Here is a 57,671-nt window from a genome sequence, read left to right on the forward strand (position 1 = left end):
TCCGGGACCCATTATCGCGAAAGCTGGCAGAACCGGGCTGATGGGTCCCGGGTCTTCGCCCTGATCAAGTCAGGGCTCCGCCCGGGATGACAAGCACGTCGGTGTCGGTGAGTGGATCCGCGTCGTCAGCGCCGGATTCTGCCGCAAACTGCCAAGCCCCGACCCTCGCAAACCAAAACACATTTTTCCCGGCCGCAGCCCCGCAAAAGCGGGGCGGAGAGCCGGGACCAACGAAACCCTCCGGCAAGCGATGAGTCTCCGGTCGGTCCCGGATGGCGCTGTGCGCCTCCGGGAAAAATGGAAAAGGGGAAATGATGCGAGGAGCGCCCCCTACTCCCCGTGATGGAAACTGTCCGGGCTTTCGTACACGACCTCGCCATCGACCACCGTCATCCACGGTTCGACGGTGAGGATGTCGGCTTCCGGGATGGTCATGATGTCTTCGGAGAAGACGGTGAAGTCGGCGATCATGCCGACCGCGATGGTGCCGAGTTCATCCTCGCGGAAAGAGGCATAGGCCGGCCAGGCGGTGAAGAGTTTGAGTGCGTCGGCGCGCGACAGGGCTTCTTCGGCGTGCCAGTTCTCGCCCTGGAAGCCACTGAGGTCGGCCCGAGCCACGGCGGCATAGAATTCGATGCGTGGGTCGCCCTGCTCGACCGGGGCATCGGAGCCGCCGGTGATATGGGCGCCGGCGTCCAGGAGGCTCTGCCAGGCATAGGCACCGTCGAGGCGGTCATCACCCAGCCGGTCGGGCGCGAAATGCAGGTCACCAATGGCATGGGAGGGCTGGAAGGAGGCGATCACGCCCAGCTCGGCAAAGCGGGGAATATCGGCCGGGGCGATGATCTGGCTGTGCTCGTCGCGCCAGCGCGGATCGGCCAGCGCCCATTCCTCCGGCGGCACCTGGGCGCGCGCTTCCTCGACCCAGTCCAGAAGATAGCGATTGCCGCGATCACCGATGGCGTGGACATTCATCTGGATGCCCTGACGCAGGGCATCGGTGAACAGACCGATCGTCTCATCGGCTTCGGCAATGGCGAGGCCGCTGGTTTCGGGGCGGTCGGCATAGGGTTCCAACAAAGCGGCGCCGCGCGAACCCAGTGCGCCATCCATATAGAGCTTGACGGCCCGCGTGATGACCCGGCCATCGGCGACATCGCGATGTCCACCGGCGGCGAGCGGGGCATAGCCTTCCGGTCCGACAGAGAGATAGGTCCGCAGCGGCAGGTCTCCGGCTTCGGCCAGCCCTTCAATGACCGGCACCATGGACCAGGGCACCGACATGTCGTGGGCACCGGCCCAGCCAAGGCTGACGAGGCGCCGGGCGCCGTCGGCATAGGTGTCCCGGATGACGTCCGGTGATGGTGTCTCCATCAGCGGTGACACGGCGCCCATGGCCGTGTCGACCAGGAGGCCGGTCGGCTCGCCGTCGGCGTCGAACAGGATTTCCCCGCCGGACGGGGCGAGGCTGTCGCGGGTGATGCCGACAGCGGCCAGGGCAGCGCTGTTGGCGACCAGGGCATGACCATCGGCGCGGCGCAGGATGACCGGATTGTTCGGCGAGACCGGGTCGAGATCCTGGCGGGTCGGGAAGCGACCTTCCGGCCAGTGGGTCTCGATCCAGCCGCGCCCGGCCAGTGTTGCGCCTGCGGGCGTGTCGGCAATCGCCGCCGCGACCCGGTCGACCAGGTCGGCCACAGAGGTGACATTGTCGAGATTGAGCGTGCGCTCGCGCTGACCGACACCATAGACATGGATATGGCTGTCGGTGAAACCGGGATACATGGCGGCGCCATTGAGATCGACCAGACGGGTCCCCTCGCCGATCCAGGCCTGGGCGGCCTCATCATCACCGACGAAGGCGATCCGGTTGCCGCGCACCGCGACGGCCTCGACCATCGGCTGGTCATCGCGGGCGGTGTAGATCGGCCCGCCCCAGATCACCAGATCAGCCGCACTTTCGCTCAACGCCCCGTCCGTGCCGTCGGCAAGCGGTGCCATGTCCGCGCCGCCATCACACCCGGCCAGGGCCAGCACGGCCAGCGAAATCATCCAGTTATTGGCGCGCATGAAAAAGCCTCCCCGCTTCGTGCCGGGAGGCTATATCGCGTCAGCGCATACGACAACGCCCGCAGCAGGCTGCGGGCGTTGGAAATTCGTCAGCTCGTCCGGCGCTTAGGCAGCCAGAGCCTTTTTCAGGTCGCGCTTGATCTTCAGGGCCTTGTCCGAGAGCTTCTCGTCACGGGCCTTGAGGAGGAATGCATCGAGACCGCCGACATGGTCCACAGAGCGCAACGCCTTGGCGGCAATGCGCAGCTTGTAGTTCTGGCCCAGCTTCTCGGAAGCCAGCGTCACATCACACAGGTTCGGCAGAAAACGGCGGCGGGACTTGTTCTGAGCGTGAGAAACATTGTTTCCCGTCAAAACGCCAGTTCCCGTCAGTTCGCAACGACGCGCCATAGTCGCACCTTTCAAATATAAAAATCCGTGCGCACCGGTATTGCGACCAGTGCGAGAGCGGGCGAGATAAAGGAGGTGAGGCGGGTCGTCAAGCTTGCCGCGTTCATCTTGCAGCCGGTTTCGATCAGTTATTGCAGTTGAACCGCCTTATGGGTTAGGGCCTTGGGGGCTCAGTTCGGGAGAGAGTAGCGTGAAAAAGACTTGGATTTACGGGGCAATGGCCGCTGGCACCCTCCTCTGCTCGGCCGCTGCGTCGGGCGATGATGCCGCCAATGAGGCTTCAGCAGCGCAAATGCAAGGCGTGACGGTGCAATACGCCGGATCGGTCATGGTCTTCCAGGTCGCCAATATCGTGGTGTCCGGACAGTTCGCTGATGACACCTACCAGGCGTCGGCGCGTTTCACCGCTGCCGGCCTCGCCACCCTGTTCACCGATGCCGATATCGAGGCCGGCGTGAGCGGTTATCGCGACGGCGATGCCCTGCGCCCCTGGCATTACAGCCACCTCAATCATGCCAGCTCGAAAAACCGGGTCGTGGCGATCGATTTCCCGGACGGCGTTGCCACGCCCAATATCGAACCGCCCTTCGGCTCGATGGGCGAACCACCGGCCACGGACGAGGAACGCGCCGGCGCCGCCGATCCCATTTCCACCCTGCTGGCGATGGGTCTCGGCGCGGTGGCCCGCGGCGAAAGCCAATGCGATGGCACGCTGCCGGTCTTTGACGGTCGCGCCCGCTATAATCTGCGCTTTGAAGACGGCGGCACCGACCGGGTCCGCACCCGGGCCTGGTCTGGCGACGCCCTGGTCTGCCATGCCTATTACGAGCCGATCTCCGGCTATGAGGCCGATGAATTCCCGTCCGAGGATGATATCGACCGCCCGATCACCTTCTGGCTGGCCCCGGTGCATGGTGGTGACATCCACATCCCGGTCCGCATCCGCACCAATGCCGGCTTCGGCGGCGTAACAATCGTGGCCCGCTCCATCGAGGAAAATTGATCGGCGGCTGACTGGCAAAGCCGTCCGGGATTGCCTAGGTCCGGGGCATCATGTGATGGAGTTGCGGCATGGCATCCTACCGCAACGAGCCGGGGCAGATCACCGCTGCCCTGGGTCCGACCAATACCGGCAAGACCCACCTCGCTGTCGAGCGCATGCTGGGGCGTGCCTCCGGCATGATCGGACTGCCCCTGCGCCTCCTGGCGCGGGAGATTTATGACCGTGTGGTCAAGGCCAAGGGTGTCGGCGCGGCGGCCCTGATCACCGGCGAGGAAAAGATCGTGCCGCCTTCGGCGCGCTATTTCATCTGCACGGTGGAATCCATGCCGGTGGAAAAGCGCGTCGCCTTTGTCGCCGTCGACGAAATCCAGCTCGGCGCCGATCCCGAACGCGGCCATGTCTTCACCGACCGGATGCTGCGGGCGCGCGGCACGGAAGAGACCATGCTTCTGGGCGCCGGAACGATGTATAATCGGGTGCGCGAGCTTGTGCCCGAGGCCGAGATCAGCTTCCGTGAACGCTTCTCGCAACTCGCCTATTCCGGCCCCGCCAAGCTGACCCGCCTGCCGCGCCGCTCGGCCGTCGTCGCCTTCTCGGCCGAGGCCGTCTATGCGATCGCCGAACTCCTGCGTCGTCGCCGCGGCGGCGCGGCGGTGGTGATGGGCGGCCTGTCACCGCGCACCCGCAATGCCCAGGTTGAACTCTACCAGTCCGGCGAGGTCGATTTCCTGGTCGCCACCGACGCCATCGGCATGGGGCTGAACATGGATATCGACCATGTCGCCTTCGCCGAGAGCCGCAAATTCGACGGCCGCAAGCGCCGCCGCCTGACCCCGGCCGAGATCGCACAGATTGCCGGACGGGCCGGTCGTTTCCGCAATGACGGGACATTCGGGGAGACAGCCGATTGCCGCCCCTTTGATCCCGATCAGGTCGAGGCGGTCGAAAACCATCGCTTCGCGCCGGTCGAACGCCTGCGCTGGCGCAATCCGAATCTCGATGAGAGTTCGCTGGACGCGCTGCAATTCACCCTCGGCAAACCCTCGCGCAACCCGGCGCTGGAACGGGTCGGCGAAGCGTCGGACGAGAAAGCGCTGGGCGTGCTGGCCGGTGATCGTGAGATTCGTGACCGCGCCACCTCCCCGGCGGCGGTCGGGCGGCTGTGGGATGCCTGCCGCCTGCCAGATTTCCGCAAGGCGACGCTGGATGCCCATGCCCGGCTGATCAAGTCGATCTACCTGCACCTGACCGGTCCCGGCGCCCGCCTGCCGGATGACTGGATGGCGGGCCAGCTCGAACGTTTCAAGAAGACCTCCGGCGATGTTGACGCCCTGGCGGCCCGCCTCGCCCATGTCCGCACCTGGGCCTATGCGGCGCACCGCGCTGACTGGACCCGCGACCCGGCCCACTGGCGCGGCGTCACGCGCGAAATCGAGGATCGCCTGTCCGACGCCCTGCACGAACGCCTGATGCAGCGCTTCGTCGATCGCCGCACCAGCGCCCTTGTCAAAGGCTTGCGCGATGAACGAGACTTGCTGGCCGGGGTCGCCAGCAATGGGGAGGTTACGGTAGAAGGCCATTTCGTCGGTCGTCTGGCCGGCCTCATATTCAAACCCGATGCCGACGGGCGGGACCTGGCGGCGCGGACCCTGAACTCGGCAGCGCTGCGTGCACTGCGCCCTGAAATCAACCGACGGCTGGGAGCCCTGGCGAAAATCACGATGGAAGACCTCTCCTTTTCCGATGACGGCAAGATCAGCTGGAATGGCGATAACGTCGCCCAGCTCATCCCCGGCCCGACGCCTCTCAAACCCGCCATCAAGCTGATTGGCGGCGATCTCGGGGCCCATGAAGCCCAGTCACGCGCCCGCGCCAGCCTGGAAGCGCGGCTCGTCGCCCATATCGAGACGCAATTGGCGCCGCTGTTCAAACTGCGCGAGGCCGGCCAGTCCGACGACATGCCGGGCCTGGCCCGCGGCCTCGCCTGGCGGCTCTACGAGGCCGGTGGCGCCCTGCCGCGGCTGACAGTCAGCGATGATGTGCGCAACCTGTCGCAAGTCGAGCGCCGCTCGCTGCGCGCTGCCGGCGTGCGCATCGGCGAACACATGATCTATGTGCCCGAACTGGTGAAGCCCGCCCCGGCGCGGCTCAACGCATTGCTGCACGCGATTGCCGCCGGGCGGACCGATCTGGCCTGGCTGCCGGCACCGGGCCTGACTTCGGTTGCCAATGACCGCTCGCGTACCCGCGCCGAATACGCCGCCATCGGCTTTCAGCCTTGCGGCCCGCGCGCGGTGCGGTTCGACATGCTCGAACGCCTCGCCGACACGCTGCGCGAAGCCGGCAAGGATGAAGGCCAGGGCTTCCCGCTGACCGCCGACATGACGGCCGTTCTGGGCTGTTCGGTCGAGGATTTGCGCGGCACGCTGACCGAGCTGGGCTATCGCCGCATCCAGAAGGGTCCCGACCCGGACAAGGCCGAGGGCGAGCGCTGGGACCGGCGTCGCCGCAAACACCCGCCGCGCGGCCCGCGCGTCGCCGAACGTCGCCCGGCAAAGGCCGCCGAGCCGGCCCCCGTCCCGTCCGACAGCCCGTTTGCCGCCCTGGCGGCCCTCACCCTGACCGAAGCGCCCAAACGCAAGCCGCGCCCCAAGCGCAAGCGTCGCAAGGGCGGCGGCGGTGACAAGCCAGGCGCCACACCGGTCGAGGCCGGCGCCACGGCGGTGACCGCCGGCGATCAGGCGGACGCCCCGGCAAAACCCGAAACGGCAGCACCGGGCGAAAGCGCCAGCGAACCAAAATCCGAAACCAAGGCATGACGGCCCGGCGATGAGCGAAATCAGCGGCGGATTGCGGATCGATGTCTGGCTCTGGCATGCCCGCCAGTTCAAGACGCGCAGCCTGGCGACGGCTAAGGTCCAGAAGGGCCGCATACGCCTGACCAGCGCCGGCACGACGCGGCGCATCAGCAAGCCCGCCACCCTGGTGCGCGCAGGCGACACATTGACCCTGCCGCTCAATGGACGGATCGTGCAGCTGGAAATCCTGGCCCTGGGCACACGCCGCGGTCCGGCCAGTGAGGCCCGCGAGCTCTATCGCATGATCGATGACGGACAATCGGTCGAGGCGCAGCAGACGGAAGCAAGCCATGTTTGACGCGATCCGCAATTTCTTCGCATCCGCCGACGTCGACCTGCGACCGGAAACAGACCCCCATGTCGCGGCCTGCACCCTGCTGGTGGAGGCGGCCCTGGCCGACGGTATCTATGCCGATTGCGAGCAGGACCAGATCCGCGACATCCTGTCCGGCGCTTTCGGCCTGTCCGATGCCCGCGTCGCGCATGTGCTTGAACAGGGCGAGGAGCTCGCGGAGAGCGCGATCGACCATCACCGCTTCACCAAGGTGGTGAAGGCCTGCCTGTCACGCCAGGAACGCATCGCCCTGATCGAACAGCTCTGGCTGGTCGCCCTGGCCGACGGCGAGAAATCGCCCTTCGAGGACGCCTTCATCCGGCGGATCGGCCCACTGCTGGCGATCGAGGATCGCGACCGTGTCTTTGCCCGCACACGTGCAGAAGCCCGGCTGCGCACCCGTTGACAAAAAACCTGTCGCGGCCCATGTCCCGGCAACAAGCCTGCCCTCTATCCCGTCAAATCAAGTCCCGGCCAACATGACCTATATTGTCACCGACGCCTGCGTGCGCTGCAAATATACGGACTGCGTGGAAGTCTGCCCCGTCGATTGCTTCTATGAGGGCGAGAATTTTCTCGTCATCCATCCCGATGAATGCATCGATTGCGGCGTCTGCGAGCCGGAATGCCCGGTCGAGGCCATCAAGCCCGACACGGAAGACGACAAGGACGGCAAGTGGTTGGCCATCAACTCGAAATTTGCCGAGGTCTGGCCCAATATCACGCTGCGCAAGGATGCGCCTGCCGACGCCGATGCGATGGCCGATGAAAGCGGGAAATACGAGAAGTATTTCTCCGAGAAACCGGGCAGCGGCGACTAGCCTCTCCGGGTTAACCAAACGCTACCGTTTGGAAATCGCCGAATTTTATGCTATGCTTCGGGCATTGATGGGTAGCGCCTATCGCGCCGCCTGCCTTTCTACATGGTGATTTGCGCGCAGACATATCGATCTCAGAGCCGGATGGGTGCCGGATTTTCTTTGAGAGCGAGCTGCGACTTTTTGCGTTTCCGTGTGAGCAAGGCCCAACGAGAGAGCATCCATGACGAAAAACGACAAGTCTTTCAAAAAGGGCGACTTTATTGTGTATCCCGCACACGGCGTTGGCCAGGTGACGGGTGTTGAAAAAGACAGCGTGGCCGGCTTCGATTTCGAAGTCTATGTCGTCACCTTCGAGCAGGACAAGATGACGCTGCGCGTGCCGACTGCCAAGACCGAAGCGTCCGGCATGCGGCCCCTCTCCAGCGACAAGATCGTCAAGGACGCGCTGAAGACCCTGAAGGGCAAGGCCAAGGTCAAGCGCACCATGTGGAGCCGCCGGGCCCAGGAATACGAAGCCAAGATCAATTCCGGCGACCTGATCCAGATTGCCGAAGTCGTTCGCGACCTGCACCGCGCCGAAGACCAGCCGGAACAGTCCTATTCCGAACGTCAGCTCTACGAGTCAGCGCTGGACCGCATGGTCCGCGAACTGGCCGCCGTCGAGGATATCGAGCACGAGGCCGCCCGCGAAATGCTGTCGACCTCCCTCGCCAAGAAAGTCGCCGCCTGATCCGCTGGATCAAGCCGCTATGACGACACGAAACGCCCGGCCGATTGGTCGGGCGTTTTCGTTTTGGGGGTGGTTTTCAACGCGTTCCGCACAATCTGGCCGTCATCCCCCGGTGACTGCAGAGCGGACATCCGGGGGACCTCGACCACCCGGCAGGCCGCCCTCGCCTCACCATTCCCGCTTCTCGCGGCACGCGACCTGCTGAGGTCCCCCGGATCGCGGCGATGCCGCGACCGGGGGATGACGGTCGGGGTGCGGCGGCTATTTCAGAAATTCGCGCCACGCGCGGAGCCGTCCATAAATCACGTGTCAGCCAGCAGGCCGTATCCGGTTTTCCAGCTCAAGGGTGGAACCGCGAAGCGGCCGCTGCGCGGCCCTTGACCTGGAAAACCGGATACGGCGAGCTCTCGGCAAGTGGTTTATGGGATGGTGGGCGCCGCAGGGCGCCAATCCTTCAGAGCCTCCTCAGATTTTTCCCGGAGGCGCGTCAGCGCAATCCGGGACCGGCGCGTGGCTCATCACATGCCCGGCAGTTTCGTTGGCCCCGGGTCTGCGCCCGGGGAAAATGGTGCGCCGGTGATCAGCCCGCCTGGCGCGCGATGTGATCCGATCTCGTGGCAGCGACGTACCCCTCCCTGAAGCGAAGGAGGACCATCATGACGACCGCCAAGGCTGCTACGGCTCGTTTTGCCCACCCGTCTGCCGCTCTCAATTCCGGCCGCGATGCCGGCGAGCAGCGGTTCGTCAAATCCGCCATGGCGCGGCCGCTGCTCTCGCGCGAGGACGAGGCCGATCTGGCCCGGCGCTGGCGCGATGATCGCGATGAGGCGGCGCTGCACGCACTGACCGAGGCCCATATGCGGCTGGTGATCGCCGTGGCCGCCAAGTTCAAACGCTATGGCCTGCCCTTCTCCGACCTGATCCAGGAAGGCAATATCGGCCTGATGAAGGCCGCCGACCGGTTCGAGCCGGAGCGGGATGTGCGCTTTTCCACCTATGTCACATGGTGGATCCGCTCCTGCATCCAGGACTATGTGCTGCGCAATTGGTCGATCGTGCGGACCGGCACGACCTCGGCCCAGAAATCCCTCTTTTTCAACCTGCGCCGCATGCGCGCCCGGATCGGCGACCTCGACGGCGCCTCGATCTCACCGGACAATCGGGAACAGATCGCCCGTGACCTGCGGGTGCGCGAGCGCGATGTCGAGACCATGGCCATGCGGCTCGGCGCCTCTGACCGATCACTGAACGCGCCGGTCGGTGATGGTGAGGACTCGCAATGGCAGGACTTCCTGGTCGATGACAGTGTGGCCCCGGAGATCGAGGTCATGGATCGTACCGACAGTGAGCGCCGTTCGCTCTGGCTCGGCCAGGCGATTGACGATCTCAGTCCGCGCGAGCAATTCATCATTCGCGAACGTCGCCTGACTGAAGACGGTTCGACGCTGGAAACACTGGGACAAACGCTCGGCATCTCGAAGGAACGCGTCCGCCAGATCGAAAGCGCAGCCTTGAGCAAATTGCGCAGCAATCTGTGCGCTGCTGTCGGTGACCCGTATGAAGCCGGCCTGATCCCGAACGCCTGACCCGCCACCTGGTCTGATCACCCGCTCCGGCCTCCTGTTCCCGTCGCCTGTTTCGGTCGCCTGTACCAAGCGCCGGACCCCGGCACCGGGATGCCAAGCGGCTCTGCCAGCCCGACCGTGAGTCCCGACCTAGCATCCCGGCCTGAACGCCTGACCTGAACGCCCGGCCTGCAAATCCGACCCGGACATCTGGCAGGTTTGGGCCATTGCCGGAGCCGACAGGTCCACCCGGCCCGACTTGCTCCGGGCATGTCCGGGCACCTGCTATCGCGCCATCGCCGCCTCGCCGTCTTCACCAATGAGTTCCAGCCGGGCGGGATGGTCGAGCTGGATCATCGGCCCATTCTCATCGATCAGCCAGCCGCGTACGCGGACACGCTGACCCTCCAGGCGCTCGGGCGTAAGTCCGGCCGCTTCGAAGGCCCCCGCGTCGCCAGCATCGATGCGGATCGTGAAATCACTGCGATAGTCACGCCCGAAATTGAGATAGATCCGCCCGGAATTGAGCTGCACCGCGTCCAGCACGCGCCCTTCGATGATCTGGGCCGTGCCGACATCCTGGGCGCGGGCATCGGGATGGGTGTCGCGGATGCGATGGTCCGGATCGGCCCACAGACCGCGATCGGCAGCCCGCGCCGCCGCTTCGGCTGCCAGCAAGGGCGTCGCATGGGCCTGATTGTCGGCATGGGTCATCACCCGGGCCAGACCGGCTTCGACCAAGCGATACTGCAGCCAATCCCCGCCCTCCGGAACATCGACATTGGCACTGGCGGCACCGTCCGGCACGGCGACATCGGCGAGCACAAGCTGCGCCAAGGCGCGATCATAGCGGTCACGGCGTGCGCCCGAATAGACCAGGCTCACCTCGCGACCCGCCAGCCGGTCTGCCAGCCAGGCCTGCGCCGCGGTCGGCACCGGCGTGTCGATTTCCGCCAGCCGGACTTCCAGCGGGCCGTCAGGGGTTTCGATCCGGACGGTCAAGGCGCCGGCCATGTCGATGAAGGCGCCGTGTTCACCCGCCTCGCCTTGAGGCCGGATCAGGACACTCTCGACACCCACCGTCGCGAGATTGGCGTCCTGGACTGCCGCGGAAGGACCGCAGGCCGCCAGGCAAAGTACGGACAGGGCCAAACCTCTCATCACCACACCTCCTCTGATACCCCCACATACACCCATGAGTTGCATATTTCAATATCGCGCCCGAAGCGATTTGCGGAAATCTCGCGGCGTTTACCAATCCGTTTACCATCTCGGCCTAAAGCTGGCCGCAGACCTTCCAATCAGGGACACGCCTCCTATGAACGCCTACGCCTATACTGATGATGCTGTCGCCCAGACCGACACCAACACCGACGCCCACGCCATCGCCGAAGCCGTCGGCGAATCAGCGGCGCGCGCCTCGCAAGGCGCCGAGGCAGCCCAGGTCGCCCGCGATGCGATGAACCAGGTGGAGGAATCCAGCCAGGTGCTCGAGCGCCGCGTCGAAGCCCTGACCGATGCCTCGCAACGCATCAATGCCATCCTCTCGACGATCGAGGCGATTGCCAGCCAGACCAATCTCCTGGCTCTCAACGCCACGATCGAAGCGGCCCGTGCCGGCGATGCCGGTCGCGGCTTCGCCGTTGTGGCCGGCGAAGTGAAAGCCCTGGCCGGCCAGACCGCCAAGGCGACCGAAGACATCGCCTCCCGCATCTCGGCCCTCGACAATGAGGTCAAGGAAATCCTCGACGGCGTGCGCGGTTCCGGCCAGTCGGTCGCCCGCGGCAAGGAAGCCGTCGACCAGATGACGCAAGCGACGCAAGAAGTCGCGCACCAGCTCAACACGCTGCGCGACCGCGTCCGCTAGGGCGCTCGACCGCCTGGCAGGCACGAACTCGCGAACGGAGCACATTTGTCGGCGCCGTCCGATTGGCACTCGCAAAAAAATGTATCCGGGCCAACTCAGTCCGCATTGAGCGTTTTCGAGTGATTGATCATCGTCGCATGATCGATCACTCGAGGCGTTGAGACCGATAGCTTGGCGGCTGTTCGTTGCAAGATAATTCCTGCGGTTGCAGTGGCAGTTGGCGACGACTTGCCAGCAATCGGCCCCCGGTGACCGCATTGTTCCCCATCGCTATCACCCGGGCGGCGGCGGTCTTGCGACCCGCAACGTCTACCTCGCGGTGCCGACGGCCTTGCCCTTGCCTCAAAACCAACACCCGCTAAGCCAATAACGGGCACAGCTGTCCAGCCTCGCTCGCAGCTCTCCCACATTCAGATCGAGCCTGATGACCAGCGCCGCCCTTGGGACGCCCCTCCTAACCTGAACGAACGTGACGGATCGTGCCACATCCAGGTCGGCCAGTGCTGCAGCTTCTTCGTCGGCCACTTCGGTCGCGTGGAGCGTCTCGAGAAAGACGGGCCCAGCACGGTCCTGGTCGACGCTCGACGTCGCCTTGACTTAGACTTGCAGCAACGAAGAAACGCGCCAGCGCTCGACCGCTGAAAGGCACGCCCAGTGCCAGACTCCAGCGCCTGCTCGTCTCAATTCTTTTTATCTTGACGGATTGAAAGTCGCTAATGGACAACAACTTAAGATTACTCTACCGTCGGCAGCGCGAGAGGGGATCGCATACTCTAGCATTCACGGCAATCAGCTTAAACCCAGAGTCGAGCGATCTGAGGCCCGGCGAACCTACCGTAGCCTTAAGGGAGCGACCATATGTCGACGGATATTCGTGACCGGTTCCACAACAGCCTGCCATACGAGCTGATCGGGACCGACACGCGATATCCGGAACCGCAAGACGGCATTGCCCTTTGCCTGTCCGGCGGCGGCTACCGCGCGGCCCTGTTTCATCTAGGCGCGATCTGGTTCCTCAACGAGGCCGGCATGCTGCCAAACTTGGATCGTATAACCAGCGTATCCGGCGGGGCCATCACTGCAGCTCGATTGGGGCTGGTGTGGAAGGATCTTCAATTCGATCCAAAAACACAGGTTGCATCAAACTTCCACGAACTGGTTGCGAAGCCGATTCTGCGCTTCACTCGCACGACAGTTGACCTCCCGGGTTCGTTGGCGATGAGGTTTAGTTTGAGATATATTTTCAACCCCTACCGCTTTGCTCTGGATCGAATTTTGCTTAAAGGCGCGTCGCTACAAGACCTGCCGCAAGAACCACGATTTGTATTCAACGCTACAAATGTTCAATCCGGCGCGGTGTGGAGATTCATGAAACCGCGAATGCGCGATTGGCGCGTTGGCGACGTTCCCGAACCCAAAACCCGTCTCAGTTTTGCAGTGATGGCTTCGTCGGCGTATCCACCATTCCTGTCACCGATGATTATGCGCATGGACCATCGGCGTTTTTCACCAGAGTCCGGCAGTGACCTGGGATTGAAACAATTCCGGAAAAAAGTGTATCTCACCGACGGTGGCGTACACGACAATCTCGGCATCGAAACGTCGTGGAAGAAATTCGGGACCATCCTGGTAAGCGATGCAGGCTGGCCTGCCGACCCGGATCCGAAGCCCCGCACATTGATGCTCGGCCATACAATGCGGGCCGTCGCGCTGATGAACAGCGGATTTATCGAAATTCGCAAGCGCCAGATGATCGAGTCTTTCAAGATCATGCACGCCGCCGATCAAGACGCGGCGCATGAAATCGACCCGCACCAACGCGTTTTTGGACGACGGGGCGCTTACTGGGGCATCCGCAACATGAAGGCCTACAAGGCAGACTTCATCGACGTCGACCTCGACCACAAGACTATTGAAAGAGCGAGCAACACCGGGACGCGCCTAGGATCCATCCCGCGAAAGCGCCAGCGCCAACTCGTCGACCTCGGCTATCTGCACGCTGCGATCAGCATCACAAAATATGTGACCCCGAGCCTCGGATCCATTCGGGACCTGCCCTTCAACGAGATTGCCCGACAGTCCTCAAACTGAGAGATTCAGCTCCATGAATACAAAATGTCCAGATTGCACAAGCAAACAAAACTGCGATGCATGCCAGGCAATCCTACTCGAAGCCCTACGTTGTGTCGCAGGCGCCGAGGAGGTGACGCAAAACATTCTCAGCCTGGTCCGGTTCGCATTCGATCACCGAACCTACCGTATTAGTGCACGCGTAAAGACGGTTGAATCTCTATACAATAAGGCTTTGAGAAAGAATAATAAAGACTTGAGTGGCAAAGAAAATGCGATAGAGGAATACTACGCGCCAACGAATTCACGAGACATAATTGGGATAAGAATTGTTACCCTATTGCGAAGTGAAATTCCAGAATCTTTGTCAAGATTATTTCGTCTATTTACAGAATACGACATTGATCAGATATTTCGATTTGATGAAATTGAAGAAGTAATAAATTATTACTCAATCATTGATAAGGAAAAGATGATAAATCAAATAGATGACATCATTAGAACTGAAGAACATAAACAACACTTTGAATACAGGAGCAATCCAAAAGATAGTGGTAGCGGTTATACGTCTGTACATATAGTCATCTGGTGCACATACCTTTCACGAGACTCCTCCGTCCCGGAGCGGCGGTACCCTATCGAGTTTCAAATTCGATCTGCCATGGAAGATGCATGGAGTGAAATAGAACATAAAATTAACTACAAAATTGACTCTCGCGCTAGCGAGAAAGGGGAGGTAGAACAACATTTCCGAGATCAGATTCCGGACTCCAAAGTCCAACTTGATTCCGCGTCAAAAACTCTCGAGAATATTATTGCCGGTTTGGAAATGACAAACACTAGGATTAACGTACCTCCATTCGACAACAACTTCGAACCAAGGCGATTAGAGGAGATCGTGAGACAGACCAGTGCACGAATACGAAATCTGGAAAGATCCACAGCGGACGGCTCTGAACCGACCTCCGCATTGGAACTAAAGGATGCATACGATACTGGCGTCAAACAACGTGGATCAAAGCGGTCCGAACGACCTGATAGATCAAGTTATCGCACCTTGATTTCTAAACTATCCAGTTCTACTGAGGCGTTTAATTCATGCATCTCTATACTAAATTATTATAAATCCAAGCTCGAAAATAATGTATACAATTATTTGATGTACAATTTTAGAATGGAAATTGCGTACAATGAATACAAATCTGGAGATATGATTCGTCGCTTTGAAGGGAATGCTTCTGCAAATAATTATATTCAGAATGCCCTTTCTATATACAGAAAATTGTCATCGCGCGATGATCACACAATCGTTAGCTTTCGTATGGGTCAATGCTTCTACTCGATGGATAAACTCGACCTGGCATTCGAACATTTTGATTACGCCAACAATCTTCTTGCCAACGACAGCAATATTGAGGCCGGCGAGAATGAGTGGATACATCTCCGTGCGCCAATGAGCCGCGGCCTCACGCTTTGGGCGATTGCGCAGGATGACAAGAGAACAGGCAAACTCGCTCATAAACTCGACTACAAGTTAGTGGAGCGGATTGAACATCTTCGCGATGCAGCCGAATCGACTCGCCCTGCGGCCGCGATGGACTTGGCGGCGTTCGATGTGGATGAGCCTCAGATGGACGAGTTGAGGACGATACAGGCGCTCGCAATTAACAATTATCTGTACTATCGGGTGTCTGCCTATGTGCAGGCCTCAATGTATAAAGAAAGTGGCTCAACCTCTCCTGATGTACTTAAAAAACTCGGCGATGTATTGGACGAAATCCCTCTCGAGGAGCACGAAATTACATCGTCACTTGAAAAAATCAAAGGAATGACTGTCGAGGGTATCCGCGCAAACAGTAAAGACAGCCGTGCAGATACAGTTGCTCAATCACTTGCTTTCCTTATGGCAACAAGCGACAGTTTCGAAAAATATCGGGCGCCCCTCTACGCGGCGACGTTCAGACTCGTTGAACTGGCACTCAATATGACTTCTGAACCTTCCCCGGAGAAACCGGGCTCCGACGAAATACGAAACAAGAATCGCGAGGTGCTGGAAAGGTACCGCAATATGAATGGCATTGGTGAATCGTATAACGAGGAAAACCATGCGGCCCTCTCCGATATCGCCAGCAGCCTTCAAGCGCTTTATCCAGGCGAGGACCCTCTCGACATGATGCTCGACACGATTCCATACGCTCTAAAATCCTTGACTCGCCGCTGATATGCCGGATCAATGATAGCTTAACATTTTTTCGCAATGATGATGCGATTGCCCAAGGAACTGGCCGATGAGACGGGAAACGATGCAACTTAAGACAACGATCGCTTCGGTCTACATGTGGCCGGAAGGTCGGGTTTGGCCAGAGGGTCGGGTTTGGCCGGAAGGTCGGGTTTGGCCTGAGGGACGCTGAACCGGCGCTCACAAAGTCTAGGACGTTGTGACGACGAGGCGAGCCGCGATCTTGGGGGGCGCTGCCCATTGCACGTATCGCTCGGCCATTTGGGCGCGATCTCCGTAGCTACTGCGCTTGGTGATTTCTCATACGCACAAAGCCGAATCTGGCAGAGAATACCGGCCCCGTTACGATGATTGGCCATAATTACACCTAACTCCCTAAACAAGGTAATCAAAATGGATCAGACGCCTGCTGTCATATTATTGGGCGTGGCGAATATTCTTTGACTGGTTCCACAACAAACAGCGCCCGTCCCGAACTTGAGGCCAGTTGGCTACGGCAGTGGGAATTCAGATCAACCTCGCGCCCAATTGCCCATCTTTTGATCGGCCCCTGCCCGTCATGCATGCCCTCTTGCCGAATGTTCGGGTCATAGGTGTCGAGCCACGCGCGGACCTGTTGTTCAGTCGCTACAGCACGCCTCGCCCGATAGGCGACCCTATATGTTCCAGAACGCTTCGGGCCATGAAAGCGGGGCAGATCGACATGTTTGGAACGCCTCTTGGGTGACAAGACTGTTCGAAAGCTACCAGCCCAGGACCGCCACCGGGTGGGTCACACGGGCCTGCCGTCAAAGCGAGCGTGCGCGCAGAACTTCCTGGTCCGGAGCTGCAAGAAAGGTTTCGAGTTCGGCGATCGGTACCGGCTTGGACAGGTAATAGCCCTGGATCCAGTCACTGCCGAGCAGTTTGAGCGCGGCGAGGTCCGTCTCCGTCTCGACGCCTTCGGCCACGACTTCCAGACCAAGATTGTGGGCCAGATCAATGGTTGACTTGATCAGCATGCGACCGCGCGCATTCGCGTTCAGATTGGAGACGAATTGCCGATCGAGCTTCAGCTCGTCGCTGGGAATCATCTGCAGATAGGCCAGTGAGGACTGACCGGTCCCATAATCGTCAATCGAGATGCGCGCGCCGGCATCGCGCCACGCCTTGAGGTGCTCGATCGCCTTGTCCGGATTGGTCATCACCGCAGTTTCGGTGATCTCGAGCGTGATCGGACCACGCGCCCCGACAATCATGGCCCGGGCCTTGCGCGCAAAATCGGCATCGCCCACCAGCGCACCGGAAATGTTGATGGCTATGCTCATCGGCTTGCCATCGGCCAACAAGCGCTTCTGGTCCTCAACGCTCTGGCGGAGAACCCATTCGGTGAAGGGCCGGATATGGCCGGTTTCCTCGGCCTGCGGGATGAATTGATCGGGCGGGATGAAACCGCGCTCGGGATGAAACCAGCGGCTGAGCGCTTCCACGGACTCGAACCGGCCGGTCCGCACATTGAGCTTGGGCTGGTAGTAGAGCGCCATCTCGCCCTTTTCCGTGGCCCGCATCATTTCGCTCATCAATGACAGGTTCGCCGCGGGATTGCCGTACAGGTCCGGGTCAAATTCGGCATGCGACTGATTGAGGCTGCGCGCCTGATCAATCGCCAGATGAGCCTGGCGAATGGCGGTCTCTGCATCATCGCCCTGCGCCAGGCCGCAAATGATGCCGACATCGATATTGAGATCGTCGACCTGGACGGCGGTTTCGAACAAGCCTGTCACATCCCGGGCCACGGCACAGGCCTCGCGTGTGTCCGCGGAGGGCTGCAGCAATCCGAACAATCCCGGCAGGAGCCGGTAGACCGTCACCGGATAATTGCCACCGGCCAGGCGGTCCGCAACGGCCTGCTCGAAACGCGAATAGACGCGGTAACCGAGCGCGCCGGACAAATGCTTGCGGCGCTTGATCTGGACCGCGATGACAACCGGCACCTTGCCCGTCTTGGCTGTGATCTCCGTCAGGTCACGCAGCATGGCCGCGTGGGTGGGCAGCCCGGTGCTGGCGTCGGTGTAGAGGCTGTCTGACAATGCCCGCGCCTTCGCACGCGCGACGCGACTTCTCGCAAACACAATGCCGGCAATGAAGAGACAGAGCACACCGATGCCCGAGGCAATCATCATGTTGCGGGCCTGGCGCGCCCGGGCCAGTTCGAGCGCCTGCTCAAGACCTTCCGCCCGCAATTGCTGGATCTCGAGCTCCTGCTCGGTGAAGTCGAATTGGGCCCCGACCAAAGCGCTATTGGCCGAGCTTGCGAAAGCCGCCCGTTCGTCGGTCAGGCGTTTGAACGCCTGCAAATGGTCGTAGGCCAAGCCCCAGTCGCCGTGGGCGGCATAAATCTCTGCTGCACTCCCGTGCAATTCCATGAAATTCTGCGATGTCGTCGCGATCTCGACATCGCGGAAAGCGACGCCGAGGAATCTGACGGCGCCTTGAGGGTCACCGCGGCCATAGGCGATCTGGGCGCGAACACCCCAGAAGAACCGGACCCATTCAAACGTGCCGTCATCAGCGACCATGCTGAACGCCGCATCAATCGACGCGTCTGCCCCGTCATAATCCGCCAGCTCGAGCTGCAAATTGGCCAGGTTGTTGAGCACGCGTGCTTCAAGGATGGCACTGTCCATGGCGTTTGCGAGCGTCCTCGCCTGCGCATAGGAGGCAGCCGCCTCATCATAGCGCCCGAGCTGGGTCAGGGCGTTTGCCAGATTATTGTGGGCCGCAAGGTCAAGCGCCGGGTCCTGATAGCGGTCGAGCGCATTCCTGAAATACTCAACGGCGCGCTCATATTGCCGGGCGTCGGAATAGATGGAGGCCATCGACTGGAGCCCGATCGCCTCGCTGCGACTTTCCCCCAGATCGCGATAAATCTCGTAAGCGCTCTGATAGTGCTCCAGCGCTTCACCATGTTCGCCAAGCACTTTCTCGATCCGCCCGAGCGAGGTGAAGATGTCAGCCAGCAGCTTTGTCTCGGCCGGAGCCTCGCCCAACCGGCCTAGCGCCTCAAGGGCGTGCGGGTGTGCATCCTCGGCGCGCCCCATGCGGGTCAACGCTTCGGACTGTAGCCATTCGGCCGTTGCCAACGCTTCATCACGCTCACTGTTTGTGAGCCGATCGGCCAATACTTCCGCACGCTCGGCCAGGGAAAGGGCGGCCGTCGGATCGGCCATCATGACGGAACGCGCCGCGTCGACCGCTTCCGAGACCGTCTGCAATCGTTCAGCGTCTTGTGCGCGCACAGCGGATGGCACCAGAGCCAGAACCAGGCTCAGGACGACCGCAACTATCGCCAGTGGACTTGCAGGCAAACGCACAAACTCTCTCCGAACGCATCGCTTTGGACGACTTTGATGCCGGACTCTACCAGTCCCCGTTAAAGGAATGCCTAATGGCGATCGTCGGCGCGCCGGACCCGACAAATAAAAGGGCCGCCAACTTTCGCCGACGGCCCTCTTTCAACGCGCTGCCGTGTGGATCAGAAGCGCATTTCGAAGCGTACACCGCTGGTCGCGGCGGAGAATTCCGAGGCCTGCGCATCGCCGGACAATTGCTGGCGACTGAAGACGCTCAGACGACGGTCCGACGACCCCAGCTGCGTTGCGTAGATGACCTCGGCATAGACCGGGCGTCGGCCGCCCAGCTCCCAGGTATCGCTCTGCACACCCAGCTCACCGGTCTCGCGATCGGTGACAGCCATGCCGGTATAGCCCAGGGCTCCGCTTTCGATATGGAGCGGCTGAACCATGCTGAAGCGGACACCGTCACTATTCGAGAACAGGGCCTGATAGCCGACCGAGACCTGGGCCGCGGTGCTGTCGATACGCTCGGCAATGTCGAGCAGGCCGCCATCAAAGGCCGTGGTCCGCGTCTGGGCCATGGTCATCGAAGCACTCAGGGATATCCGCGCGGACGGCTGGGCGTCGAGACCAAAGGTCAGGGCGGTCGTGTCCGCACCGCCCTCAAGGGCCAGCATGCTGCCGCCCTGGGCACCGAGCAGGCCGGTCGCCTCGTGCAGCTGGGTCAGCGAGCCATTGACCGTAACAAGATCGCTCAGCGGATAGCTGAGATCGATATTGGCGGCGAAGGCCTGGTAAGGCGCAACACTGTCAAACAGGGCGCGCTCCTCGCCAGTGCCCGGCATCACATAGAGGGCTTGCTCATGGGTCGTGGTGACACCGAAGGAGACTTGCAGCTCGCCGTCCATATCGAACGTGCTGGCCGCGTAGGCACCGCCGGAGGCAAAGCCGAGGACCGGGTTCACCCCACCGCTTTCCGGACGATGGTCCGAGAAGAGATTGAAACCGGTCTGGCTGGACAGCGCCAGGGCGCCCTCACCGACCCCGAATTTCATCGACCGGCCGCTTTCCGTATCGGTCAGCTCGACACCGGCATGGAAGCCAAGATCACGGGCATATCCGACATTGGACGGATCCAGGGTGGAGGCCGTGGCCGTCACCGTCAGATTGCCGCGCTGGGACAGGACCCGCGACGCGCTGTTGATATCCGAGAAGCGGGTCCCGTTCAGCGACGCGCTGGTGCGCTCATAGATATATTGTTCGGCATAGGCATTGGCGACCGAATCCGCCAGCGAGCTGCCAACGATCAGATCGTCCACCGCGATCGAGAAATCCCGGAAGCTGTCACCGATATCCTCGAACACCGTGACATATCGTCTGTTCGAATAGCGCAGCGAGAGGCGGCCGCCGGTGATGATCAATTCCGCGGCTTCAACCGGATTATTGCGGCGATCCAGCCCATACAGATTGCCGGAATCAAGTGGTGACATGGCACCGGCGACATCCAGCATGCCGTGACCGTAGACGGCGTCCACACCGGGCTCGCCGAGATCGCGGGCCGACAACAGCAGGACATCGGCCACTTCGCTGCCATCGAGCCAGAACCACCAGCCCTTGACCAGGGCCGCCGCTCCGGACACCAGCGGTGCCGCAAAGGAGGTGCCCGACACGCGGGTCACCCCGCCTTCCCCGTCATCGACGAGGATGAGTTCACCCGGGGCAACCAGGAAACGGTCCATCAGGCGGGAGCCGGTCTCGCAAACACCATTTGTCAGCAGGCAGGCTTCGCCCGGCGTATTGGAGAAGGACGAGATATTGCCCATCGGATCAACCGATCCAACCAATATCAGATTGTCGAGCACCGAAACGCCGGTCCAGTCCAGATCAACCGTCTGCGCACGACCGCCATTCCCGGCAGCGATCACGAAAGTGACACCGTCGGCATAGCGCTCCACCCGATTCTGGCGGAAGACGTCGGCCCAGTTCTGATGCAGGGTCCAACCCCGCACGCCCAGCGACATGTTGATGACAGATGTGCGGCCTTTGGCCAAAGACTCAACCCCGGCGGCAACATCAGCCCAGCTGGCCGTGTGCGACTCATCGAACGGGTTGTAGAAATGCATCGCGGCATGCGGCGCAACACCCATGACACCGGCACCATCGACCGGCGCACCGATCAGGCTGGCAACGGCATTGCCGTGATTGACACCGAGATAGTCACGCTCGCCGCGCTGGCCGCGGAAGCTGCGGTAATCGACAGAATTGACGCTGAAGTCGAGCACCCCGACCAGCGGCGCCCAACCCCATTCATAACTGGCCGCCATGGCCGGCGACCAATTGATGGCCGGCATCCAGTGATCGACATGGTCGACACCGGTGAAACCCATCAGGCTGTCATAGAAGGTCAGGAAGAATTCCGAGCGCTGGCCGACGCTGACCGAAGCCAGGCTGTCCGGATCGTCAGGATCGATACCGAAGCGCGCCATCAGGTCACCGAGGAAGGCCTCATCCATATTCTGGCCGGTTTGCTCTTGAATGGCGGCCCCGAACACGCTTTCAGCCCGATCAATGACCGCATTCATTCCCTCTGCGATCGTGACAAAGTCACCGCCCCCGGCGGCGGCCTCATTCCACTCGGAGTTAAGATCACCCCAGATCGGGCCGATCTCCTCCCAGAAGGGGCTGATATCGCTACCATAGGGACTGTCATCGCCCCAGAAGGCATTGCTATCGTCGCTGTAGAAGGGATTGATATCCCCCCAGAAGGGATTGATGTCGCCCCAGAAGGGAGAGATGTCTCCATAGAAGGGATTAATGTCGCCGCGGAACGGATTGATGTCGCCCTGGAAGGGGTTGATATCACCGTAGAAGGGGTTGATGTCGCCACGATATGGATGAAGGAAATTCAGCCCGTCGCCATTCGCGTCATCACCGGACTCCTGCGCGTGTGCAGGCATCATGGCCCCGGTCAGGGACATGAGCGCAATCGCTGCAGCTCCGGATTTCAAATACTGGCGCATGAGGACCCTCCCAGCCCATTTACATGCGACCAATATCGCGCTCTTGCATTTCGCCCCCCCTAACAGACGTTGTAAACAAAGGCTTAATTGGGCCACTGGTTAAGAATGGGTTTCCGACAGGGGGGACCGCGCAATGTCCGCAAGCCGTCGACGGACGGAATTTCGCGCTTGCGTCGGGAATTCAACTATTCCAGTTAGGCGTCCAGGTCGGCCCCGTAGCTCAGCAGGATAGAGCAACGGATTCCTAATCCGTAGGTCGTGCGTTCGAATCGCGCCGGGGTCACCAGTTTTCTGTCTCGCGGCTGTCCGCTTAGCGGACGCCTCCGACGGGCGGGCCATCAGGCCCGACGCGCGGTCGCGCTGGCGGACCCGACGGGTCCGCGAGATCAGACTGGATTGCCTTGCCTAGCCCAGCGTCGCCATGTCGATGACGAAGCGGTATTTCACATCGCTCTTGAGCATGCGCTCATAGGCGATGTTGATCTCGGACATGGCGATCATCTCGATATCCGAATGGATGCCGTGCTCGGCGCAGAAATCGAGCATTTCCTGGGTCTCGGCGATGCCGCCGATTGCCGAGCCGGCGATCGAACGGCGCTTGGCCAGCAATCGCCCGACCGACGGGGATGGATGGGCTTCCTCCGGCACGCCGACCAGGACCAGCGCGCCATTGACCTTCAAACAATCGAGATAGGGATTGAGGTCATGCGAGGCGGCAACCGTATCGAGAATGAAATCGAGCGTGAAACGCTCGGCCTTCATCTGGCCCCGATCACTGGAGATCACCACTTTCGAGGCGCCGAGCCGCTTGGCGTCCTCGACCTTGCCCGGTGAGGTGGTGAAGAGCACGACTTCAGCGCCCATCGCCTTGGCCAGCTTGACCGCCATGTGTCCGAGACCGCCAAGTCCGACCACGCCAACGCGCTGGCCCGGGCCGACCTTCCAGTGGCGCAAGGGTGAATAGGTGGTGATGCCGGCACACAGGAGCGGCGCCGCGCCGGCCCGGTCGAGCGCATCGGGAATGCGCAGGACGAACCCCTCCTTGACCGTCACCCGCTGCGAATAACCGCCATAGGTATGGCTGCCATCAGGCAGGCGTCCATTATAGGTGCCCGTCGCGCCGGTATCGCAATACTGCTCCAGCCCCTCATGGCAGTGGCCACATTCGCCACAACTGTCGACCAGACAGCCGACACCGACCGTATCACCGGCCTTGACCTTGCTGACCGCGCCGCCGACCGCGGTCACCGTGCCGACAATCTCGTGACCGGGGACACAGGGATACATCGTGTTTTTCCAGTCATTACGCGCCTGGTGGAGATCGGAATGGCAGACCCCGCAATGGGTGATCTCGATCAGCACCTCGTCCGGGCCGGGCTCGCGTCGATCAAAGCTGATCGGGGCCAGGTCGGCGTCTGATGACTGGGCAGCATAGCCAAGGGATTGCGGCATGGGTCGGCTCCGTTTCGATGCTTCGGTATGGAGTGTAGGCCAGCCTGCGCGAAAGCCAAGGGCAGACGGTCGGCCAACCCTGACCCGTCAACAGCCGTCAGTCGTCAGCTGTCAGGGCAATGATGCCGGCCTGGCCGCCAAACAGGCCGCTCTGGCCCTGATGGTGCGAGCGGCGGGCAGAGAAGAGACGCCCCGCCTCGGCATAGGTGCAGGCGCGTGAGCGCCAGACCGCGGTTTCCGGCAGGCCGGCCAGGATCAGCTGACGCCGACAGGCCTCGCCAACATCCAGATGCGCCCCGCCTTCCGGGTCCTTCGGCGATACAATGCCGCCTGTGACCTCGAACGCGGCCTCGAATTGCGCCACGACTTCCGGGCCGACACGGTAATTGACCGCCGAGATCGACGGCCCGATGGCCGCCAGCAATTGCCCCGGCCGGGTGCCGTAAGCCTCGCCCATCGCTTCGACCGTCGCCGCGACGATATTCTGCACCGTGCCGCGCCAGCCGGAATGGATGGCGGCAATGGCCCGCTTGTCCGGATCAAACAGCAGGATGGGCGTGCAGTCGGCGGTCTGGCAGGCCAGGCCCAGGCCGGGCCGGTCGGTCATCAGCGCATCGCCCTCGCCGGCCGGCTGGTCGCCCTTGGGCGGCCCGTCGACCCGGATCACCGCGCGGCCGTGCACCTGGGTCGCAAAGACCAGCGCATCCAGCCCGAGTGCCGCACGCACACGGTCCCGGTTCTCGGACACGTGCGCCGCCTCGTCACCGCGCGAGCGGGTCAGGTTAAGCGAGGCATAGGGCCCCTCACTCACGCCGCCAGTGCGGGTGGTAAACGCGTGCACAATACCGGGTCGGTCGAGCAGGTCCGAACGGACAAGATCAAGTGTCATGGGCGAAATCCTAGACGGTCCCGGCCAAGATCAAAGCCCTTTCCGGCATCGCGAATATCGGCGATCAGGCCATTGAAACCGGACCAGTCGTCTCCGTCAGCGATCCGGTCCCAACAGGCTTCAACCTTGTCGATGACCAGGCTGACCGGTTCAGCCCGCCCGAACAGGTCATGATCAAGGCGCTCGGACCGGACCGGCGCATGCGCCGACAGCGCCGCCCGCCAAGCGTCAAAGGCCTCACCCGTGTAAGACGACGCCCGTGGCCCGGCCATCGCCCGCGCCGCCGACGCCTCACCGCAGAACCAGTCATGAAAAGGGGCCTCCCAGGGCAGTTTGCTGGCCTCCATGAAGGCCAGGAAGCTGCGCACCAAGACCTCATCCGCGGCCTCACCGGCCGACGCGACGCCGAAACGGGCGAGGAAGGCATCGAGCAGCGCCGTGCGGTAAAGTTCCGGGAATGTGTTGAGCGCCGCTTCCAGCGTCGACCTGTCGCCGCTCACGCCGAGAGCCGTGGCCAATTGCTGCAGCGCCCAGAACACCGCCTCGGGCTGACGGGCGAAACAGTACAGACCCTGATGGTCGAAATAGGCGGCGGTAAAGCCGGGCTCGTAGTGCGGCAGGAAGCGCCACGGGCCGTAGTCAAAACTCTCGCCGGTCAGGTTGAGATTATCGGTATTGAGCACGCCGTGCACAAAGCCGGCCGCCATCCAGCTCGCCGCGAGCCGGGCGCTTTGCTCCACGACAGCGGCCAGCAGGGCTGCCGGTGCATCGGGTGCCGCGGCGAGCTGCGGGAAATAATGCTCGATGGCATGACCCACCAGCGTGTCGATCCGGTCCGCCGCCCCTTCAAAGGCGTGACGCTGGAAGGTCCCGAAGCGCAGATGGGAGTGACCGAGCCGGGTCAGGACAGCGGAGCGGGTCGGCGAGGGTTCGTCGTTGCGCGCCAATTGCTCGCCGGTCTCGAACACGCAAAACGCCTTGGACGTATACACACCCTGAGCCTCGAGCATTTCTGCCGCCAGCACTTCGCGGACCGCGCCTTTCAACGTCAGCCGGCCATCGCCGCCGCGTGACCAGGGTGTTTGGCCGGAGCCCTTGGTCGCAAGATCGAGCAACCGCCCCTGATCATCGCGCAATTGCGCAAACAGGAAGCCGCGACCATCGCCGAGATCGGGATTATAGGTGCGGAATTGGTGACCATGATAGCGCATGGCGCGCGGCCGGGACTGGTTGTCAGGCAAGGCGTCGAAGCGCTGGAAATGCGCCTCGCGGGCAGCCGTATCAAGCGCGCCCAGACCGATCGCCGCGTCCCAACGATCATTCCAGAAACGCAATTCGGCGGCCGGGAAGTTGGCCGGGTCCACCGGATCGGAAAAATCATCGCCAAGTCGGGCGAAGACGGGGTCGGGGCGATAGGCAGGGGGAAAGCTCATGCTGCGGAGCTAAGCCCGCGGGCGGCGAATTGCAAACTCAGCGCCGCAGCCCGTCACCAAGAATGAGGGCCGTCTCGTCGACGATCGCCTTGGCACCGGGCAGGACGGCGGTGAGGTTGAAATAGCCATGCGGCAGTGCTTTGCCGAGGGCGTAGCTGACCGTATTCCCCGCCGCCAACAACAGGTCACGATACGCTTGCCCCTCATCCAGCAGCGGATCGAGTTCGGCGGCGATGATATGAGCCGGCGGCAGACCGGCCAGGTCGGGGTTGAGCAGGGGCGAAACGCTCAATTCGACGGCCTGCGCCGGATCGGTCAGATAGGCCCGCACGACCTGGTCCAGGGTAAAGCTGGAGAGGAGATGCCCTTCCAGCCATTTCGGCTTGGGCTTGCGGCGCTCAACCAGCTGCAGGAGCGGATAGATAAGGAGCTGGAAACAGATCTGCATGCGCCGCGTCTGGGCCAGGATGGCGGCCAGCCCGCCACCGGCCGAGTCGCCGGCGACCGCGATCCGGTCCGGCAAGGCACCGACCTCGGCAGCCCCCGGGCCGACCAGCCAGTCAAAGGCCGCCAGCGCATCCTCGACCCCGGCAGGCCAGGGATGTTCAGGCGCCAAGCGATAGTCGATCGCCAGCACCCGCATGCCGGACTTCGCCGCCAACCGCCGGCACAGGCTGTCATGGGTCTCCAGATCGCCGATCACATAGCCGCCGCCATGGGTGAAAAACGTGCATGGACCCGGCGCGTCGGCTCCGTTGGGACGGTAGAGCCGGGCCGCGATCTCACCTGTACCGCCCGGCACCGTCAGATCCCGCACCTCGGCCAGATCAGGCGCGCGCACATCCATGTGCGGCGCCGCATTGCGCAGTGCCTCGCGCATGCGCGGCGCCGCCCGGGCTGGTTCGAGCGGGTCTTGCAGACCGAATTTGGTGAGGGCCTCAGGCCAAGCGGGCGCGTCCATGACATCCGGTTAGCACGGGTGCGGGCAACGGCAAACGCGACAATTCGATCAACCGCCGCAAACGCGGGTGTCAGTGAAGCGTCACACCGGCTTCACGATCGAGACGGCCGGCCAGCGCATCTTCCATCACCGAGCGCAGGGCGCGCCAGGCATCGGCGCTTTCCGGCAAGCCCTGACCATCAAGGTCCGTCACCGCCTCGTCGGCATAGCCAATCGCCTGCGCGCCGTGCAGATCGACCATGGTCCAGGCGATCTGGTGGATGTCTTGGGCGGTGATTTGCACATGCACGGTCATTCGGGGGCTCCTGCCGGATGGATGTCTTGCCCTCTTCAAGAGCAAGCGGCAGGCCAGCCTCGCGCCGAATTTTATCTCAATTATTCAACGGGTTGAGTTTTCCACAGACCGGCGCGCCCTGCCCTGCGGTCGAAATTGCCGAGTCGTTCTGTCCGGGTCGGCCTCAGGAGCGCTTGCGGCCGGGCGCATAACCGCCGCCGTCGAGATAGGCGGTCTCGGCCGCGGTCGAGATCCGCCCCAGCGCCTCATTGCGATAGGGGAAACGGCCAAATTGCCGGATCACCTCGCGGTGCTTGATCGCGTGATCGCGCGTACCGGTTCCCGACAGGCGCTCCGTCGCCAGTTCGACGCAGAGATCCTGGTCGTCGAGATTTTCCGAATGCATGTAGGGCATGTAGACGAAGGCCCGGCGCTCATCGGGGATCACCCAGTCATAGCCCTGCTCGATCATCTGGCCAGCCAGATGGCGGGCGATCTCGTCATGGGCAAAGGCGTGCCCCGAACCGCGCCAGATATTGCGGGTGAGCTGGTCGAACTGGATGATCAGGGCAAAGGTGCCCAGCGCCGTATCCTCCCAGGGATGGCCGCGCTCCCACCAGATCTGCGCATTGTGTTCAACCGAGGCGGCAAACCGGCGCCGCACCCGGGCATCAAAAGCCGGCGTCGCGGCGTACCAGCGTTTCGGTCCGGCGGTCTCGAACCAGAAGTCGAGGACATCATCAGCGGTCGGATCGACGATACTCATACCCGCAGTTCCCCGGACTCAATGGCCGCAAAAAGCTCCTTGGTCATAGGCACATAACGCCCTTCGCGGGGATGGTCGAGCAGGACCGGGTCAGCGACCCGAGACGGGTCGAAGCCTTCCTTGACGAGATCGACCTTGCGGAATTTGAATGTGCCTGTGGTGTCGGTCTGCTGCTGCAGGCGCAGGAAGAGCGGGCGCGCATAGCTGGGCAGCGCTGCGTGGACATGGGCGTGCAGGGCATCGAGGTCGAGCTTGCCCGGCTCGGTCACCAGCGCCGCCATGCCGGCCCGTCCGGAATGGCCTGTCACTTCGACCCCGAACACATTGGCTTGCTCAATGCCGTCAAAGGCGAAGGCCTCGGCGACCTCGCCGGTGGCAACATTCTCGGACTTCCAGCGGAAAGTGTCCCCGACCCGGTCGATGAAATAATAATAGCCCAGCTCGTCGCGGGACATGAGATCACCGGTCCGGAACCAGGCATCGCCTTCCTCATAGACGTCGCGCAGCACCTTCTTCTCGGTGTCTTCCTTCGAGCCATAACCGTCGAAACGGAAGCGGGCATCATCCGGATCAATCCGGCCGATGGCCTCGCCGACCTCGCCGGGTTCACAGGGAATGCAGCGACCATTGGTGTCACGCAGCGGCATTTCCGCATCGAGGTCGAACTTGACCAGGTCGATATTGAACCGGTGCTTGAGATAATTCGGCACACGGCCGACGGCTCCGGGCTGGTTATAGGCATTCACCAGGCCGACATTGCCCTCGGTCGAACCATAGAATTCGACAATGTCCTTGAGCGCGAAACGAGCCTGGAAGGCGTCCCAGACATCGCGACGCATGCCGTTGCCGATAGCACAGCGAAGCGTATGGCCGTGCTCCTCGGGCACTTCCGGCGAATTGACGAGGAAACGGCACAACTCGCCGACATACATGAAGAGCGTGGCGCGAAAGCGCTGCACATCGGGCCAGAAGGCCGAGGCGGAAAACCGCGGCCGGATGATCAGTGCGCCGCCGAAGGACAGGGCACAGCCGACGCCGCACAGCCCGCCGGTCGCATGATAGAGCGGCAGCACCATCATCATCCGGTCGTCCGGCTTGGCCTTGGCGATGATGGCGAAGATGTTGAGATAGTACAGCGCCCGCACATGCGTCATCAGCGCTGCCTTGGGCAGGCCGGTCGTGCCGCTGGTGAACATTTTCAGCACCGGTGCTTCCGGCTTCACATCGGCGCGGACCGATGGATCCAGACGCGTGTCGTCCTCGGCATCCAGGGCGGCATCGAGACCCTCCGCGCCGTCCATCGCCCCGTCAAACGACCAGGCCGTGACATCGTCGATCCCGCACGCCTTCGCTGCGCTGTAGGCATCGGCCAGGCTCGACTCGACAATGGCATGCTTGCCCTCGCCGATGGTCAGGCAATGCGCCAGAGAAGCGCCGGTCAGCTGGCTGTTGATCAGCGCGGTCACCACGCCAACCTTGGACAGGCCGAACCAGACCGCGATGTACTCCCAGCGATTGGTCATGAACAGCGACACCGCATCGCCCGGTTTCAGACCGCGGGCCAGCGCCCAGCGGGCGACCCGGTTGGCAAGGGCGTCAAACTGGCGATAGCTGATTTCACCGTCGTCGAGGATCGCCATCGGACGATCCGGAAAACGGTCGACGGTCGCTTCGATATGATCCGGCACGCGCAGGCCGGATCCGGATCCGACCTTGGCCACCTTGCGCAGCACCGACAGCATGCTCGTCACATAGTTGAACTCACGCGCAATCGCGCCCAGCATGCCCATTCGATCGACCTCCCGTATTATTGTTGCGCGTGACGATATGGGTCGTCCCTGCCCGGTCAAGCAAGGGCAGGCGCTCACGCGGCAAGTGTGATCGCATGTTTCAGAAGATTACCGGGATTTGCCGCGTCAAGCGAGGGAGCGGCGCGCGGCCACTGCCTCCGGCCTATCGCCGGCGCATCGTGCCGTCTCGCCCCGTTTCCGACAGCAGCGCCAGGCAAACGGCCAGCAGAGGCAAGTCCTTCAGGAGGAAATGCCCCGTCGCGGCCAGCGCCGGGAACCCGCCCAGATCCGCTGCCCAACTTGCCGGGAAGGTCAGCAGGAAGCTCAGCGTAAGGATGAAGGTCGTGATCGCCAGATACAGGCCCAGGCGAAAGAGCGTGTTGTTGAACCAATAGCCGATCAGGGCGACCACGGTGATCAGTTCGATCATGCCGATCAGGTTGGACACGGTCTGCAGCGGCATCAGGCCCAAAAGCCAGGCAAAGGCCGGACTGGTCTGCACCAGCGGCTCGATCCCGGCGGCCTCGACGGCGGTGAATTTCATGCCGCCGATCCAGCCGAGCACCAGGACAAGACCGAGCCACATCACTGGCTGGCTCCACATCCGCATGTCGGTGTGACGCTGGGCAAACATGCGGGTATTGGCAAAACTCCCGCCCCACAGGGACAGGCCGAGAATGGCGACGTATTTCAGGATGCCCTGTCCCGAGCCGATCGCCGGAAATCCGCCCGCCGCCTCGATCCAGACCGGATTGGTGAGCATGACCGTCAGCGCAATGAAGGCGTACAGCCCGGTCATGGCGAAGCCGATGCGGCGGAAGCTGCCGGACGGGATCGGCGCGCCGACCAGGACGCCGGCGATGATCTGGTAAAGCCCCAGCGTCTTGGCCGCCGAACTCGCCTGGCCTGCCAGGCCGGACAGGAAGGCATGGCCCTCGATCCAGCTGCCGGTAATACCCGTGCCGACAGCGGTGAAATTCATCACCCCGAACCACAGGAACATCACCGCCAAGGCCAGGCGGGCAAACAACAACGCGTTTCCAGGCGACAACAAGATCAGGCCTCCGTCCGGGCTCGAACCGCGAGGCTAGCACCGGGCGAAGCGACTGACGAGAGCCGATTTCAAGGGCTTGATGACGATGCGGTCACGTCGTCATCGCCGCAATGTGTGTCGTGAACCAGACTGGCTTCGCGGAACCGGCCCCACGATACGCTAGTCGTCTTTCGGCGTAACGATACGACCACCATATGATTTGCATCATACTTTCGGCATATGGTATTTTGAGGGAAGGAGATGCCCCATGACCATGATGCGAAAGACGATCACCATCCCCGATGCGATGGAAAGCTGGATCAAGGCGCGCATCGAATCCGGTCTCTATGTCAATGACAGCGAATATATGCGCGATCTGATCCGCCGTGATCAGGAACGCCATGCGGGCGAAGAACAGCTCCGCGGCTTGATTGCCGAAGGGCTGGAAAGCGGAATGAGCAATGCCCGCGCTGCCGACATCAAGAAGCGCGTTGAAGACCGGTTGAAAGCCGATGGCCGCCTATAGGCTTTCGGCAAAGGCTGATGCCGACATTGATGCGATCTACGAATATTCCATCCTGAATTTCGGGTTGGCCACTGCCAGCACCTATATCGACGAGCTTTTTGCGCGTTTTGATCTGCTGGCGGACAACCCCGGATGGGGCAATGACTACACCCATATCGCCCCCGGTCTGCGGCGTTACGAGCACACCCGCCATCCATCTATTACACGCTTCGATACAGGCGATGTGCTGATTATCCGCGTTCTCGGCGGACGGCAGGACCCGGCCCGCCATTTCTAGGCGGATTTTTTGTCGCAGATTGAGGTCAGCACCTCCGGCTCCGGGCCGGACCTCGCTTCATGCGGCACGATCCCCAGCCCCGTCAGTCAGACCGGGCACGGATTTGCGCGGAGCGGAAGCCGTGAAAAAGTGGTGCCCCTGGCCGGAGCAAGACCAGTATTGGCCACTCCGTGAAGCACTGAGTTTTCAGATCGTTACGCCATGCCGGTCCGTGTGGCACACCAACTAACGTTGCTTTCCGTGTACCAGATCCCCGTGACACCGGGCAAGGCAGATCGAATTTTGTTCAGGAACCTGAGCGGCATTGAAGGACCTAACCCTCATCGCCTCTCCCCCCGCCCCCCCTGTGGTACAGTCGGCTATTCGCCGCCGGGCTTGTCTCCGGGTTTATGCCACACCAGTTCCCGCACCTTTTCTTGGGCAATCCCCAACTGTTCCCAGACCTTAATAACGATAGCCTCATCTCTCGTAGCCAAGGGGCAGTTGAGATCTTCCGCCAAATAGTGCGTATCTCTGGAAGCTTCGTTCGCCAACTCGGCAACCGCCCATATTTCCTTAGCAACGTGCTCCGGAAGTATCGCTTGATGCTCGTCCATGAATTTTTCGAGACGCCTCTCCAGCGAGCTCAAACCAAACCGGGCGAAACTCTCCATTGCATCAATAAAGTCATCATGGGAACGGTTCGGAGCGACTTCGCTGACTAGCTTAAGCATGTCCCGCGCAGCCGCCATCTGGAAGGAATAGAGATACTCTTCTCTACGGAGCGAAGCTTTTGCATTCTCAAGCGAACGGTCTAACTCATTCTGCCACTTGTGAAGGTTTCTGGCTGCGAAGTGCGCTACTGCTTGCCGTGCCCCCCAAACCATCGCTGCACCTATCGCGCTGGCGCCACCCAAGAACCCAATGACCGCTGGGAACCAATGCCAATCACCCATATCTTCCTCCAATCGACAATTCTCACCCGATACAGCATCTATTAGCCTTGCCCTAGTGACGCTCCCGGTCGACCGCCGCAGAAGGCGTCACACAAGTCACTCTTGACTTAAGACGCCTCAAGCGTCACAAAGCCTAAATCCTAGTGACGCTGAGGAGTGAAGCATGATCATCGGATACGCAAGGACATCGACCGCCGACCAAGAGGCGGGACTGGAGGCTCAGGTCAGGGACCTTGGGGCCGCTGGGGCTGACAAGGTCTTCTCCGAACAGGTCTCCGCCACGAAGAAGCGGAGCGAGCTGGACAGCGCCATCGACTATCTCCGCGACGACGACGTGCTGGTGGTCACCAAGCTGGACCGTCTTGCCCGATCCATCCGTGACCTCATGGAGATCGTGGAGCGCATCCGGTCAAAGGGGGCGAGCCTGCGTATCCTCGCAATGGACTTGGACACAGGTTCGGCCACCGGCAAGCTGATGCTCGGCATTCTCGGCTCAGTGGCCGAGTTCGAGCGGGAGATCATGCTGGAGCGGCAACGCGAGGGGATCGCCAAGGCGAAAGCCGAGGGCAAATACAAGGGGCGTGCACCGACAGCCCGGCGGAAGGCCGACGACGTCCTGCGGCTGCTTGGAGACGGGCTTACTGAGGCAGCGGTTGGCGAGGCCCTTGGCATCAGCCGGTCCAGCGTGCAGCGCATCAAGCGCGCCGGAGCGGCTTAGCTTGGGGTATCCTCACCATCGGCGCTGGGAGCCAAGGCTAGCTCCGTGAGGCGCGACTTGTACCGACCGTGCCGCTTCAACCGCAGCAAGGCATCGGACAGGGCTGCCATGGTTGCACTGTAGGCTGTTTGGAACTCTTCTCGCCTTCGACGGGCGTTCGACCACACGTGGATGAAGTCCTGCATGCGGTGCTGGTAGCGCGTCACGGCTTCTACTGCATCGATAGACAGGCCCTCAGCGGCAGTCAGCCCTTGTAGGAAGTCAATGCGGCGAACGTACGGTTCCAGCATCCATTCCTCGCGGGCGTCCTGCTCTTTCCACCCAGTGCTAGGGTCCGCCCGGTGTCGGAGCGCTATCTGCGTCTCGACAAGCTCGGTGGCCACACGCCGACCGATCCGGAACCGGGTGCGAAGACGGGTCCAGTACCAACTGAGACTGCCGAACGCAGCCGCAACCAGCAACTCTGGCCAACGGCTCCCAAGGGCGTCCAGCGCCCATTCAAGTATCCCCACGTTCATCCCCCCGAGCGGCTGCGCCCGAGTGCAGCACAGGGGGGCGTCGAGTTCAACGACGTCGAACGACCGCTACCGTGCCGCCGGACCAGCCACCAGCCCACACGCCTCCTCGATGTCGGCTCCAAGAAGCCGCAGCACCCGACCTCGGCTATGGGGATACTTGTGCAGCTCTGTCACCTCCTTGATTGGGATGTTCGCGACACCGACCATCCTCGGCACTTCCCGCACCCAACGCTTGTGGGAACCTGATGCCAGCCGGTGGACGATCTTCGCTGCCTGCACGCGGCGGAACTCGGTGGTCTCGACGGGCTGGGGGTCCGCACCGATCATCCGGTCAACAACAAGCCAAGCCTCCAGCACTTTCAGCGGGTCCACTCCGGCGGCCCTGAGCCTTGCCCACGCCGCTCGTGATCGCTCTTGGGGTGTCATCCCGGCAAGCCTGTAAGCCTCCACATGAGGCCCGGAGCGGTCATACAGGCCCCGGATGCGCTGGAGGGCGTTCTCGACCCAACGGTCCGTGAGGTTCGCCTTCAGCCACCCTCGGACGGCCTTCCTGTGCGGAACCAGCTCCTTGGCCGTGTAGGACCGCTTGTACGGGCTGCCATGGCGCGAGTAGTGATCCGCATGCGTGCGGCAGAAACGCGTGTCGAGGCCCTTGGCCGTGCCAGCGCGCGCCGGGTGTGGGCAGCCGACAACGCGGCAGTAGGAATACATGTGGTTGGGCTGTTTCGCCCTCTCGGAGACTTTCGGTGTTCGGCTAGGCATAGGCAGTGCTCACTCGGACCAACGCGTCGTGACTAACGCTGCTCGGGCCAGCAGGCCAGCCGACGCAGTAGCATCCTGTGGAAACACACTGCGGAGGCTCGACACGGGCGAAACAACCGGGCGATCTATCTGCCAAAAGGTAGAGGGCTTCCAATATGCTAGACGACGACAGCCAACCCATCGACATAACGTCCGCTTTGGAGCTTCTGGACCGGCACAAGCAAGCTGGCGGCTCTCCCGCTCCGACGGTTGTAGACGGCCATCTCCCTCACTCCACCATTGATGTCCTACCGGCTGCCTTCCAACCCCGGACGCTGGGTGATGACACTGTTGACCCTTACCACGCCGAGGAACTCCGGAAGGTCTTGGAGAGACGCGGGGAGAAGGCCCTCGATCCCATCCTCGTGTACTGGTCCGGCCAATCATGGTTCGTCGTGGACGGGCACCACCGTTTGGCAGCCTACAGAAGTTCGGAACAATGGCGCGACAGGAGCATTCCAGTCGAAACCTTCGAAGGCTCCGCGCTTCAAGCCGTATCGGAGGCCACGGAGCGGAACGTCAAGACCACGCTGTCGCTCATGAAGACTGACAAGTCGACAGCCGGTTGGCGTCTGGTCTGCCTGACTGACCTTAAGGTCAGAGAGGTTATGGCCAAGGCCGACTTGAGCCAGTCTCAGGTCAAGAAGATGCGGAGCCGCCTGCGCGAGTTGCTCGCCAGATTTCCCGACAAGTTCACGAAGCAAAGCCTGTCGACGTACCCTTGGCAGCAGGTCCTTCAAGCATCCTTCGGCGGCCCTGAAGAAAGCGTCGAGATTGATGAAGACTGGGTGACCAAGCGGGCCCACGACTTCCACGCCCGATTGCGGAGGAACTTCAGCGACAAGCTGGAGAAGAACCCGGACGCCTTCGCCATGGCGATCCGGATGCTCCACAACGGGTTGCCGTCAATGCTGATGGAAAGCCCGGACTGGGAAGAGGACCGGAACAGCAAGCTGGATGCTTGGACAGACGAGCGGGACAACGGGTACGACTTCTAGCCTCCGGAGGGTCATTCCTTAGAGGGCCATAATGGCCCTACCGACCACCGCCGGACCTGATTAAGCCGAGCACTTCTAGCAGCGCCGCGACACAAGATACCGTAGCGATGACCGCTGGCGCGGAGAGCTCCAGCACGAAACCGCGCAAGGCAAAGCATAACAGGAACGCGACTGTTGGCAGCGCCAAGAGTAGCCCCGCCGACGCCCTTGCCCATCGGGAAGTTTTCCCCCGTAGCCAGTTTTTTGCGCGGTTCTGCCCTCGATGACCAACGTAAAGGGCGGCTACACCGCTGATCAGCGCTGCCATTGGACCGCCTTCACCGCCGCCAACAAAGACAGCGGCCGACACCGCAGCCACAACGAAGACACCAGCGCCTACCACAATCAGATAGCCCTTCAGCCATCCACCTTCCGTATTAATGGACCTACCCATCCGCATAAACCTCACGCCCGGCCCCGCCATACGCCTCGTACACGTGCGTGTAGGCCAGCTCGCACTTGGCGCTGTAGATCTCGTCCGTGAACGGGGCCTCGGGGAGCGCTTTCCCCAGCGTGCGGTTGATCAGGGACCGCACGGCGGACCGGGTCTGCTGGCGCTTCCACCAGTCGAGCACCAGCTTGTCCGACTTCAGCTTGGCGAGGAGGTCCTTGGCCACGGCCTTGACCTGATCGCGTTCCTTGTCCGTCAGCACCGGCTCGGGCTGGGTAAGGATGTCGAAGATGGCCAGCTCTTCCTCGGTCAGCCCTTCCCGCATCGACCGGCTCTCTTCGTCGGTCAGCTCCTTGGCAAACTTCACGAGGTCTTCGAACCAGCTCTCGATGTTCTGGGAGCCGGAGTTGTACCGTTCGATCATGGCCTCCAGTTTCTTGACGAGATCGAGCCGGGACTTGTTGAGCTTGGCCATGGCCTGGACCTTGCGCTCCAGCAGCGCCCGAAGGCGCTCGGCTTCACTGCGCTTGCGGCCGCCCTCGAACGTCTCGCGCAGAGCGTCGAAGTCGACCTGAGACAGGTCTAGCAGCGGTTGCTCGCCCTGAGCCTTGAGGCGGTAATCCTCGGCCGAAATCGTCTCGTCGAGCAAGGCCTCGATCTGGCCCATCACGGCATCGACATCCGGTCGCGTTGCCTCCGCCCGCAGACGTTTGACCAGCGCCGACAGGAGCGATCCCATGGGCGCGAAAGGCGCGGCCCGCTCGTCGGGCAGGATCGCCTTGTAGACCCGGATGACATCCAGTGCCGCCCGCATGAAGCCGCCACGGACATCCTCGGGAGAGACAACAGCATCATAGGCCGCGCCGAAGGCTTCCAGACGCTGGGGCGAACCCGGCGCCGAAGCGAGCACACCATCGAGGTCGGCACCGTGCTCACGGCAATACTCCCGTATCTCGTCGAGCAGGACGGCCAGATGGGCGAGCAGTTCTGCCTTGTCGACAATCGGGCTGTCGCAGCCACCGGTTGGCTGGCCATAGATCGCCAAGGCCTGCTGCAGGTTCCGGAACACGCCGACATAATCGACGATGAAACCCGCCTGCTTGTCGTTCAGCGTCCGGTTCGCCCGCGCGATGGTCTGCATCAGGGTGTGGTTGCGCATCGGCTTGTCGAGATAGACCGTCGAGATCGAGGGCGCATCAAAGCCGGTGATCCACATCGCGCAGACGAAGACGAGGCGCAACGGATCGCCCGGGTCCTTGAACTTCTCGTCCAGCTTCTCGTCTCGCATCCGCAGCCGGTGCGGCACGATGTCGAGCCCCTTCTTGGCCAGTTCGGCGGCCTCGTTCTGGGCCGAGGAGACGACCACGGCCATGTCGGTGCCTTCCAGCACCTCAAGCTCGCCCTCGAGAGCCTCGACCTCTTCGGGGAGCCCGCCTGCACGGGCCGCAGCAAGACGCTCGGAGACAGCAGCGGACCGCTCCGTCCAAGCCGCCTGCACATAGTCGTACATCCGCACGGCGGTGGCCTTGTCGATGCAGACCATCATCGCCTTGTCGCGCTTGGAGCGGCCGAGGAAGTGTTCGACGAGATCGGCGGCAATCGTTCTGAGCCGGTCCGGCCGGGTGATCAGGTGGTAGTCCCGACCCAGCTTGCGTTCGAGCTCCTTCTCCTGATCCTCATCCAGCTCGGCCGCCTCAAGGATACCCTGCACCTCGTCATTGAAAGCCGACTGGTCGAGTTGAAGCTCGGGGATGCGGTTCTCATAGTAGAGCGGAACCGTCGCGCCGTCCTCGATGGACTGGGTGAAGTTGTAGATCGAGACGTAGTCGCCAAAGACGCCCTTGGTCAGCTCCTCGCCCGCCATCAGCGGCGTGCCGGTGAAGCCGAGGAAGGCGGCATTGGGCAGCGCGCGGCGCATGTTCAGCGCCAGCGTGTCGTACTGGCTGCGATGGGCCTCGTCGGTGATGACGATGATGTCGTCGCGCTCGGAGAGCACCGGGTGGAGCTCGCCGGCCTTGGTCTGGAATTTGTGGATCAGGGTGAAGACGAAGCGATGATCCTCCCGCAGGAGCTGGCGCAGCTCGGCCACGCTGCCCGCATGCGCTTCGCTCTCGGTGACGAGACCACAGGCCGCGAAGGTCTTGTAAATCTGCTCGTCCAGCTCGGTCCGGTCGGTGACGATCACGAAGGTCCAGCTGCCCGGCATCTTGCGCAGCACCTTGCCCGCGAAGAAGGCCATGGAGAGCGACTTGCCCGAGCCTTGAGTATGCCAGAAGACGCCCAGCTGCCGATTGGCTTCGTCCAGCCCGGCCACGGCCTCGACCGCGTTGTTGACGCCGAGATACTGGTGGTTCTTGGCCACTTTCTTGACCAGACCGCCCCGGTCGGTCTCGAAGACGGTGAAGTTCTCGATCAGGTCCAGCAGGCGCTCCGGCGTCGCCACGCCCCGGATCAATCGCTCAAGACTGACCTTGGGTGCCTCCTCCTCACTGTCCACCTTCTTCCATTCGTAGAAGTGGGACCATGAGGCAAAGGCCGAGCCCAGCTTGGCATGGGTGCCATTGGTCAGGACCGCGATGGCGTTCGGCGTGAGCAGCTGGGGGATGTCGGTGCGATAGGCCGTCAGATTGTCGTCGAAGGCCTTCTTCAGGCTCTCGTGCGGGGCCTTCAGCTCCATGAACAAGAGGGGCAGCCCGTTGACGAAGCCGATCACGTCAGCGCGCCGGTTGTAGAGTTCGCCCTTCACCCAGAACTCGGTCGCGGCGAAGAAGTGGTTCGCCCGGGGTTCCGACCAGTCAATGACCCGCACCGTGCGGGTCTCAAAGCCGCCGCCCGTCGCCGGGACCTCCACCTTCACCCCGTTCTTCAAGAGCGCATGGAAGGCCTGCGCCGCATCCACGGGCGGCATGGCGCGCCGGTCTTCGGTGAGGGCCTCGATGGCCTTCTCGATGCCGGTCTCGGGCAGATCGGGGTTGAGCTGGATCAAGGCAGGCCGCAAGCGGTCCACCAGCACCACATCCCGCATCGAGCGGCGGCCTTGCGAGGACGTCTCGCCCGCCCATTCATGCATCAGATCGTCCTGATCCTCCCAGCCCGCAGCGGCGAGCAGGTCCATGGTCGCTTTCTTGACGAGATCATCCTCCGCGAACCCGCCATGGCCGAGCCTGGCTGAGGCTTCCGGATAGTGGATGTCATCGTCGCCCGGGGTCATGCGTCGTCGCTCGTGTCATCCGGCAGGCCAGCGCCCAGATCAATGTCGGCGACCGCCGCCCGGAAGGTCCGGTCGAATGCCTCCAGATGCTGGCGGTACCATTTTGCCAAGTCAGGCCATGCCGACTGGTCGGTGATGTCCACTTCCCGGTCAATGCGAACACGCCAAGCCGCGCGCTCTTCCATGCGATCCCAGCGCAAGGGCTGGCCAAAGGCATCCTCGAAAGCGGCCTTGCCTTCGAGCAATTGGTCGAACCCCGTCTTGGACGGGTCACGGTGGCAATAGAGCTCCACGGCGGCCGACCGGTCGCGAACGCTGGCGATTGCCGTCAGCTGGAAACCTGCCCGACCAATGGGGTAGGACATCCATGTCTGCGGTAAGGGTTGACGACGGCGAAAGCCGGTCCAATGCTCCATCAACTGGTCGTTGAGGACACCCCACAGCGCCTTGTAGGTCTCCTGCGTGTCCGTCAGAGCCGTGCTGGATATCTGCTTGCTGCGGGCCGACACATGGCGGGTCCATTCGTTCGGCTGGGCGACGACATGATAGTGCGGCGCGGCCGGGCCTCCGCTGATCCGGAACAGCTCCAGCTCGACCGCGAAGAAGGCAAAGTCCGACGGCGTATGCGCGTTGAGCCAGTCAATCGCGGCGCGGTGCTCCTCGCGCACCTTGGTGGAAATCCACACGACACGGGCAGGCTCATCCAGTCCGGCAAGATAGGTGAGGATCTGCCCCAGATGGGTATGGTCGGTCTGGGCCAGTTGGTTCTCGATCAGGATCAGCCCTTCGCGATCCCGCGCGATGATGTCGGCCGAGAAGTCACCGACAGCCGCCTCGGTCGCTTCCACCCCGGCCTCGAAGAAATGCAGGGCATCGGCCAGCGCCTGAAAGTTCTCGTCCTCGGCCAGCCATCGGGTGAAATCGAGCGCTTCATGCGGCCACGCCTTGCGCACGTCCACGCGCTCGATCTGGCTCAAGGGGAGATCAGGCATGGGCGAGGTCCTTCTGCGGGAGATCGATCTCGGAGACGTCCAGCTTGCCGGAGACAAGGCGCGGCAGGAGGAGGTCACGCTGGGCGCGGAGGTTGGTGTTTTGGAGGTTGAGGGTCTGAGCAAGCTCGTACAACGGCGCTACCGCCGCAGAATAGGCCCCCATGATCGCGTCAGGCGCGACTACTGCATCACGTGTCAGCGCGTACTCTCGATTTAGGCCGGGAACAGCCGCGTCGTTGCTCTCGAAAGAGTAAGTCCGAAGAAGTTGATGCACATACAGAAGCGGCTTTTCTGTCTCAACGAAGTACGCCGTATCAATCGGGTAGAAGTCTGTCGTCGACAGGAACACTGATCCGACGTTCCCTTTCCTGCCAACAACCAACCCTGGACCTGTCACTAGCGCAGTATCATGCGATCCGACAACGCCGCTTGAGCCATAAACGGGAACAGGACCGCCATTTCTGTCGGTCGCCTTGAGCGCCTTGCCGTACCTCAGCGAAAGGACGTCCCCAAGCTTGCCATGCGACCACCCATAAGGCCGCGTCCCATCCCCACCCGGGAAGCGGTAGCGCACGAACCACTCCTCATAGGTCCGCCGGGTCATCTCTTCGAGGATCGCGATCCGGCGCGTGTTGACCTCGATGAGATCGTCATAGGCCGACAGGATCGCCGCGATGCGCTTCTGGATGGGGAGTGGGGGGAGGTCGATTTCGAAGCTGGGGAAGTTCGTCAGCGGAATGCGATCTACCGTCGAGCCACTGAGAATGTTCGCGCCAATAGTTGCCCGCCAACGGGGACCAAAGAAGGCGTAGTAGAGGTATTTGCCATGGGCCTTAGTTTCATCAGGGCGTATCAGTGCCATCCGGCGGCCAAGGCAACCACGGAAGCCCTCTGGGATTACCGCATAACGATTTAGGGTCGCCTCGTATGTGAACACGATGTCACCCGCCCTCGGTAGCACGCGCTTTGTCCATCTAGGAAACTCATCTTCACTGATGTGGCGCACATTGTTGAGATCAAGAAAGCCATCTTCGGACACATTCTTGATGCCAAGGAAAATTGGGCCAGCATCGCACGGCTTAGGGGTCGCGTGCGGGCCGTCGTAGAGGCCAGCTATCACCTCACCAATGGGCGTTGGCGTCCAGTTCGCGACCGTCACTTCTGACACCCGACTGTCTCTAGGTTGTTTTCGATCTCGGCCGCTAGAGCCACCGCAGAAACATTAAGCTCACCGAACTCGGTGAAGAGCTCGGCCATCCGAACCGCGAACTCAACCTCGTCATCCTCACCCTCGGCCGCGCCGACATAGCGCCCCGGGTTGAGTGACCAGCCCTGCGCCTCGATCTCGGCCCAGCTGGCGGCCTTGCACAGGCCCGGCACGTCGGCATAGCCCTCCAACAGCCCCTGCTCGGCCAGCATCGCATCGCTCTTGCGGAACAGCATCAGGTCTTCGCCGCGCCATTGGCGAACAATGTTGGAGAGGAATTCAACCTGCTGCGGCGTGAACTCGCGGTGCGCCCGGTCGATCTGGCGGAAGGTGTGGCGGGCATCGATGAAGAGGACCTGATCGGCCCGGGGGCCTTTCGACTTGGCCCGGTCGAAGAACCACAGCGTACAGGGCAGCGTCACCGTCAGGAACATGTTCGGCCCGACCGAGACGATGACATCGACATCGCCGCTCTCGATCAGCTTCTTCCTGATCTCCATCTCGCTGCCCCGGGCGTCGCCTGCCGAGTTGGCCATGACGAAGCCCGCCCGGCCGGTCTCGTTAAGGGCCGAGTGGAAGAGGCTGATCCAGATATAGTTGGCATTATTGGTCGAGGGCAGGCCGAAGGGGAAGCGGGCATCCTTCTCCAGCCGGGCCAGATCAACCTCCTTCACGTTGAAGGGCGGGTTGGCCATGACAAAGTCAAAGCCCCCGGCCTCGGCCACACGCGGGAAGAGTTCCTGGTGCCGGTCATAGAAGCTGTTCGCGACCCGCACATCACCGGAAAGGCCGTGGACGGCAAGGTTCATCTTGTTGAAGTTGACCGTGACCGGGTCTTTCTCGACCCCGAACACGCTGATCTCGCTGGACGCCGCCTTGCCCGCCCGCTCGACGAACTGGGCCGAGTGCACGAACATGCCGCCGGACCCGCAGGCCGGGTCGAAGATGCGGCCATGGAAGGGCTCGACGATCTCCACGATCAGGTCGACAAGGCTCTCCGGCGTGTAGAACACCCCGCCCTTCTGCCCTTCCGCCATGGCCAGCTTGCCAAGGAAGAACTCGTAGACCTGCCCGAAGGCATCGCCGGAGAGCTGGACCGGCGCGAGGATGCGCAGCAGCTCGACCAGCGTCTGGTTGGGTATCTCGGTGAAGGAGCGCGGCAAGGCCCCCGCAAGGTCCTCATTCTCGGCCTCGATGGCCTTCATCGCATCGTTCAGCGCCTGCCCCAGATCGGCCCCTTCCGGCAGCGCCACCAGATGGCCATAACGGGCCTCGGGCGGCAGGAAGATCACCCCCTGCGCCTGATAGTCCACCTTGGTCGCCGCCCCGCGCCCGCTCCCCACAGGCCCCAGCTCGGCCTCGGCCGCCGTGTAGATCGTGTCGGCATACCGCAAGAAGATCAGCCCGAGCACAGGCGAAGAAAACTGCGACGGCCGCAACCCCGTATTCGCCCAAAGCTGATTGGCGGCCGCCCAGAGACGGCTGGCTACTTCACTGTCGACCATGTGGTTGATCTTTCCCCTCTATATGTCTCTGATTACGTTAACGTGTGAGCATCGCCCACGACAAGCGCGGGAAGCGGAGGAGAAGAAGTTGACGGGGACCATTCTGACACCGGGGCTGAAGCCCGGAACGCGGCTGTACCGAACTCTACCACTTTCGCGCCTGTACGAGCTATTCGACAATCGAGAGAACGTTCTGGTCAGACCCAAACTCTGGGATGACCCGTTTGAGAACTTGGCGCTTACGTCCCCTGTCGAAATTGACGGGAAGATCGGTGAATTTGGTTTTCACCAAGACTACTATGGTCAGTGCTGGACAACGCAGAGCATTTCGGATGCGATTTGGAGGATATATTCGTCTGATAAGAAAGGCGTCCGGATACGGTCGACAGTCGGCAAGGTGCTTGGGGGGCTTTCGAAAGGGAAGGACCCAAATCTGGCTCGAATTCAGTGCTTCATTGGCAAGGTGCGCTACCTAACCGAAAAGCAGTTGGTGCAGTTCGCGGCCACCCACTTCGCCGGTGGGCTGGCTTTGGAGACAGACGGCAAGCTGATAGCGGACACCCTGCTCGTGAAACGCAAAGCGTTCAAGCATGAGGGCGAAGTCAGGCTTATATACGCGGCAACCTATGGAACTGAAAAGAATGCCGATCTGTTGCGATATGATATCGATCCCGATGCGATGATCGATCAAGTCATGCTGCACCCTCAGCTTGAGGATGCAGCGGCCGCAGAAATGAAGGAAGAGATACAGAGCCGAACAGAATTCAGGGGACCTATCCTTCACTCGCAGCTCTACAGTCGGCCGAAGGGCTTCAAGTTCATTATCGGCCCCTGACGAGCTCCCCTTCCTGATAATTCCCCGGATCAACCTTCCCCAGATACGGCAACGCCTTCTTTACGGCCGCCTGTAGCCGCTCCATGGGGGGCTTTGACGCGCCATAGCGATCCGTCATCGACCTCTCTCCATGCCCCATCAAGTAACGCTGCAAGTCTTCACCGACCCCCGCCTCCCGCATGGCCTGTTCGAAGGTGTGACGGAAGGAGTATGTGACGAGCCGCTTCGACTTCGGGACGCCCGCCGCCCGGATCACCTGGTTCAACCTCTGGGACAGGGCATTCACGCTGCGTGCCCGCTCCGAGAACACTGGTCCGGACTGCGCCTTGTCGTCACCTCGCCAACTCCTGAGCGCGGCCAAGGCGTCGCCAACAAGTGGGAAGTCCCGAGGTCGGCTCTTGGTCTTCAAGCGACGAAGACTGTTTGGCCGTATCTTGATGTGGGGCGCATCACTGTCCAGATCCACATCGATCCACTCCAAGCCCGAAATCTCGCCGGGCGCGGCCGTGGTGCCCCTAAGCAGGCGGAGCAGGACAGCGGTCTCCATCTTGATCGCACTCTTGCGGATGTGCCGTTCAATCAGTTCGAGATGTGACGTGTGGAACGGCACTCGGTCGGTCACGCCGCCACTCGTCGTATCCGGCAACTTCTGATCCGCGAAGGGGTTGTTATGTGTCAGCTCAAGGTCCTCAATCGCCCGGTTCACGATTGCGGTCAGCGACGACAGCCTACGCCGGATGGTTACATAACTCTGGCCTCGCACATTGGCGAGATGTGTGATCCATCGCCGGACGTCCTTGCGCCTGATCGCCCCAAGCGGAGTGTCGCCAGCAAACTCGACCCACTGCTGCACCGCGACCCGTTCGGCTTGTTTCATCTCACCGTTCTTGTGGTGCTTGCGGTAATTCTCAGCCGCCATGTCGACGGTGCAAGGCACCTCAACGAGGTCGCCGGTCCGCAGCGTCTCCAGACGCATCCACTCGTCCTGAGTATAGTCGGACCGCGTGAGGTCTTCCTCGTGATTGCGTTTCGCGCGCTTGAGGACCCGGTTGATGAGCGCCTCCAGCTCCCTGTCGAAGAGAGACCACTCCCCCGGCTCCGACCGGCGACCAAGGCCGTCCTTGAGAAACTCATTGCGCTTGGCCCACTCAAACGCGGCCTCGGATGCTTCCACAGCCGAGAGCCCAGACGCGAGCTCACGCTCGGCATCCCGGATCATCCGGTCGGTCTCACGCGTCAAACGGTTGATCTCAGGGATCGCATCGACCTCGCTGCCAACGCGCAGCCGCAGCGAAACCTTCCACTCACGCTGACCGATAATTGACCGGAGTTCGTCCCGCACCCTTCGCCGAAAGTAGAGCTGCCCATTACGCTTGAACAAGAACATCACTTCAACCCACACGACTTCGCACTCCCGTGTACCAACGGGTGTACCAGATACAAGTCCAAAGCGTCGTAAGATGCTGAAAAATATGGCCACATCTCTGTGGACTATGGTGCCCCTGGCCCGACTCGAACGGGCACTTCCGAAGAAAACGGATTTTGAATGTATTTTGTTTACAATAATTACATGTCAAGTCATTGATATTAGTGGTTTTATTCTACATGAAATTTCTTATGTGTAAGTTTATGTGTAATTTTGCATACACACTTCGCGTCTAGTTCTTGCGAATTGGTGTGGACTAGCTAAGCGAATTCGGTCTGGACGAAAATCGCGTCCGCTATGCTGTTAAGCTTATGGAAGTTTGAGGTTATTTGAGCGCCGACAGGGCCGTCGCCCTCTCCCCATATGTCCGACAACGCGTCTATCGCGAGCCGAACGTCGTTGGGGTACAACACGCGGCCTTTCAAAGTCGCGAACGGACCATCCGTTTCAGTCAAAACCCTGCCCTTGGGCATTAGTCGAGCCAGCTCCCGGCCCTTCGCAGACTTCAACATCGCCGGCCCCACAGAGAACCAAGCCCCAAGCGAAACCGCTCTCGACAACTCTGCCTTAGTCCCGCTGAACCAGTGCAAAACTGGAGTGCCTGCATTTGGATGTTGCTCCAGCATGTCGAGCACCTCTGTGGCGGCGCCCCGCGAATGGATCGACATCACTCTCCCGCCGAACTGCGCCGCTGCAGTCAACATGCGACGAAACACCATTTTCTGGAGTTCCAAATACTCCTTGAAGTCGACCGAACCATCGAGGCCGATTTCACCAACAAATCGAGCTTGCGGCATGAGATAATCAATGAGCGCCAACTCATCAGCTCTTTCATGAGCTAGCTGCGGGTGAAAACCCAAAGCGGTTTGCACGCTCTTGTTTCCCGCCGCGAGTTTTTGCGTCCCCAAGAATGCTTTCGGGGTGGTCGTCACCGATAAAACGAAGGTGTTGCTGGTGAGCGCGCGATCAAGAGCCAGTGCAGGACTGTCGTACAGATCTATATGACAGTGAAAGTCGATCATGCATCGATGCCCAGGTCTTTCAAAAATTGATCGATCTCGAACACGCCACGCCGAGCCACGTCCTTGTGCTCGTTACGCGCCGTTGGGTCCAACGGTAGAGGGCCGCCACGTATCACCCATTTGCCGAAATCGCCACCATTTACGCGGCGAATTGCAGCGGAAACAGCCCTGATGTCAGCTCGGTCTCGATCCGTTCTCAGTGCGTCGTTCAAATCATCGAACCTATAACCCACGTGCTTGCTCGTAGCAGTTTCGTCGGCAATGCCCGCGGCATGGAACGCCGACCTACGAATAAGACACGGCACGCATCGCCCGCATTGTTGCCAGTAACGCTTCCACTTACCGCAGGATGTCGTCTTGGATATCAGTTTCGTCACAAGAGGTTGATCGCGGCACTCACGCAAAGCCTCACCTTTCGTTTTGAAAAAGTAAGGGTTTTCGATTGCCGCGGGTATTCCGACCTCATCAAAAATCGCTTGCAACGAAGAAATGAAATGCGGATGCACCGTCCGCGTACTAAGCGCGCCAATTCGGCGCACAGTTAGAGGTGGATTTAGAGAAATAAAGCCGTTCTCTGGGATAATGAGAGGGACGATACTATCATTATGCAGCCTTGATATCGCCGACGCAGCACAGGCTGCTAGGGCTAGAAACACGATACTTCTTGTTCGTGTCGAGGGCTCTCCTTGCAGTTCCCCTCGGATGTCATCGTTGATGCGAAGACTTGGAACCTCTGGGAGCATTCCGTGGAGGTACGTCTGATACCCGCCATCGCCGCGAGTAGACCGGCTGACAAGTAACGGCCGGTGTCCGTCAGCGATCCTGTCTATCGCCCCGATCAGGCTGTCCATGCCACCAGAAAAAAGACAAACCTCGTCAGCGCCCTCCAGATCGACTTTGTTTTTTAGGCGAGATCTTTCTTTGTGGCTGGGAACTGTGTCCCCTCCAGCGACGAAGTTGAAATGCCATTGGTCGCCACTTAGAAACCCGAGTGCCCGTTCGAGCTTTTTCGCGACCGGGGTCCATCGGGCCGGATCTGCCAGACCGACAGTTACTTCAATATTTCGTCCAAATCCATCGTCCGCGGCGGATCTGAGTGCGAAGCGGTCTGCCGCAGCGACGGCAAGCGCTATAGCCAAGAAATCGTACGCAGATTGTTCGATCGGTAAATCTAACCGAGCCAACTGGCGCCGTACTTGGTTCCCCACAGCGTTGGGCGGCCCGCCAACCTGGACACGGCCGAATAACAGTACGGGGATCTCATATTTCGCAGATGAGAAGGCGGCCTGGTCCGGATGGGCGAAGACTCTAGTCATCGGCTTCCTCCCAGTGTTCGAGGGTCACTTTGACCGCTTGAAGCTGAACCTTCTCGATACCCTTCTGGGTCATCTGCGAAATTTGACCGGTGATTGCGCTATCAAGTGCGTCGTCAATGGCCGCTTTCACAACCTCGCGCATATCGTTTTCTCTAGTTTGGAGATGCTCTGATGTTTCAGCACCGTCAGTGGCATCACCGGCTTGTATCCAAACCTCCTGAAACACAGCTTCCGCTAGGTAAAGGTGCAGGACATCACTAAGCATTTCCTCTGTAATATGGCTGGTCTCAAACGTGTCTTCGCCTTCAAGTGCTGTACAGACAGCCTCGATAATCGCGTTACGCACATAGTCGCGACTCTCGGAGTGTGGGGCGATCGCCTCCGCGATGAGTTGCGCGGCAACATCCACATCAGCACCAATAGCCCCCGATAGATCGGAACCCGTTTCCTCCGTTGCGGTTCCACCTTCTGCGAGGTTGGACAAGCCAGCGACCGCAGCGGCGCCAGATCTCGCGACTGCGCCAAACTTGCGTGCCCCCGTCGCCGCACCTCCGGCAGCTGATCGAGCGTATCCACCGAGCGCGCGACTACGGTGCTCGGAATCTCCGGAGGCAGCGTACTTTCGCATGGATGTTCGGAACTGTCGGAAGCGAGACGGTTCAGGTTCGGGTTGTTTGGCTTGCGGCGTTGCATCAGCATGATCGGGAACGAGCTTCGAGCTAGGGCGAGCGCCTCTGCTATCGGTAGAAGTACCCATCTTATTTTGTCTCCCACCAATTCGCGTTTTTCAGCCGAAGTGTGAGCCATCTCGCTGGCTTTGGTATGTGCTGCTTGATGAAATCGGAAAGCGCTTCACCGCAATTTTCAGACTGATCGGCCAGTAGGTGCGCGCCGACATATCCTGGTGGCGCCGAAGACCAATCCGAGACTTGGCTCAAATGGCCGATAATTTGATCGAGGACTGCGCCCCGTTCATCCGCTGGAATTTCGCTAAGAGCGGCTCTCACCGCTGGTGAGGTTTGCTTCGTTGCCTTTAGCAGCACGCGGAGAGCTCCCTCTGCCGTAGGGGAAAGATCTGTCGTCGTCAGTTTGGTAGGCGCGAGATCACGTGCCAGGTAGGCTGCGGGCCGAAGGTCGACCTCAGCGAGACTGGGTTCCAATGCAGCCCATTCGAAAATGAACTTTGCATCGTCGCTCCATTCGGTAGGAAGCTTCGGTGTTTCATTCTTCTTCAAGGCGGCTTCGATAGTCCCAATTTCATCGACGCGGCCACCGTTCGAAGCTGCGATAAAGTTGAGTAGTGCTGCCGTAGCTTTCGAGCTCGCGCACCGTTCGAACAAAACCAATTTGGCGATTATTGCTTCGCTCAGTGGCATCCCACGAGTTCGGGCGATTTGAGAACGAAGACGCACCGCGTTGAGCATCCGTTTTACGATGCGGGGGTTGCCCGAGACACGCTGAGCTTCTGCCAATTGGGGCGCCAGACTTTCAGCCAGTCTGAAGCTATTTTTGATGTTTGCACGTTGGGCTTCACTGAGCGCTTCGGCCACCTGCGCGACATCAAGAAGGTCAGTTGGTTTTAGTTCTATCGACTGCCAGCTCTTTCGCAGATGGTCGATGAAGTGCTTGTTGATTGCTTCGAATTGACTCTTTGCCAGAACGCCGTCGCCATCAAAAGGCGATGCTACAAGGAGCATGAAGAGATAAGACCGCATTTCCGGGAAACCGGCCTTTGGAACTCGGACTGGAATTTGTACAAACTTGTCCAAATAATCGCTTACCAAGCGTGTTTGCTGAGCTCCGTAGTGCTCACTAACGGCATGCCGGATCATTTCTTCGTCGACTGCGATGACGAATGCAGTTTGAGGCACAAACAGGAAGAGCCGGATCGCTTCGAGCGTATGGATGGCATCTCGCGGCAAGCATCGATCAAGATTGTCCACCACCACAACGAGCGTTTTGCCCATTTGACCAAGAAGTTCCTCGAACTCCTGTCGGAACGCGCGTACTTCTTCGGGAGGCGAATAGGTCTCAGCCGGTTGGAACAGACCCGCTCCGCGATTAGCAACATCACCCGCCGCATCGTGAATGGCCGTGAGGTCGGATTGATCGCCTCCGGATGTCATTGCTTTCGCAGCAGCACCAATCCCGGCATTAATTGTCCCAAACGCTGGCAAACCGACCGCGGCGGCGCCTAGTTCGGCTATCAGACCAAGGGCGCGAAGCTTGTTCACTCGGCCTAGTAGGTCGCTAACTTTTTCGAGAAGTGTTTCGTCGTCTTTTACGGCATCGCGAAGTGCGCCGCCAATTGTATCCAGCAGCGCCGCTCTTGCGTCATCGTAACTTTGGAAGAGCCAAGCATCGAAGCTTATTAGTATGACATTTTCGTCGTCTTTGAGCCTCGCCTCGATGAGTTGAACCATCGAGGATTTGCCAACCCCCCAACCTCCGAAAACACCTACGGAGAGAGGGCGAAGCTCCTCTTTCTCCAGTATATTGACCACCAACTCTGCTGTCTCAGAGTAATTTAGGTAATCGTTTTCTGACTCGTTATCTGACCACATGCGCAAATTCCATCACAGGTTGCCGAAATATCAAACCAAATTTTGCGCGACTTCGGGCGGTTAGCGATTAAACTTACTATTGATCGGCTAATACGCGCGTGACTTCCGTCACTATTCCCTTGGTGAGAAACCAAGCTGACATTCCCTCGGAGCCGACACGCATCCAACCAGCATCGCTTCGCAGCGATCATCATACCCCCGAAGCGGGGTTGACCGAGCAAGGGCGACGCTGTGCTGACAGTTAGGCCTCTTGGTCAGGCTAGCTGTTCATTGGCTAGGTTGACTTCGTACCGGGCGCTTCGACCGGCTCCGACAGGTAGCAGCGCACCTATCTCGGCAAGATGCTGCAGATCCCTCGTGGCCGTCGCTTTGGACACCTTGGCCATGGACATGTATTTGCGCGCATTCATGCCGCCCTGGAACCCGTCAGGTCCAGCTTCCAGCATCTTCACAACGATCTTGTTCTGACGCTCTGATAGCGCGTCACCATGGCGATCGAAGAACCGCGCCTTGGCGAGGATAAAGCTCACTTGTTCATCTGCCCGATCTTGGGCTTCCACGATGGTACTGACGAAGTAGTGCACCCATTCGGTGACATCATTGGAGCGCTGCGCGCGCTTCAACGCATCGTAATAGTCATTACGCTTTCGCTCGATTGCCTCGGACAAGCTGAGCACGACCGGGCGCCCGAGCCCTTGGGACAACACCTTCTCAGATAAAGCCCGCCCGACGCGACCATTACCATCTTCGAATGGGTGGACGCTTTCGAAATAGACGTGCGCTATCGCGGAGCGAACCGGTGCCGGCTGCATGGCCGCTGACCCATCCGGTGCACTGTCATTGAACCAACTTATGTAGCGCGCCATCTCGTCGGGGACGCGATCTGATGGCGGCGCTTCATAGTGGACCTTCCACTTACCGTAGGCACCAGACACGACTTGCATGGGCTCATCGCTGGATCGCCATTGCCCAACGCTCAGCTTTTCAGGGTCGACAACACCGCCCAAGAGAAGCTGATGCCAATCAAAGAGCATTTGATCGGTGAGAGGGGCGGCATACTCGTCACGAACACGAAGCATCAGCTGCGCCACGCCTTTGGCGCGCTCATCACTGACTTCCTCTGGTTCCGGTCCAACACCCAGATGCTTCATCAGGGAGGAGCGAACGTCCTCTCTGCTGATGAACTCACCTTCGATTTCGGAGGTCTTCACAGCCTCGGCCACCATCAGCTCGATGATGGTTTCGGTTTGCATGCTGTCAGGCAGGCCGCTAAGGGCACCACTTACACGCCCCGCTTTCTCGGCGAATTCGTATAAAAGCCCCTGTATTTCCGCAACTTCAAAGCGGAATTCAGGCCAATCTTTTTGCTGCCAATTGTACTTCATGAGCCGATTGTACCACTTAATCGGCTCACAAAACAAACTAATTATGAGCCGATTAGGGTTTCTAATCGGCTCATAGCGCTAAATTAAAGCAAGCTGTTGAGCGCTCGGGTCAGGGATTCCGTACACTTCTCGCGCCATCGAGATGGTTTGAGAGCCCGAGAAAATGGGCTTATCTCGAACTTCATTTGGATGGTCCCAACCAGCCCAGATGCGCAAGCCAGACCCCCGATAGGATACGGATATCCGACCAGGTCCACAGGAACCGCCTGCGATGCCAAGAACCTTTTCAAGAAACGCATGAAGTTGGTCATCGGTTGCCCCATTGACGAGTTCGTCACCGAACCAGCGCAAAAGCGCGCTGGTCGCGATTTCGAATGCGGTCCGCTTGTCCGCATATGAGAGGGCCGCGCTCATAACGCGGCCTTCTTGCTTGATTTGCGAGATGGCTTCTTGGCGCTTCTTGCGTCATCCAAGAGCATTACGACGCCGTCCGGTGGCAATGCGTCCAGCTTGAGCCGGATGTGGCCGCCCTTCGTGGTCCAGGCTGCGCCGATCTCACGCCAGAATGATTTCCGGCCGGTGGCTTCATCGCCATCGCGTACAGCAAAGGCGCGAAGAGCGGGTTGAGCGAAGTTTGTCATAGTTGTGTCTCCTTTGGTTTTTGGGCTGAAACACGTCCGTCGTGTTCCAATCGCGGATCACCAAAGGTCGATGGGAGGGAGCTTTGCTGCCCTGTAACCGTAGGCGGCGTTAGCCGGGGCTTAGCGGAGCAAACCCCACGCACCTAGATTTGCGTTTCTTGGACAACGAACGGATGAGGGACGCAAAAACCAAGGAGCGCCATTGCAACGCGCACAGCTTGAGACACCCGTTTACGTCATAAACAGACGTCCCAGCCGGTTAGCAAAATTGCGCTAGAGATCGTCGCCCCGACCAGAAGAGGAGACAAAACACTCGTGCGCTTGCGACATCGGGCACAGCATCAAAAATGCGATAGGCTCGCACTAACGAAAACCCTACGTTGGCATATGAAACGAATTGGTTTGTAAATTTGCCATGCTTGGAGGAATGGGTTGGCTCTAAAAGATAGACCTGATCCGGCATGGTCCGGACGCGTAGTTCTCGAGCCAGGGTGGGCCCTGTTTCGGGGACAGACGGGACACGCGACCTTCCATAAGCACTACGCTGTGCAGATCATGTTTTCGGCCAAAGACGATCGGGTCAAGAGTGCTGGAACGAAGAGCGCCTCCAAGGGTATGGTGACGATAATTTCCTCAATGGAACCGCACCAGGTCACCTCGTCATCGCATGTGACGGACGTGCTATTCGTCGACCCCCTTCGATACCAGCACCTGGCAGAAAGCCACGGTGCCGATGCATTAGCGTGCGCTAATGTCGATAGCTGGATCTCGCATATCAGATCCGCCACCGCAAAACCCAAAGATTTGCGTCTCGCAGAACTCCTGCGGGAGCTCGACGAAATGGAGGAGCTAGCACCAGGTTATTCAGCTCGTGATGCCGCAAGGCAAATCAATCTCTCGTCGTCGCGATTTTCTGCGTTGTTCCGGGCCGAGATGAAACTACCATTTCGACAGTGGGTGCTTTGGTCTCGGTTACAACGGGCGTTGAGCGTCATACTTTCGGGAAGCGACCTAACTAGTGCAGCTTATGCAGCAGGGTTTTCAGATTCTGCTCATCTGGCTCGGACGATGAAATCGATGTTCGGCGTGAGCTTAAGCAAAGGCATCGCTCCGCTAACGCGAATTAGTATCTAGCGCATCGACTTAAATGGTCGAATAAGCTGACTCCAATAATCGGTAGGGTAGTCTGGCTCGCCTTCAATGCCGAGATCGTCCGATGTGAAAGTGCGGTTGGGATCAAAAGAAGCTGTGCCGAGCAACCAGTCCCATACCATAGTGAATAGGCCGAAGTTGACATCACCTTCACGGGCGGAAATGAGATGATGGAAACGGTGCGCCGGAGCCAGCGCAAGAACGTACTTGAACGGTCCGACACGCACGTCCGCATTTGAGTGCTGCAACAGGAGCTGTAGCGCGATGGCGACCACTAGCAACCAGGCTACGTCTTGCGGCACACCTAGTAAAATTACAGGAAGCACCCCACACACGCCTTCTATCAATTGATGAAGCGGATGTTTCATCAGACCGTTAAATCCATACATGCGTTTAACGCTGTGATGAACCGCATGAAATCGCCAAAGCCAATTAATCCGATGACTCGCGAAATGAGCCATCGTAATCCCGAAATCAACGATGCCTATCGCCAACAACAACTGCCCCCAAAGCGGCCAGTGACTTGGCCAGACCCCAAAATTCGGCAGCAGGGCGGCCAGAAACGGCAAACCCAAGATCGATAAAAAGTTCGCCCCCTCATTGACTACAAAGTGTACTCGGTCTCGCCAACGGTCTTGGTGAGAGAGGTTCCAATCTGGATTGTAGGGGATGAGTCTTTCGACCAAAAACGAGACGAAGATCACACCGACGATCAAGGCCGCGAGCCAAACATGGTGGCCCCCCATAGATACAAGGGTTAGAGCCAGGGCGTTGCCACCCAAGAGAACAAAAGGCACAAAACCCAAGCGCAAAACCCAGCGAATTCCATTCATTTGATACACCGTTCAAGGATTGTCGAACGACATAATGGCGAGCGGCGATACCGTTGGCTTGAACGTTTCAACTGACTCCATCGAACCCCGGGCCGAGCCCGCGGATCGTAGCGTTGATACCTTGCTACGATCCGCAGAGCCTGTAGTGCCGGTCCTCGAAATCGAACGTCGTATTGACGTTCGATGCACAGCCGCGGAGTACAGTGCCTTGTCATCAGTCACGAGCGTGCTCTGTCTCCAATACCGAAACATGCCCGCCCGGTTTTGGTGCGAACCACCGATGTAGCGCTGGCAGTACGAGCAAGGTAAGGACGGTTGACGAAACGAGTCCGCCCATCACAACGGTCGCTAGCGGGCGCTGCACTTCAGCACCTACTCCAGTCGCAAATAGCAATGGCGCCAAACCAAGCGCTGTCGTGAGCGCTGTCATCAGCACCGGCCTTGCTCTCAGTCCTGCCGCTTCAATAGCGAGCGCATTGTGGTCGCGGCCTTGCCGCGCGAAGTCGTCCATAAAGCTGACGAGCACCATTCCGTTACCAAGGGCGATACCGAAAAGCGCAATAAACCCGACCGTGGCTGGCACCGAGACTGGTAATCCTGTTAGCCACAAAGCGAGGGCGCCACCGGTCAACGCGAGAGGAATGTTCAGCAGGATCAATATCGCTGACTTGAGCCTCCCAAATGCGAGTAACAGGATGAGAAGAACTATTCCCAACGTAATCGGTATCACCACGGCGAAGCGGGCATTGGCCTGTTGTTGCAGTTCAAACTGGCCACCCCATTCGACACGATAACCAGGCGGAAGGTCTAGCTGACTGGAGGTCGCCGCTTGCGCATCGGCAACAAAGGAGCCGATATCGCGCCCGCGAACATTGAGCTGCACCGTTATGAAACGCTCCCCATTTTCGCGCGTTATCTGACGAGGACCGACAACAGTTCTTATCGAGGCGACACTTGAAAGCGGCACCCGAGCACCACTCTCGCTTTCTAGGATAAGTCGGCCAATCGCCTGCGCATTGTCACGCCGGTTTTCGTCAAATCTGACGACCACTGGAAACTGGCGAACCCCTTCAAAGAGGACGCCGGCTTCCGCCCCGCCGACGGACGCGCTCAGCGTATCAAGGGCTTCCTCCACTGAAAGACCATATCGGCCTAAGGCCGCGCGATCGACCGAGACGACTAACTGTGGCGCGCCGGTGATCTGATCAGCCTGCACATCACTCGCCCCGCTGACACGTTGAAGAATTGATTGTAGTTCCTGCGAACCTTCCAACAGCACATCCATGTCAGGACCGAAAATTTTTACCGCGAGCTGAGCTTTCGTGCCGGTTAGAAGTTCATCAACCGACATCGCGATCGGTTGCCCGATGTTCACTCTGATTCCCGGAAAGGACTCCAGATCTTCGGATATTTCTGCACGCAGGTCGGTCGGTGTGAGGCCGGGTCGCCACTCTGACCTTGGCTTCAAAGCGACAAAGGCCTCAATACTGTTTACCGGGTCAGCGTGAGCCCCGACCTCGCCTCGGCCAATTCGACTAACAATGGAGTCAATCTCAGGGAACGCCGCCAGCAATCGACGTTCAAGTCGTGTTGATGTCTCGCGCCCCTCGGTGAGCGATATTGATGGAGCCATAGAGACCCGAAGTAAGATATCACCTTCTTCGAGAGCGGGTGTGAACTCCGAGCCCAATCTTGAGCCCGCCAACCCTCCGATGACCAAAAGTCCAAGCGCTAACGCAACCGCAGCAAGGCGTGCGCGGACGAACACGCTTGCGACAGACTTGACCACGCCGGCGATTGCGCCCTCGCCAGACGTATTGTGTTTGGGTGGCTTGATTAAGCCAAAGGCCATGGCGGGCGCGACTAGCGCGGCGTAGAGGAGCGATCCTGTCATGGCAAGGGCGGCAGACGCAGCAAGCGGCCGGAAAGTCTTACCCTCAACACCTTCCAGCGAAAATAGAGGCAGAAACACAATAATCACGACTGCGACGGCTGCGATTAGCGGAGCGATAACTTCCGCGGTCGATTTGGCGACCACATCGCGAGCGTCCTCGCCATTCCGCCGTTCCCGGAAACCTCGGTCGACATTTTCGGCAATGACGATAGCGCCATCAACCATCATACCGATGGCGATGGCGACACCTCCCAAAGACATTAAATTTGCGCTAATGCCCAACACGCTCATCGAGATGAAGGCGAAGCCAACCGAGAATGGAATTGACAAGACCACCACTAGGCTAGGTCGCCAGCCACCGAGGAAGATAAACACGACAACTGCGACCAGTAGAGCACCTTGCCAGAGCGCGGTCGTGACGGTCGAGGCCGCCCGTCTAACCAGTGTACCCTGATCGTAATATGGAACGGCGCGTACGCCTTCTGGCAGGGATGCATTGATCTCATCGAAGCGCGCGTGTGTGCGCTCAATCACATCAGACGTGTTCGTACCATAGAGTTTAAGAACGAGGCCGGCGACCGTCTCGCCATTGCCGTTGGCAGTCGCGAGCCCTTGGCGCGTACCACCGCCAATAACGACCTCTCCAAGATCGCTCACTCTGATCGAACGACCGTTGACCGTGCTAACCGGCGTTTCTGCGAGGTCGGAAACCGATCGTGCCAAGCCGACACCACGCACGGTGTATTGTTCCGCGCCTACTTCGATGAATTGCGCACCGGTCGTGCGATTTGCGCTTTCTAGAGCACCGATTACATCTGCCACCTCTAAATCATAGGCGATCAGAAGATCGGGATTGAGACGAACTTGGTATTGCTTTTCGAAACCGCCAAGCGCTAGCACTTCGGTCACGCCTTCGACGGATTGAAGAGGGTACTTAATCATCCAGTCGGTGATTTCGCGGAGTTCGGTCAGATCATAGGCGCCAGTCTCATCGACGACGCGAAAGTACATGATGATGCCTAGTCCGCTCGAAATGGGCCCGAGCTGGGGCGTCCCGAAACCATCTGGGATGGCTTCGCTGGCCTCTGGTAATCGCTCGCCTACGACCTGGCGTGCGAAGTACACATCCGTGCCATCCTCGAAATAGATGTTTACAATGGAGAGACCGAAATTTGAGACCGATCGGATTTCCTCGACATCTGGAAGACCGGACATCGCGGTTTCGACTGGGAAGGTTACATAGCGTTCGACTTCTTCTGGAGAGAGCCCTTCGGTTTCGGTGAACACCTGAACCAGCGAGGGTGAAGGATCGGGAAACGCATCAACTGGAAGCGCACGAAAGGCAAACAGCCCCCCTACGGTGAGGGTTAGGGCCGCGATGGCGGCTAGCAGCCGGCCGCCGGCAAGGCGGTGCATTAAGTTTTGCATATCTCTAACTTCCTAGTCGTCATCATCACCGAAGGAGTCTCTTTCGAGATGTGCTTTGAGCGTGAATGCACCCTCTGACACGTAGAACTCTCCTTCATCGAGGCCAGACAGGATCACGGTCTGGTTGCCGGATTCAGTTCCCGGCTCCACGGTCCGC

General features: G+C 60.4%; 47 protein-coding genes and 1 tRNA gene (1 of these 48 running past the window's edge). 17 read left to right on the forward strand and 31 right to left on the reverse strand.

Going from position 1 to position 57,671, the window contains the following annotated elements; translation table 11 throughout:
- Nucleotides 1-330: 330 nt before the first annotated feature.
- Together C7435_RS16565 and rpmB are read right to left on the reverse strand one after the other, a co-directional pair.
- Nucleotides 331-2,070, reverse strand: a complete 1,740-nt coding sequence (locus C7435_RS16565) for an amidohydrolase (protein ID WP_121212543.1) — start codon at nt 2,068-2,070, stop codon at nt 331-333.
- A 105-nt stretch (nt 2,071-2,175) separates the two neighbouring features.
- Nucleotides 2,176-2,460 (reverse strand): 50S ribosomal protein L28, encoded by a 285-nt coding sequence (gene rpmB / locus C7435_RS16570; protein ID WP_075191327.1) that lies wholly within the window; start codon nt 2,458-2,460, stop codon nt 2,176-2,178.
- 190 nt (nt 2,461-2,650) lie between these two features.
- On the opposite strand from rpmB, the gene C7435_RS16575 reads away from it, so the two are divergent.
- From C7435_RS16575 to C7435_RS16605, 7 genes are all read left to right on the forward strand, one after another.
- On the forward strand, nt 2,651-3,463 hold the full coding sequence (locus C7435_RS16575; RefSeq protein ID WP_233350820.1) for a DUF3108 domain-containing protein: 813 nt from the start codon (nt 2,651-2,653) through the stop codon (nt 3,461-3,463).
- 68 nt (nt 3,464-3,531) lie between these two features.
- On the forward strand, nt 3,532-6,282 hold the full coding sequence (locus tag C7435_RS16580) for a helicase-related protein (protein ID WP_121212545.1): 2,751 nt from the start codon (nt 3,532-3,534) through the stop codon (nt 6,280-6,282).
- A gap of 10 nt (nt 6,283-6,292) precedes the next feature.
- On the forward strand, nt 6,293-6,619 hold the full coding sequence (locus tag C7435_RS16585) for an RNA-binding S4 domain-containing protein (RefSeq protein WP_121212546.1): 327 nt from the start codon (nt 6,293-6,295) through the stop codon (nt 6,617-6,619).
- Nucleotides 6,612-7,061 (forward strand): tellurite resistance TerB family protein, encoded by a 450-nt coding sequence (locus tag C7435_RS16590; RefSeq protein WP_121212547.1) that lies wholly within the window; start codon nt 6,612-6,614, stop codon nt 7,059-7,061. The genes C7435_RS16585 and C7435_RS16590 overlap by 8 nt, the downstream gene beginning before the upstream one ends.
- 73 nt (nt 7,062-7,134) lie before the next feature.
- Complete coding sequence (fdxA, locus tag C7435_RS16595; RefSeq protein WP_075191322.1) at nt 7,135-7,476, forward strand: ferredoxin FdxA; 342 nt, start codon at nt 7,135-7,137, stop codon at nt 7,474-7,476.
- A gap of 220 nt (nt 7,477-7,696) precedes the next feature.
- Entirely contained in the window at nt 7,697-8,206 is a 510-nt protein-coding gene (locus tag C7435_RS16600) for a CarD family transcriptional regulator (RefSeq protein WP_075191321.1), read from the forward strand.
- 656 nt (nt 8,207-8,862) lie between these two features.
- Nucleotides 8,863-9,792 carry an RNA polymerase factor sigma-32 gene (locus tag C7435_RS16605; protein ID WP_121212548.1) on the forward strand — a complete coding sequence of 310 codons (930 nt, stop codon included), beginning with the start codon at nt 8,863-8,865 and terminating at the stop codon, nt 9,790-9,792.
- 264 nt (nt 9,793-10,056) lie between these two features.
- Here C7435_RS16605 and C7435_RS16610 read toward each other — a convergent pair whose 3' ends face one another.
- On the reverse strand, nt 10,057-10,932 hold the full coding sequence (locus C7435_RS16610; protein WP_170150527.1) for a thermonuclease family protein: 876 nt from the start codon (nt 10,930-10,932) through the stop codon (nt 10,057-10,059).
- Between the two features lie 157 nt (nt 10,933-11,089).
- Here C7435_RS16610 and C7435_RS16615 point away from each other — a divergent pair, with 157 nt between their 5' ends.
- The 3 genes from C7435_RS16615 (at nt 11,090) to C7435_RS16625 (ending at nt 15,929) form a co-directional block, all read left to right on the forward strand.
- Nucleotides 11,090-11,638, forward strand: a complete 549-nt coding sequence (locus tag C7435_RS16615) for a methyl-accepting chemotaxis protein (RefSeq protein WP_075191318.1) — start codon at nt 11,090-11,092, stop codon at nt 11,636-11,638.
- Nucleotides 11,639-12,496: 858 nt separating this feature from the next.
- Nucleotides 12,497-13,729 (forward strand): patatin-like phospholipase family protein, encoded by a 1,233-nt coding sequence (locus C7435_RS16620; protein ID WP_075191317.1) that lies wholly within the window; start codon nt 12,497-12,499, stop codon nt 13,727-13,729.
- A gap of 112 nt (nt 13,730-13,841) precedes the next feature.
- Nucleotides 13,842-15,929: a RelA/SpoT-related domain-containing protein gene (locus tag C7435_RS16625; protein ID WP_170150528.1), complete on the forward strand. Its 2,088-nt coding sequence runs from the start codon at nt 13,842-13,844 to the stop codon at nt 15,927-15,929.
- Between the two features lie 806 nt (nt 15,930-16,735).
- Here C7435_RS16625 and C7435_RS16630 read toward each other — a convergent pair.
- A complete protein-coding gene (locus tag C7435_RS16630) occupies nt 16,736-19,300 on the reverse strand; it encodes an EAL domain-containing protein (RefSeq protein WP_147422742.1) in 2,565 nt (854 codons plus the stop codon).
- 161 nt (nt 19,301-19,461) lie between these two features.
- A complete protein-coding gene (locus C7435_RS16635; RefSeq protein ID WP_121212552.1) occupies nt 19,462-22,302 on the reverse strand; it encodes a S8 family peptidase in 2,841 nt (946 codons plus the stop codon).
- Nucleotides 22,303-22,511: 209 nt separating this feature from the next.
- On the opposite strand from C7435_RS16635, the gene C7435_RS16640 reads away from it, so the two are divergent.
- Nucleotides 22,512-22,588, forward strand: a tRNA-Arg gene (locus C7435_RS16640).
- A gap of 119 nt (nt 22,589-22,707) precedes the next feature.
- Here C7435_RS16640 and C7435_RS16645 read toward each other — a convergent pair.
- The 8 genes from C7435_RS16645 to C7435_RS16680 all read right to left on the reverse strand — a co-directional run bounded on the left by C7435_RS16645 (nt 22,708) and on the right by C7435_RS16680 (nt 30,921).
- A complete protein-coding gene (locus C7435_RS16645; RefSeq protein WP_121212553.1) occupies nt 22,708-23,754 on the reverse strand; it encodes an NAD(P)-dependent alcohol dehydrogenase in 1,047 nt (348 codons plus the stop codon).
- 97 nt (nt 23,755-23,851) lie between these two features.
- The gene (pgeF, locus tag C7435_RS16650) at nt 23,852-24,643 is read right to left on the reverse strand and encodes a peptidoglycan editing factor PgeF (RefSeq protein ID WP_121212554.1); all 792 of its coding nucleotides are present in this window, start codon (nt 24,641-24,643) and stop codon (nt 23,852-23,854) included.
- Entirely contained in the window at nt 24,640-26,076 is a 1,437-nt protein-coding gene (locus C7435_RS16655) for a protein adenylyltransferase SelO family protein (RefSeq protein WP_121212555.1), read from the reverse strand. Before C7435_RS16655 ends, pgeF begins: the two co-directional genes overlap by 4 nt.
- A 37-nt stretch (nt 26,077-26,113) precedes the next feature.
- Nucleotides 26,114-27,037, reverse strand: a complete 924-nt coding sequence (locus tag C7435_RS16660; protein ID WP_121212556.1) for an alpha/beta hydrolase — start codon at nt 27,035-27,037, stop codon at nt 26,114-26,116.
- A gap of 70 nt (nt 27,038-27,107) precedes the next feature.
- Nucleotides 27,108-27,332 (reverse strand): hypothetical protein, encoded by a 225-nt coding sequence (locus C7435_RS16665; RefSeq protein ID WP_075191309.1) that lies wholly within the window; start codon nt 27,330-27,332, stop codon nt 27,108-27,110.
- 163 nt (nt 27,333-27,495) lie between these two features.
- Entirely contained in the window at nt 27,496-28,077 is a 582-nt protein-coding gene (locus tag C7435_RS16670) for a DUF924 family protein (RefSeq protein WP_121212557.1), read from the reverse strand.
- Nucleotides 28,074-29,867 carry a long-chain-acyl-CoA synthetase gene (locus C7435_RS16675; protein WP_121212558.1) on the reverse strand — a complete coding sequence of 598 codons (1,794 nt, stop codon included), beginning with the start codon at nt 29,865-29,867 and terminating at the stop codon, nt 28,074-28,076. The genes C7435_RS16670 and C7435_RS16675 overlap by 4 nt, the downstream gene beginning before the upstream one ends.
- A gap of 163 nt (nt 29,868-30,030) precedes the next feature.
- The gene (locus C7435_RS16680; RefSeq protein ID WP_147422743.1) at nt 30,031-30,921 is read right to left on the reverse strand and encodes a DUF417 family protein; all 891 of its coding nucleotides are present in this window, start codon (nt 30,919-30,921) and stop codon (nt 30,031-30,033) included.
- A gap of 247 nt (nt 30,922-31,168) precedes the next feature.
- Here C7435_RS16680 and C7435_RS16685 point away from each other — a divergent pair, with 247 nt between their 5' ends.
- A complete protein-coding gene (locus tag C7435_RS16685) occupies nt 31,169-31,426 on the forward strand; it encodes a type II toxin-antitoxin system ParD family antitoxin (protein ID WP_121212560.1) in 258 nt (85 codons plus the stop codon).
- Nucleotides 31,413-31,703 (forward strand): type II toxin-antitoxin system RelE/ParE family toxin, encoded by a 291-nt coding sequence (locus C7435_RS16690; RefSeq protein ID WP_121212561.1) that lies wholly within the window; start codon nt 31,413-31,415, stop codon nt 31,701-31,703. The genes C7435_RS16685 and C7435_RS16690 overlap by 14 nt, the downstream gene beginning before the upstream one ends.
- Before the next feature lie 359 nt (nt 31,704-32,062).
- Here C7435_RS16690 and C7435_RS16695 read toward each other — a convergent pair whose 3' ends face one another.
- Entirely contained in the window at nt 32,063-32,638 is a 576-nt protein-coding gene (locus tag C7435_RS16695) for a hypothetical protein (protein ID WP_121212562.1), read from the reverse strand.
- A gap of 163 nt (nt 32,639-32,801) precedes the next feature.
- On the opposite strand from C7435_RS16695, the gene C7435_RS16700 reads away from it, so the two are divergent.
- Nucleotides 32,802-33,356, forward strand: a complete 555-nt coding sequence (locus tag C7435_RS16700) for a recombinase family protein (RefSeq protein WP_121212563.1) — start codon at nt 32,802-32,804, stop codon at nt 33,354-33,356.
- On the opposite strand, the gene C7435_RS17060 is transcribed toward C7435_RS16700, so the two are convergent.
- A complete protein-coding gene (locus C7435_RS17060; RefSeq protein WP_147422744.1) occupies nt 33,353-33,646 on the reverse strand; it encodes a hypothetical protein in 294 nt (97 codons plus the stop codon). The two genes, C7435_RS16700 and C7435_RS17060, sit on opposite strands and share 4 nt — an antisense overlap.
- Nucleotides 33,647-33,940: 294 nt before the next feature.
- Nucleotides 33,941-34,585 (reverse strand): hypothetical protein, encoded by a 645-nt coding sequence (locus C7435_RS16710; protein WP_121212565.1) that lies wholly within the window; start codon nt 34,583-34,585, stop codon nt 33,941-33,943.
- A gap of 206 nt (nt 34,586-34,791) precedes the next feature.
- On the opposite strand from C7435_RS16710, the gene C7435_RS16715 reads away from it, so the two are divergent.
- Nucleotides 34,792-35,673 carry a hypothetical protein gene (locus C7435_RS16715; RefSeq protein ID WP_121212566.1) on the forward strand — a complete coding sequence of 294 codons (882 nt, stop codon included), beginning with the start codon at nt 34,792-34,794 and terminating at the stop codon, nt 35,671-35,673.
- Nucleotides 35,674-36,098: 425 nt separating this feature from the next.
- Here C7435_RS16715 and C7435_RS16725 read toward each other — a convergent pair whose 3' ends face one another.
- From C7435_RS16725 to C7435_RS16740, 4 genes are read right to left on the reverse strand one after another with little or no spacing between them, the layout of a single operon-like run.
- Nucleotides 36,099-39,314 (reverse strand): type I restriction endonuclease subunit R, encoded by a 3,216-nt coding sequence (locus C7435_RS16725; protein ID WP_121212568.1) that lies wholly within the window; start codon nt 39,312-39,314, stop codon nt 36,099-36,101.
- Entirely contained in the window at nt 39,311-40,306 is a 996-nt protein-coding gene (locus C7435_RS16730) for a DUF4268 domain-containing protein (protein WP_121212569.1), read from the reverse strand. The genes C7435_RS16725 and C7435_RS16730 overlap by 4 nt, the downstream gene beginning before the upstream one ends.
- Complete coding sequence (locus C7435_RS16735) at nt 40,299-41,474, reverse strand: restriction endonuclease subunit S (protein WP_121212570.1); 1,176 nt, start codon at nt 41,472-41,474, stop codon at nt 40,299-40,301. The genes C7435_RS16730 and C7435_RS16735 overlap by 8 nt, the downstream gene beginning before the upstream one ends.
- The gene (locus tag C7435_RS16740; protein ID WP_121212571.1) at nt 41,462-43,018 is read right to left on the reverse strand and encodes a type I restriction-modification system subunit M; all 1,557 of its coding nucleotides are present in this window, start codon (nt 43,016-43,018) and stop codon (nt 41,462-41,464) included. The genes C7435_RS16735 and C7435_RS16740 overlap by 13 nt, the downstream gene beginning before the upstream one ends.
- Before the next feature lie 88 nt (nt 43,019-43,106).
- On the opposite strand from C7435_RS16740, the gene C7435_RS16745 reads away from it, so the two are divergent.
- Nucleotides 43,107-43,853, forward strand: a complete 747-nt coding sequence (locus tag C7435_RS16745) for a DUF2971 domain-containing protein (protein WP_147422745.1) — start codon at nt 43,107-43,109, stop codon at nt 43,851-43,853.
- Here C7435_RS16745 and C7435_RS16750 read toward each other — a convergent pair.
- The 8 genes from C7435_RS16750 to C7435_RS16780 form a co-directional block, all read right to left on the reverse strand.
- Nucleotides 43,840-45,255 (reverse strand): site-specific integrase, encoded by a 1,416-nt coding sequence (locus C7435_RS16750; RefSeq protein WP_147422746.1) that lies wholly within the window; start codon nt 45,253-45,255, stop codon nt 43,840-43,842. The genes C7435_RS16745 and C7435_RS16750 overlap by 14 nt on opposite strands.
- 284 nt (nt 45,256-45,539) lie before the next feature.
- Complete coding sequence (qatD, locus tag C7435_RS16755; protein ID WP_011644248.1) at nt 45,540-46,301, reverse strand: Qat anti-phage system TatD family nuclease QatD; 762 nt, start codon at nt 46,299-46,301, stop codon at nt 45,540-45,542.
- A complete protein-coding gene (gene qatC, locus C7435_RS16760; protein WP_011644249.1) occupies nt 46,298-47,617 on the reverse strand; it encodes a Qat anti-phage system QueC-like protein QatC in 1,320 nt (439 codons plus the stop codon). The genes qatD and qatC overlap by 4 nt, the downstream gene beginning before the upstream one ends.
- Complete coding sequence (locus tag C7435_RS16765; RefSeq protein WP_121212574.1) at nt 47,610-48,101, reverse strand: Qat anti-phage system associated protein QatB; 492 nt, start codon at nt 48,099-48,101, stop codon at nt 47,610-47,612. Before C7435_RS16765 ends, qatC begins: the two co-directional genes overlap by 8 nt.
- 274 nt (nt 48,102-48,375) lie before the next feature.
- Nucleotides 48,376-50,181 (reverse strand): KAP family P-loop NTPase fold protein, encoded by a 1,806-nt coding sequence (locus C7435_RS16770; protein ID WP_011644251.1) that lies wholly within the window; start codon nt 50,179-50,181, stop codon nt 48,376-48,378.
- Nucleotides 50,182-50,435: 254 nt separating this feature from the next.
- Entirely contained in the window at nt 50,436-51,566 is a 1,131-nt protein-coding gene (locus C7435_RS16775; RefSeq protein WP_121212575.1) for a Fic family protein, read from the reverse strand.
- Nucleotides 51,567-51,644: 78 nt separating this feature from the next.
- Nucleotides 51,645-51,980 (reverse strand): hypothetical protein, encoded by a 336-nt coding sequence (locus tag C7435_RS17065; protein ID WP_147422747.1) that lies wholly within the window; start codon nt 51,978-51,980, stop codon nt 51,645-51,647.
- The gene (locus C7435_RS16780; RefSeq protein ID WP_121212576.1) at nt 51,977-52,207 is read right to left on the reverse strand and encodes a hypothetical protein; all 231 of its coding nucleotides are present in this window, start codon (nt 52,205-52,207) and stop codon (nt 51,977-51,979) included. The genes C7435_RS17065 and C7435_RS16780 overlap by 4 nt, the downstream gene beginning before the upstream one ends.
- Before the next feature lie 555 nt (nt 52,208-52,762).
- Here C7435_RS16780 and C7435_RS16785 point away from each other — a divergent pair.
- Entirely contained in the window at nt 52,763-53,341 is a 579-nt protein-coding gene (locus tag C7435_RS16785; protein WP_121212577.1) for a helix-turn-helix domain-containing protein, read from the forward strand.
- Here the strand turns inward: C7435_RS16785 and C7435_RS16790 are convergent.
- The 3 genes from C7435_RS16790 to C7435_RS16800 all read right to left on the reverse strand — a co-directional run.
- Complete coding sequence (locus tag C7435_RS16790) at nt 53,338-54,192, reverse strand: sterol desaturase family protein (RefSeq protein WP_121212578.1); 855 nt, start codon at nt 54,190-54,192, stop codon at nt 53,338-53,340. The two genes, C7435_RS16785 and C7435_RS16790, sit on opposite strands and share 4 nt — an antisense overlap.
- A gap of 214 nt (nt 54,193-54,406) precedes the next feature.
- Nucleotides 54,407-57,514: an efflux RND transporter permease subunit gene (locus C7435_RS16795; RefSeq protein ID WP_011644256.1), complete on the reverse strand. Its 3,108-nt coding sequence runs from the start codon at nt 57,512-57,514 to the stop codon at nt 54,407-54,409.
- A 12-nt stretch (nt 57,515-57,526) separates the two neighbouring features.
- A protein-coding gene (locus tag C7435_RS16800) for an efflux RND transporter periplasmic adaptor subunit (protein ID WP_011644257.1) crosses the window boundary here: on the reverse strand, nt 57,527-57,671 show its end. The gene runs 1,055 nt beyond the window's last position; only the last 145 of its 1,200 coding nucleotides appear in the window; the start codon falls outside the window, past its right edge; the stop codon is at nt 57,527-57,529.

This window comes from Maricaulis maris (assembly GCF_003634045.1).
Taxonomy (GTDB): domain Bacteria; phylum Pseudomonadota; class Alphaproteobacteria; order Caulobacterales; family Maricaulaceae; genus Maricaulis; species Maricaulis maris.

What these genes read in the sequence shown, in the direction of transcription:
- C7435_RS16565 (WP_121212543.1), bottom strand. Translation starts at nt 2,070, where the DNA reads ATGCGCGCCAATAACTGGATGATTTCGCTGGCCGTGCTGGCCCTGGCC.
- rpmB (WP_075191327.1), bottom strand. Translation starts at nt 2,460, where the DNA reads ATGGCGCGTCGTTGCGAACTGACGGGAACTGGCGTTTTGACGGGAAAC.
- C7435_RS16580 (WP_121212545.1), top strand. Translation starts at nt 3,532, where the DNA reads ATGGCATCCTACCGCAACGAGCCGGGGCAGATCACCGCTGCCCTGGGT.
- C7435_RS16585 (WP_121212546.1), top strand. Translation starts at nt 6,293, where the DNA reads ATGAGCGAAATCAGCGGCGGATTGCGGATCGATGTCTGGCTCTGGCAT.
- C7435_RS16590 (WP_121212547.1), top strand. Translation starts at nt 6,612, where the DNA reads ATGTTTGACGCGATCCGCAATTTCTTCGCATCCGCCGACGTCGACCTG.
- fdxA (WP_075191322.1), top strand. Translation starts at nt 7,135, where the DNA reads ATGACCTATATTGTCACCGACGCCTGCGTGCGCTGCAAATATACGGAC.
- C7435_RS16600 (WP_075191321.1), top strand. Translation starts at nt 7,697, where the DNA reads ATGACGAAAAACGACAAGTCTTTCAAAAAGGGCGACTTTATTGTGTAT.
- C7435_RS16605 (WP_121212548.1), top strand. Translation starts at nt 8,863, where the DNA reads ATGACGACCGCCAAGGCTGCTACGGCTCGTTTTGCCCACCCGTCTGCC.
- C7435_RS16610 (WP_170150527.1), bottom strand. Translation starts at nt 10,932, where the DNA reads ATGAGAGGTTTGGCCCTGTCCGTACTTTGCCTGGCGGCCTGCGGTCCT.
- C7435_RS16615 (WP_075191318.1), top strand. Translation starts at nt 11,090, where the DNA reads ATGAACGCCTACGCCTATACTGATGATGCTGTCGCCCAGACCGACACC.
- C7435_RS16620 (WP_075191317.1), top strand. Translation starts at nt 12,497, where the DNA reads ATGTCGACGGATATTCGTGACCGGTTCCACAACAGCCTGCCATACGAG.
- C7435_RS16635 (WP_121212552.1), bottom strand. Translation starts at nt 22,302, where the DNA reads ATGCGCCAGTATTTGAAATCCGGAGCTGCAGCGATTGCGCTCATGTCC.
- C7435_RS16645 (WP_121212553.1), bottom strand. Translation starts at nt 23,754, where the DNA reads ATGCCGCAATCCCTTGGCTATGCTGCCCAGTCATCAGACGCCGACCTG.
- pgeF (WP_121212554.1), bottom strand. Translation starts at nt 24,643, where the DNA reads ATGACACTTGATCTTGTCCGTTCGGACCTGCTCGACCGACCCGGTATT.
- C7435_RS16655 (WP_121212555.1), bottom strand. Translation starts at nt 26,076, where the DNA reads ATGAGCTTTCCCCCTGCCTATCGCCCCGACCCCGTCTTCGCCCGACTT.
- C7435_RS16660 (WP_121212556.1), bottom strand. Translation starts at nt 27,037, where the DNA reads ATGGACGCGCCCGCTTGGCCTGAGGCCCTCACCAAATTCGGTCTGCAA.
- C7435_RS16665 (WP_075191309.1), bottom strand. Translation starts at nt 27,332, where the DNA reads ATGACCGTGCATGTGCAAATCACCGCCCAAGACATCCACCAGATCGCC.
- C7435_RS16670 (WP_121212557.1), bottom strand. Translation starts at nt 28,077, where the DNA reads ATGAGTATCGTCGATCCGACCGCTGATGATGTCCTCGACTTCTGGTTC.
- C7435_RS16675 (WP_121212558.1), bottom strand. Translation starts at nt 29,867, where the DNA reads ATGGGCATGCTGGGCGCGATTGCGCGTGAGTTCAACTATGTGACGAGC.
- C7435_RS16685 (WP_121212560.1), top strand. Translation starts at nt 31,169, where the DNA reads ATGACCATGATGCGAAAGACGATCACCATCCCCGATGCGATGGAAAGC.
- C7435_RS16690 (WP_121212561.1), top strand. Translation starts at nt 31,413, where the DNA reads ATGGCCGCCTATAGGCTTTCGGCAAAGGCTGATGCCGACATTGATGCG.
- C7435_RS16695 (WP_121212562.1), bottom strand. Translation starts at nt 32,638, where the DNA reads ATGGGTGATTGGCATTGGTTCCCAGCGGTCATTGGGTTCTTGGGTGGC.
- C7435_RS16700 (WP_121212563.1), top strand. Translation starts at nt 32,802, where the DNA reads ATGATCATCGGATACGCAAGGACATCGACCGCCGACCAAGAGGCGGGA.
- C7435_RS17060 (WP_147422744.1), bottom strand. Translation starts at nt 33,646, where the DNA reads ATGCTGGAACCGTACGTTCGCCGCATTGACTTCCTACAAGGGCTGACT.
- C7435_RS16710 (WP_121212565.1), bottom strand. Translation starts at nt 34,585, where the DNA reads ATGTATTCCTACTGCCGCGTTGTCGGCTGCCCACACCCGGCGCGCGCT.
- C7435_RS16715 (WP_121212566.1), top strand. Translation starts at nt 34,792, where the DNA reads ATGCTAGACGACGACAGCCAACCCATCGACATAACGTCCGCTTTGGAG.
- C7435_RS16725 (WP_121212568.1), bottom strand. Translation starts at nt 39,314, where the DNA reads ATGACCCCGGGCGACGATGACATCCACTATCCGGAAGCCTCAGCCAGG.
- C7435_RS16730 (WP_121212569.1), bottom strand. Translation starts at nt 40,306, where the DNA reads ATGCCTGATCTCCCCTTGAGCCAGATCGAGCGCGTGGACGTGCGCAAG.
- C7435_RS16740 (WP_121212571.1), bottom strand. Translation starts at nt 43,018, where the DNA reads ATGGTCGACAGTGAAGTAGCCAGCCGTCTCTGGGCGGCCGCCAATCAG.
- qatD (WP_011644248.1), bottom strand. Translation starts at nt 46,301, where the DNA reads ATGATCGACTTTCACTGTCATATAGATCTGTACGACAGTCCTGCACTG.
- qatC (WP_011644249.1), bottom strand. Translation starts at nt 47,617, where the DNA reads ATGACTAGAGTCTTCGCCCATCCGGACCAGGCCGCCTTCTCATCTGCG.
- C7435_RS16770 (WP_011644251.1), bottom strand. Translation starts at nt 50,181, where the DNA reads ATGTGGTCAGATAACGAGTCAGAAAACGATTACCTAAATTACTCTGAG.
- C7435_RS16775 (WP_121212575.1), bottom strand. Translation starts at nt 51,566, where the DNA reads ATGAAGTACAATTGGCAGCAAAAAGATTGGCCTGAATTCCGCTTTGAA.
- C7435_RS17065 (WP_147422747.1), bottom strand. Translation starts at nt 51,980, where the DNA reads ATGAGCGCGGCCCTCTCATATGCGGACAAGCGGACCGCATTCGAAATC.
- C7435_RS16780 (WP_121212576.1), bottom strand. Translation starts at nt 52,207, where the DNA reads ATGACAAACTTCGCTCAACCCGCTCTTCGCGCCTTTGCTGTACGCGAT.
- C7435_RS16785 (WP_121212577.1), top strand. Translation starts at nt 52,763, where the DNA reads ATGTTTTCGGCCAAAGACGATCGGGTCAAGAGTGCTGGAACGAAGAGC.
- C7435_RS16790 (WP_121212578.1), bottom strand. Translation starts at nt 54,192, where the DNA reads ATGAATGGAATTCGCTGGGTTTTGCGCTTGGGTTTTGTGCCTTTTGTT.
- C7435_RS16795 (WP_011644256.1), bottom strand. Translation starts at nt 57,514, where the DNA reads ATGCAAAACTTAATGCACCGCCTTGCCGGCGGCCGGCTGCTAGCCGCC.